The organism is Kovacikia sp. CALU 1929, assembly GCF_056784235.1.
The window spans coordinates 1-55,362 of sequence record NZ_JBXBCF010000060.1; the positions used below are offsets into that span (position 1 = coordinate 1).

51 protein-coding genes, 37 tRNA genes, 3 pseudogenes and 1 other annotated feature (1 of these 92 only partly in view) are annotated in these 55,362 nt (G+C 48.6%); of the genes and pseudogenes, 76 read left to right on the forward strand and 15 right to left on the reverse strand.

Going from position 1 to position 55,362, the window contains the following annotated elements:
• Window positions 1–147 precede the first annotated feature (147 nt).
• The 13 genes and pseudogenes from AC1S52_RS08655 to AC1S52_RS08715 form a co-directional block, all read left to right on the forward strand.
• Window positions 148–471 (forward strand): annotated as a pseudogene (locus tag AC1S52_RS08655) (SDR family oxidoreductase); the annotation flags it as partial.
• 46 nt (window positions 472–517) lie between these two features.
• A complete protein-coding gene (locus AC1S52_RS08660) occupies window positions 518–1,276 on the forward strand; it encodes a flavodoxin family protein (protein WP_482028625.1) in 759 nt (252 codons plus the stop codon).
• Window positions 1,277–1,452: 176 nt separating this feature from the next.
• Complete coding sequence (locus AC1S52_RS08665) at window positions 1,453–2,346, forward strand: pirin family protein (RefSeq protein WP_482028626.1); 894 nt, start codon at window positions 1,453–1,455, stop codon at window positions 2,344–2,346.
• Entirely contained in the window at window positions 2,339–2,752 is a 414-nt protein-coding gene (locus AC1S52_RS08670) for a hypothetical protein (RefSeq protein ID WP_482028627.1), read from the forward strand. Before AC1S52_RS08665 ends, AC1S52_RS08670 begins: the two co-directional genes overlap by 8 nt.
• A gap of 41 nt (window positions 2,753–2,793) precedes the next feature.
• Window positions 2,794–2,892, forward strand: coding sequence for a DUF5996 family protein (locus AC1S52_RS08675; RefSeq protein ID WP_482028748.1), 99 nt, complete (start codon window positions 2,794–2,796; stop codon window positions 2,890–2,892).
• Between the two features lie 168 nt (window positions 2,893–3,060).
• The gene (locus tag AC1S52_RS08680; RefSeq protein WP_482028628.1) at window positions 3,061–3,636 is read left to right on the forward strand and encodes a TMEM175 family protein; all 576 of its coding nucleotides are present in this window, start codon (window positions 3,061–3,063) and stop codon (window positions 3,634–3,636) included.
• A 700-nt stretch (window positions 3,637–4,336) separates the two neighbouring features.
• A pseudogene (locus AC1S52_RS08685) lies at window positions 4,337–4,567 on the forward strand (CPBP family glutamic-type intramembrane protease); the annotation flags it as partial.
• Window positions 4,568–4,882: 315 nt separating this feature from the next.
• A complete protein-coding gene (locus AC1S52_RS08690; protein ID WP_482028629.1) occupies window positions 4,883–5,563 on the forward strand; it encodes a GOLPH3/VPS74 family protein in 681 nt (226 codons plus the stop codon).
• 199 nt (window positions 5,564–5,762) lie between these two features.
• Entirely contained in the window at window positions 5,763–6,551 is a 789-nt protein-coding gene (locus AC1S52_RS08695; protein ID WP_482028630.1) for a CPBP family intramembrane glutamic endopeptidase, read from the forward strand.
• A 143-nt stretch (window positions 6,552–6,694) separates the two neighbouring features.
• On the forward strand, window positions 6,695–6,982 hold the full coding sequence (locus AC1S52_RS08700) for a hypothetical protein (protein WP_482028631.1): 288 nt from the start codon (window positions 6,695–6,697) through the stop codon (window positions 6,980–6,982).
• A gap of 212 nt (window positions 6,983–7,194) precedes the next feature.
• Entirely contained in the window at window positions 7,195–7,401 is a 207-nt protein-coding gene (locus AC1S52_RS08705; RefSeq protein WP_482028632.1) for a hypothetical protein, read from the forward strand.
• 25 nt (window positions 7,402–7,426) lie between these two features.
• Window positions 7,427–7,828, forward strand: coding sequence for a RidA family protein (locus AC1S52_RS08710; protein ID WP_482028633.1), 402 nt, complete (start codon window positions 7,427–7,429; stop codon window positions 7,826–7,828).
• A 66-nt stretch (window positions 7,829–7,894) separates the two neighbouring features.
• Window positions 7,895–8,272, forward strand: a complete 378-nt coding sequence (locus AC1S52_RS08715; protein ID WP_482028634.1) for a nuclear transport factor 2 family protein — start codon at window positions 7,895–7,897, stop codon at window positions 8,270–8,272.
• Between the two features lie 88 nt (window positions 8,273–8,360).
• On the opposite strand, the pseudogene AC1S52_RS08720 reads toward AC1S52_RS08715, so the two are convergent.
• Window positions 8,361–8,572 (reverse strand): annotated as a pseudogene (locus AC1S52_RS08720) (transposase); the annotation flags it as partial.
• A 781-nt stretch (window positions 8,573–9,353) separates the two neighbouring features.
• Between AC1S52_RS08720 and AC1S52_RS08725 the strand changes: the two are divergent.
• The 5 genes from AC1S52_RS08725 (at window position 9,354) to AC1S52_RS08745 (ending at window position 14,877) form a co-directional block, all read left to right on the forward strand.
• The gene (locus tag AC1S52_RS08725; RefSeq protein ID WP_482028635.1) at window positions 9,354–9,755 is read left to right on the forward strand and encodes a hypothetical protein; all 402 of its coding nucleotides are present in this window, start codon (window positions 9,354–9,356) and stop codon (window positions 9,753–9,755) included.
• Window positions 9,756–9,761: 6 nt separating this feature from the next.
• Window positions 9,762–10,190, forward strand: coding sequence for an HNH endonuclease (locus tag AC1S52_RS08730; RefSeq protein WP_482028636.1), 429 nt, complete (start codon window positions 9,762–9,764; stop codon window positions 10,188–10,190).
• Between the two features lie 284 nt (window positions 10,191–10,474).
• Entirely contained in the window at window positions 10,475–10,642 is a 168-nt protein-coding gene (locus AC1S52_RS08735) for a hypothetical protein (protein WP_482028637.1), read from the forward strand.
• Between the two features lie 108 nt (window positions 10,643–10,750).
• Entirely contained in the window at window positions 10,751–13,501 is a 2,751-nt protein-coding gene (locus tag AC1S52_RS08740; protein WP_482028638.1) for an NACHT domain-containing protein, read from the forward strand.
• Between the two features lie 185 nt (window positions 13,502–13,686).
• Window positions 13,687–14,877 (forward strand): M20 family metallopeptidase, encoded by a 1,191-nt coding sequence (locus AC1S52_RS08745; protein WP_482028639.1) that lies wholly within the window; start codon window positions 13,687–13,689, stop codon window positions 14,875–14,877.
• Window positions 14,878–14,933: 56 nt separating this feature from the next.
• Here the strand turns inward: AC1S52_RS08745 and AC1S52_RS08750 are convergent, their stop codons facing one another.
• The gene (locus AC1S52_RS08750) at window positions 14,934–15,341 is read right to left on the reverse strand and encodes a hypothetical protein (RefSeq protein ID WP_482028640.1); all 408 of its coding nucleotides are present in this window, start codon (window positions 15,339–15,341) and stop codon (window positions 14,934–14,936) included.
• Between the two features lie 98 nt (window positions 15,342–15,439).
• On the opposite strand from AC1S52_RS08750, the gene AC1S52_RS08755 reads away from it, so the two are divergent.
• The 47 genes from AC1S52_RS08755 (at window position 15,440) to AC1S52_RS08985 (ending at window position 28,764) form a co-directional block, all read left to right on the forward strand.
• Window positions 15,440–15,673: a hypothetical protein gene (locus tag AC1S52_RS08755; protein ID WP_482028641.1), complete on the forward strand. Its 234-nt coding sequence runs from the start codon at window positions 15,440–15,442 to the stop codon at window positions 15,671–15,673.
• Between the two features lie 74 nt (window positions 15,674–15,747).
• A complete protein-coding gene (locus tag AC1S52_RS08760) occupies window positions 15,748–16,278 on the forward strand; it encodes an HNH endonuclease (protein WP_482028642.1) in 531 nt (176 codons plus the stop codon).
• Between the two features lie 27 nt (window positions 16,279–16,305).
• Window positions 16,306–16,692: an alr0857 family protein gene (locus AC1S52_RS08765; RefSeq protein ID WP_482028643.1), complete on the forward strand. Its 387-nt coding sequence runs from the start codon at window positions 16,306–16,308 to the stop codon at window positions 16,690–16,692.
• Between the two features lie 147 nt (window positions 16,693–16,839).
• Window positions 16,840–17,034 carry a hypothetical protein gene (locus tag AC1S52_RS08770; RefSeq protein WP_482028644.1) on the forward strand — a complete coding sequence of 65 codons (195 nt, stop codon included), beginning with the start codon at window positions 16,840–16,842 and terminating at the stop codon, window positions 17,032–17,034.
• Between the two features lie 52 nt (window positions 17,035–17,086).
• A tRNA-Asp gene (locus tag AC1S52_RS08775) sits at window positions 17,087–17,160 on the forward strand.
• A 141-nt stretch (window positions 17,161–17,301) separates the two neighbouring features.
• Window positions 17,302–17,375: transfer RNA gene (locus AC1S52_RS08780), tRNA-Arg, on the forward strand.
• Window positions 17,376–17,523: 148 nt separating this feature from the next.
• A tRNA-Cys gene (locus tag AC1S52_RS08785) sits at window positions 17,524–17,623 on the forward strand.
• Window positions 17,624–17,628: 5 nt separating this feature from the next.
• Window positions 17,629–17,704: transfer RNA gene (locus AC1S52_RS08790), tRNA-Ile, on the forward strand.
• Between the two features lie 2 nt (window positions 17,705–17,706).
• Window positions 17,707–17,777 (forward strand) — tRNA-Trp (locus AC1S52_RS08795).
• 145 nt (window positions 17,778–17,922) lie between these two features.
• A tRNA-Glu gene (locus AC1S52_RS08800) sits at window positions 17,923–17,999 on the forward strand.
• 10 nt (window positions 18,000–18,009) lie between these two features.
• Window positions 18,010–18,094 (forward strand) — tRNA-Tyr (locus tag AC1S52_RS08805).
• 93 nt (window positions 18,095–18,187) lie between these two features.
• Window positions 18,188–18,264: transfer RNA gene (locus AC1S52_RS08810), tRNA-Arg, on the forward strand.
• 5 nt (window positions 18,265–18,269) lie between these two features.
• Window positions 18,270–18,352 (forward strand) — tRNA-OTHER (locus AC1S52_RS08815).
• Window positions 18,353–18,357: 5 nt separating this feature from the next.
• Window positions 18,358–18,430 (forward strand) — tRNA-Phe (locus AC1S52_RS08820).
• 5 nt (window positions 18,431–18,435) lie between these two features.
• Window positions 18,436–18,511: transfer RNA gene (locus AC1S52_RS08825), tRNA-Asn, on the forward strand.
• Window positions 18,512–18,516: 5 nt separating this feature from the next.
• Window positions 18,517–18,592, forward strand: a tRNA-Gln gene (locus AC1S52_RS08830).
• A 6-nt stretch (window positions 18,593–18,598) separates the two neighbouring features.
• Window positions 18,599–18,671 (forward strand) — tRNA-Gln (locus AC1S52_RS08835).
• A gap of 52 nt (window positions 18,672–18,723) precedes the next feature.
• Window positions 18,724–18,801 (forward strand) — tRNA-Leu (locus tag AC1S52_RS08840).
• Between the two features lie 5 nt (window positions 18,802–18,806).
• A tRNA-Leu gene (locus AC1S52_RS08845) sits at window positions 18,807–18,883 on the forward strand.
• Between the two features lie 5 nt (window positions 18,884–18,888).
• Window positions 18,889–18,964, forward strand: a tRNA-Pro gene (locus tag AC1S52_RS08850).
• Between the two features lie 63 nt (window positions 18,965–19,027).
• Window positions 19,028–19,101: transfer RNA gene (locus AC1S52_RS08855), tRNA-Leu, on the forward strand.
• Between the two features lie 5 nt (window positions 19,102–19,106).
• A tRNA-Leu gene (locus AC1S52_RS08860) sits at window positions 19,107–19,182 on the forward strand.
• Between the two features lies 1 nt (window position 19,183).
• Window positions 19,184–19,261: transfer RNA gene (locus tag AC1S52_RS08865), tRNA-Ile, on the forward strand.
• A gap of 5 nt (window positions 19,262–19,266) precedes the next feature.
• A tRNA-Pro gene (locus AC1S52_RS08870) sits at window positions 19,267–19,341 on the forward strand.
• 8 nt (window positions 19,342–19,349) lie between these two features.
• A tRNA-Lys gene (locus tag AC1S52_RS08875) sits at window positions 19,350–19,424 on the forward strand.
• Between the two features lie 31 nt (window positions 19,425–19,455).
• Window positions 19,456–19,530 (forward strand) — tRNA-Lys (locus AC1S52_RS08880).
• Window positions 19,531–19,535: 5 nt separating this feature from the next.
• Window positions 19,536–19,609: transfer RNA gene (locus tag AC1S52_RS08885), tRNA-Leu, on the forward strand.
• Between the two features lie 2 nt (window positions 19,610–19,611).
• Window positions 19,612–19,684 (forward strand) — tRNA-Met (locus AC1S52_RS08890).
• Between the two features lie 4 nt (window positions 19,685–19,688).
• Window positions 19,689–19,764 (forward strand) — tRNA-Thr (locus AC1S52_RS08895).
• A gap of 3 nt (window positions 19,765–19,767) precedes the next feature.
• Window positions 19,768–19,840 (forward strand) — tRNA-Thr (locus tag AC1S52_RS08900).
• Between the two features lie 3 nt (window positions 19,841–19,843).
• Window positions 19,844–19,919: transfer RNA gene (locus AC1S52_RS08905), tRNA-Thr, on the forward strand.
• Between the two features lie 4 nt (window positions 19,920–19,923).
• Window positions 19,924–19,998: transfer RNA gene (locus tag AC1S52_RS08910), tRNA-Gly, on the forward strand.
• Window positions 19,999–20,004: 6 nt separating this feature from the next.
• Window positions 20,005–20,076: transfer RNA gene (locus tag AC1S52_RS08915), tRNA-Gly, on the forward strand.
• 5 nt (window positions 20,077–20,081) lie between these two features.
• Window positions 20,082–20,156, forward strand: a tRNA-Val gene (locus AC1S52_RS08920).
• 6 nt (window positions 20,157–20,162) lie between these two features.
• Window positions 20,163–20,239, forward strand: a tRNA-Arg gene (locus tag AC1S52_RS08925).
• Window positions 20,240–20,292: 53 nt separating this feature from the next.
• A tRNA-Ala gene (locus tag AC1S52_RS08930) sits at window positions 20,293–20,369 on the forward strand.
• A 225-nt stretch (window positions 20,370–20,594) separates the two neighbouring features.
• Window positions 20,595–20,668, forward strand: a tRNA-Ala gene (locus tag AC1S52_RS08935).
• A 2-nt stretch (window positions 20,669–20,670) separates the two neighbouring features.
• Window positions 20,671–20,747 (forward strand) — tRNA-His (locus AC1S52_RS08940).
• A 229-nt stretch (window positions 20,748–20,976) separates the two neighbouring features.
• Window positions 20,977–21,177 (forward strand): hypothetical protein, encoded by a 201-nt coding sequence (locus tag AC1S52_RS08945; RefSeq protein ID WP_482028645.1) that lies wholly within the window; start codon window positions 20,977–20,979, stop codon window positions 21,175–21,177.
• A 189-nt stretch (window positions 21,178–21,366) separates the two neighbouring features.
• Window positions 21,367–21,440, forward strand: a tRNA-Ile gene (locus AC1S52_RS08950).
• 94 nt (window positions 21,441–21,534) lie between these two features.
• Window positions 21,535–22,221: a deoxyribonuclease V gene (gene nfi / locus AC1S52_RS08955; protein WP_482028646.1), complete on the forward strand. Its 687-nt coding sequence runs from the start codon at window positions 21,535–21,537 to the stop codon at window positions 22,219–22,221.
• Between the two features lie 225 nt (window positions 22,222–22,446).
• Window positions 22,447–22,509, forward strand: coding sequence for an SEC-C metal-binding domain-containing protein (locus AC1S52_RS08960; RefSeq protein ID WP_482028749.1), 63 nt, complete (start codon window positions 22,447–22,449; stop codon window positions 22,507–22,509).
• Window positions 22,510–22,796: 287 nt separating this feature from the next.
• Entirely contained in the window at window positions 22,797–24,227 is a 1,431-nt protein-coding gene (locus AC1S52_RS08965) for a vWA domain-containing protein (RefSeq protein ID WP_482028647.1), read from the forward strand.
• A gap of 89 nt (window positions 24,228–24,316) precedes the next feature.
• Window positions 24,317–26,116: an RNA-directed DNA polymerase gene (locus tag AC1S52_RS08970; RefSeq protein ID WP_482028648.1), complete on the forward strand. Its 1,800-nt coding sequence runs from the start codon at window positions 24,317–24,319 to the stop codon at window positions 26,114–26,116.
• A gap of 74 nt (window positions 26,117–26,190) precedes the next feature.
• A complete protein-coding gene (locus tag AC1S52_RS08975) occupies window positions 26,191–27,054 on the forward strand; it encodes a hypothetical protein (RefSeq protein ID WP_482028649.1) in 864 nt (287 codons plus the stop codon).
• Between the two features lie 101 nt (window positions 27,055–27,155).
• Window positions 27,156–27,236: a sequence feature (23S ribosomal RNA rRNA prediction is too short), on the forward strand.
• 51 nt (window positions 27,237–27,287) lie between these two features.
• A complete protein-coding gene (locus tag AC1S52_RS08980) occupies window positions 27,288–28,121 on the forward strand; it encodes a hypothetical protein (protein WP_482028650.1) in 834 nt (277 codons plus the stop codon).
• 4 nt (window positions 28,122–28,125) lie between these two features.
• Window positions 28,126–28,764, forward strand: coding sequence for a HesA/MoeB/ThiF family protein (locus AC1S52_RS08985; RefSeq protein WP_482028651.1), 639 nt, complete (start codon window positions 28,126–28,128; stop codon window positions 28,762–28,764).
• Window positions 28,765–28,782: 18 nt separating this feature from the next.
• On the opposite strand, the gene AC1S52_RS08990 is transcribed toward AC1S52_RS08985, so the two are convergent.
• Complete coding sequence (locus AC1S52_RS08990) at window positions 28,783–29,274, reverse strand: secondary thiamine-phosphate synthase enzyme YjbQ (protein ID WP_482028652.1); 492 nt, start codon at window positions 29,272–29,274, stop codon at window positions 28,783–28,785.
• A 3-nt stretch (window positions 29,275–29,277) separates the two neighbouring features.
• Between AC1S52_RS08990 and AC1S52_RS08995 the strand changes: the two genes are divergently transcribed.
• From AC1S52_RS08995 to AC1S52_RS09015, 5 genes are all read left to right on the forward strand, one after another.
• The gene (locus AC1S52_RS08995) at window positions 29,278–29,727 is read left to right on the forward strand and encodes a GNAT family N-acetyltransferase (protein ID WP_482028653.1); all 450 of its coding nucleotides are present in this window, start codon (window positions 29,278–29,280) and stop codon (window positions 29,725–29,727) included.
• Between the two features lie 62 nt (window positions 29,728–29,789).
• Complete coding sequence (locus AC1S52_RS09000) at window positions 29,790–30,518, forward strand: Type 1 glutamine amidotransferase-like domain-containing protein (protein WP_482028654.1); 729 nt, start codon at window positions 29,790–29,792, stop codon at window positions 30,516–30,518.
• Window positions 30,519–30,572: 54 nt separating this feature from the next.
• Window positions 30,573–31,037 (forward strand): ASCH domain-containing protein, encoded by a 465-nt coding sequence (locus AC1S52_RS09005; RefSeq protein ID WP_482028655.1) that lies wholly within the window; start codon window positions 30,573–30,575, stop codon window positions 31,035–31,037.
• Between the two features lie 24 nt (window positions 31,038–31,061).
• A complete protein-coding gene (locus AC1S52_RS09010) occupies window positions 31,062–31,673 on the forward strand; it encodes a GNAT family N-acetyltransferase (protein WP_482028656.1) in 612 nt (203 codons plus the stop codon).
• The gene (locus AC1S52_RS09015) at window positions 31,627–32,028 is read left to right on the forward strand and encodes a barstar family protein (protein WP_482028657.1); all 402 of its coding nucleotides are present in this window, start codon (window positions 31,627–31,629) and stop codon (window positions 32,026–32,028) included. Before AC1S52_RS09010 ends, AC1S52_RS09015 begins: the two co-directional genes overlap by 47 nt.
• Before the next feature lie 51 nt (window positions 32,029–32,079).
• Here the strand turns inward: AC1S52_RS09015 and AC1S52_RS09020 are convergent, their stop codons facing one another.
• The 3 genes from AC1S52_RS09020 to AC1S52_RS09030 form a co-directional block, all read right to left on the reverse strand.
• Window positions 32,080–32,295 (reverse strand): NUDIX hydrolase, encoded by a 216-nt coding sequence (locus tag AC1S52_RS09020; RefSeq protein ID WP_482028658.1) that lies wholly within the window; start codon window positions 32,293–32,295, stop codon window positions 32,080–32,082.
• A 3-nt stretch (window positions 32,296–32,298) separates the two neighbouring features.
• Complete coding sequence (locus AC1S52_RS09025) at window positions 32,299–32,484, reverse strand: NUDIX domain-containing protein (RefSeq protein ID WP_482028659.1); 186 nt, start codon at window positions 32,482–32,484, stop codon at window positions 32,299–32,301.
• 70 nt (window positions 32,485–32,554) lie between these two features.
• Entirely contained in the window at window positions 32,555–33,724 is a 1,170-nt protein-coding gene (locus AC1S52_RS09030; protein ID WP_482028660.1) for a transposase, read from the reverse strand.
• 35 nt (window positions 33,725–33,759) lie between these two features.
• Between AC1S52_RS09030 and cas12k the strand changes: the two genes are divergently transcribed.
• Complete coding sequence (gene cas12k, locus AC1S52_RS09035; protein WP_482028661.1) at window positions 33,760–35,481, forward strand: type V CRISPR-associated protein Cas12k; 1,722 nt, start codon at window positions 33,760–33,762, stop codon at window positions 35,479–35,481.
• Between the two features lie 155 nt (window positions 35,482–35,636).
• On the forward strand, window positions 35,637–35,771 hold the full coding sequence (locus tag AC1S52_RS09040) for a hypothetical protein (RefSeq protein WP_482028662.1): 135 nt from the start codon (window positions 35,637–35,639) through the stop codon (window positions 35,769–35,771).
• A 1,020-nt stretch (window positions 35,772–36,791) separates the two neighbouring features.
• Here AC1S52_RS09040 and AC1S52_RS09045 read toward each other — a convergent pair.
• Window positions 36,792–36,863, reverse strand: a tRNA-Cys gene (locus AC1S52_RS09045).
• Window positions 36,864–37,287: 424 nt separating this feature from the next.
• On the opposite strand from AC1S52_RS09045, the gene cpdA reads away from it, so the two are divergent.
• Window positions 37,288–38,085: a 3',5'-cyclic-AMP phosphodiesterase gene (cpdA, locus tag AC1S52_RS09050; protein ID WP_482028663.1), complete on the forward strand. Its 798-nt coding sequence runs from the start codon at window positions 37,288–37,290 to the stop codon at window positions 38,083–38,085.
• A gap of 49 nt (window positions 38,086–38,134) precedes the next feature.
• On the opposite strand, the gene AC1S52_RS09055 is transcribed toward cpdA, so the two are convergent.
• Both AC1S52_RS09055 and yidD read right to left on the reverse strand, forming a co-directional pair.
• Window positions 38,135–43,066, reverse strand: coding sequence for a CHAT domain-containing protein (locus AC1S52_RS09055; RefSeq protein WP_482028664.1), 4,932 nt, complete (start codon window positions 43,064–43,066; stop codon window positions 38,135–38,137).
• A gap of 645 nt (window positions 43,067–43,711) precedes the next feature.
• Entirely contained in the window at window positions 43,712–43,948 is a 237-nt protein-coding gene (gene yidD / locus AC1S52_RS09060; RefSeq protein ID WP_482028665.1) for a membrane protein insertion efficiency factor YidD, read from the reverse strand.
• A 517-nt stretch (window positions 43,949–44,465) separates the two neighbouring features.
• Between yidD and AC1S52_RS09065 the strand changes: the two genes are divergently transcribed.
• A complete protein-coding gene (locus tag AC1S52_RS09065; protein WP_482028666.1) occupies window positions 44,466–45,113 on the forward strand; it encodes a hypothetical protein in 648 nt (215 codons plus the stop codon).
• Window positions 45,114–45,210: 97 nt separating this feature from the next.
• On the opposite strand, the gene AC1S52_RS09070 is transcribed toward AC1S52_RS09065, so the two are convergent.
• The 3 genes from AC1S52_RS09070 to AC1S52_RS09080 form a co-directional block, all read right to left on the reverse strand.
• Window positions 45,211–49,200 carry a response regulator gene (locus tag AC1S52_RS09070; RefSeq protein WP_482028667.1) on the reverse strand — a complete coding sequence of 1,330 codons (3,990 nt, stop codon included), beginning with the start codon at window positions 49,198–49,200 and terminating at the stop codon, window positions 45,211–45,213.
• Between the two features lie 297 nt (window positions 49,201–49,497).
• On the reverse strand, window positions 49,498–49,653 hold the full coding sequence (locus AC1S52_RS09075) for a hypothetical protein (RefSeq protein ID WP_482028668.1): 156 nt from the start codon (window positions 49,651–49,653) through the stop codon (window positions 49,498–49,500).
• Window positions 49,654–50,109: 456 nt separating this feature from the next.
• Complete coding sequence (locus tag AC1S52_RS09080) at window positions 50,110–50,235, reverse strand: hypothetical protein (RefSeq protein ID WP_482028669.1); 126 nt, start codon at window positions 50,233–50,235, stop codon at window positions 50,110–50,112.
• Between AC1S52_RS09080 and AC1S52_RS09085 the strand changes: the two genes are divergently transcribed.
• Complete coding sequence (locus AC1S52_RS09085; RefSeq protein ID WP_482028670.1) at window positions 50,225–51,133, forward strand: helix-hairpin-helix domain-containing protein; 909 nt, start codon at window positions 50,225–50,227, stop codon at window positions 51,131–51,133. The genes AC1S52_RS09080 and AC1S52_RS09085 overlap by 11 nt on opposite strands.
• Window positions 51,134–51,239: 106 nt before the next feature.
• On the forward strand, window positions 51,240–54,005 hold the full coding sequence (locus tag AC1S52_RS09090) for a TIGR02921 family PEP-CTERM protein (RefSeq protein WP_482028671.1): 2,766 nt from the start codon (window positions 51,240–51,242) through the stop codon (window positions 54,003–54,005).
• A gap of 404 nt (window positions 54,006–54,409) precedes the next feature.
• Here AC1S52_RS09090 and AC1S52_RS09095 read toward each other — a convergent pair whose 3' ends face one another.
• From AC1S52_RS09095 to AC1S52_RS09105, 3 genes are all read right to left on the reverse strand, one after another.
• Window positions 54,410–54,685 carry a GlsB/YeaQ/YmgE family stress response membrane protein gene (locus tag AC1S52_RS09095; protein ID WP_482028672.1) on the reverse strand — a complete coding sequence of 92 codons (276 nt, stop codon included), beginning with the start codon at window positions 54,683–54,685 and terminating at the stop codon, window positions 54,410–54,412.
• A 416-nt stretch (window positions 54,686–55,101) separates the two neighbouring features.
• Window positions 55,102–55,186: transfer RNA gene (locus AC1S52_RS09100), tRNA-Ser, on the reverse strand.
• A gap of 21 nt (window positions 55,187–55,207) precedes the next feature.
• Window positions 55,208–55,362: the 3' portion of a ComEC/Rec2 family competence protein gene (locus AC1S52_RS09105; protein ID WP_482028673.1), read on the reverse strand. The gene runs 2,101 nt beyond the window's last position; only the last 155 of its 2,256 coding nucleotides appear in the window; its start codon lies beyond the right edge, outside the window; its stop codon occupies window positions 55,208–55,210.

A 55,362-nucleotide genomic window follows, 5' to 3' on the forward strand; every position in this document is an offset into this window, starting at 1 on the left:
CAAGGGACTACGAAACCTTACCCGAAAATCATGAAGGCATGATTTATGTGGTTATGATTCGATTAATGCTCCGCCGCTTAACAAACAACCGCCGAACGAGGAAGCCAAAAACTGCTTAACTAACATTTACAAACAGCTTCTCAAGAGGCCATTTGTCACATGGGTGAGGGCGGACGGATCATCATGATGGGCAGCGCCAGCAGTGATTTCACCCCCGTTGCCGGACTCTCGGTCTATGCATTGACTAAAGGGGCGATCGCCAGTTTCACTCATGGGCTCGCCCGCGATCTGGGGCCTCGCGGCATCACGGTCAACACCATCCAGCCTGGCCCAATTGACACCGACATGAATCCTGCCGCCGGAGACACTGAACTTGATGCCTCTGTCAAAGAAATCGGCTACCCGCAACCGGATACTCGACCTCAAAGACCGCCAGATTCGAGTGAATGCAGTCAGCCCTGGTGTCGGTAAATCACCTGCATAAGTCAGAATATTGTTTTGTACAGGAGTCGAAGCCATGTCACAACAGCTCAAAACAATCACGGATCGTCAGTGCCAAAACGCCCCTGCGCAATATAGTGATTTAAAAGCTCTTTTTTTAAATTGCACACTCAATAAAACGCCAGTGTTATCCCATACACAGGGAGTTATCCATATTGCCAAAGCTATTTTCGAGGCTAATGGGGTAACCACTCAAGTCATTCGACCGGTAGATTATGAGATAGCGGCGGGGCTAGGGTTAGATATGTCACAAACCGATGAGTGGCAGACAGATGAATGGCCCCAAATCCAGAAAGAAATTGATGCAACTGACATCTTAGTGCTGTGTACTTCAGTATGGCTGGGTGAAAAAAGTTCTGTTTGTAGTCGAGTTTTAGAGCGGATGTATGGATATACTCATCTTTTGAATGAGAAAGGTCAGTACAGAGATTATGGGAAGGTTGGGGCAACCCTCATTACCGGGAATGAAGATGGTGTGAAACATTGTGCGATGAATATTTTGTTTTCCCTATCGCACATTGGCTATACGATCCCTCCCCAAGCGGATGCAGGCTGGCTAGGCGAAGTAGGCCCAGGGCCTTCCTATTTAGATCCAGGGTCTGGAGGTCCGGAGAACGAATTTACCAATCGCAATACCACCTTTTTAGCTTGGAACTGTATGCATATCGCCAGACTACTCAAAGATAATGGAGGAATTCCTCCTCACGGGAACCAACCTGACGTTTGGGATGCAGGTTGTAAGACAGACTTCAAAAATCCTGAGCATAAACGCTAGCAGGGATAGTTTTCTAAGGCACAAAATTTTTCAACATACCCTATAAAGATCTCGATCTAACCTTTATTGGTTAGTGACCTGCCGGATTCCTGTCCTGTGAAAAAACGCTGTGATTCACCCCGTTGAGTCAGGCTCAAATGATACACATATTTGTCTAGTTCTGAAGAGGCAATTCTATGACTGTTCCCACTCAAACGTCTCGAACCGTTGCCGGAGTAATCAACAGCGTTGAAACACTTGAAGGGGCTGGATTTCTTGTACGTCGTCCCTTTCCCAAAAGTAGCTTCTCTGAATTTGACCCGTTTCTGCTCCTCGACGAGTTGGGTCCGATTAATCTAAAGCCGGGTCAAGCAAAAGGTGCACCCGATCATCCGCACCGGGGCTTTGAAACCGTCAGCTATGTCTTGGATGGACGGTTAGAACACAAAGACTCTGCGGGGCACGCCGGGCTACTAAATCCGGGTGATGTCCAGTGGATGACAGCAGGTGCCGGGGTCGTGCATTCCGAGATGCCGGAGTCAATGTTTACCCAAACGGGTGGACGGCTCCACGGCATTCAACTATGGGTCAATCTGCCACAACGAGACAAAATGATGCCACCCCGCTATCAGGAAATTCCAGCGGCTCAGATTCCGGTCGCTCAAACCGAAGATGGGTCTGTGACGGTGCGGGTGATTGCGGGAGAAGCGTTAGGGGTAAAAGCCGTAATTCAGACGCGCACGCCGATAACTTACCTCCACTTCACACTGCAACCAGGGGCAACGATGATCCAGCCTGTACCCAAAGAGTACAACGCCTTTGTCTATGTACTGGAGGGGTCTGGGTTGTTTGGGGCAGAGCTAGCGCCTGGTGATGATGGGCAGATGGTGCTCTTTTCTCAAGATGGAGAAGATGTGGCGATCGCCAACCCTGCTGATGCTCAGCGTCCTCTAGATCTTCTGCTGATTGCAGGTGTACCCCTTAACGAACCAGTCGTGCGCTACGGGCCATTTGTCATGAACACTGAAGCTGAAATTACGCAGGCGATCAACGACTACCAGGAAGGAAGGATGGGACAGATTCATGCTTAACACATCTCAATATCAGATGAGTCAACATCAACGCTTGAGTGAGTTACGAATCAAACTACTGCATCTGCACAAGCTTTTACTAGAGACTGAGCGTCTTACCTATGAGCAAGTTCGAGGGCAAGTTTCTAGAGGTGAATTGCTACAACTGGTGATTAGTCATGAGCAATTTGCCTGGTTGCATCGACTCTCAGAATTGATTATCCAAATCGATGAGTTGCTTCATGCCGATGAATCTGTTACATCAGAGGCAATTGAAGCGATCAACAGTGACATTCGTACACTGCTCAGCCCCGATGAATCGGGCGATGAGTTTGCCATGAAGTATAGCACGGCGCTTCAACGCCACCCCGATGTCGTGTTAGCTCATGCAGATGTCATGATGTTGCTGACCTCTGACAGTATTTAACCTCCAAAATTCACAGGTTCTGAACTTGCTCCGATTGTGTAATTGCAAACCTCCTTGCTTTTCTCCAAAGCACCTATGAGGCAGCAGCCAACTTAGGACATTGGGATCGAGTAGCCCTGGAGCGTTCCCCAACCGTGTAAGGCTAACAAATTGCAAATTGCTGAAGCGGATGGACTAACGACCTTGATACAAAGTTTGAGGCGATCTGTTGCCACTTAGAGATACTGAATGGATAGTGGATAACCGGACACCATTTTTGCAAACGGCAGTTATACAATGCGGTAAGCAAACAAGGAGCATATCCAAAAATGGTTAAAGGTAGGTTAGAAGCATTCAGTGATGGGGTAATTGCTATTATTATCACCATTATGGTACTGGAGTTAAAAACACCTCATGAGTCAGATTTAGCTGCACTACGTCCGTTGATTCCAACCTTTCTAAGCTATGTGTTGAGTTTCGTGCATGTTGGTATCTACTGGAACAATCACCATCACCTGTTTCAGGCAGTCCGACAAGTGAATGGTTCAACTTTGTGGGCAAACCTACATTTGTTGTTCTGGTTATCATTATTTCCCTTTGTCACCGCATGGATGGGTGAAAATCACTTTGCTGCGTTGCCTGTGGCGATTTATGGTGTGGTTCTATTGTTGGCTGCGATCGCCTACTTCACTCTGACCCGCACACTTGTTTTTTACCACGGTCAAGATTCCACGCTTGCAAACGCTCTTGGTCGAAATTTTAAAGGCAAGTCATCGGTATTGATTTATGCAGTTACAATTCCACTTGCTTTTGCAATCCCTTGGCTTGCATGTGCATTATACGTTCTGGTTGCAGTTCTGTGGCTCATTCCCGATCGTCGTATCGAAAAGGCGTTGAACTCATAAAGTTCCATTTTTGATGCAACAAAAACCAGCTAACAAACCCTCTGCACCAGCACGAATATAGGTTGTTGGTCACAGACAAAGGTGATCTGAATCCGATGCACGGGAACATTATGCCGCTTAAACCTAAAACGGGAAGGTGGCTGATTCTCGTACTGCGCCATCTGGCGCTTTCGCGGCAACAAGATTGTCGAATGAAGAGCTGTCGTAATCCCAACCGAAGTCAAAGCTAAAACCAGCAACGCAGCGTAAATCGTCCACAAAAGGTAGGAGGTATTCTCATGAAAAACGCAACTTACGTGGAGTCTGCCCGACTAGGTAAGTATCGGGGGTGGCGGTACCCTCTAGGGCTGGTGGTTATACTCGTTTCGTGGCTGGTGGTCGGCACCGTCGCCAGCGTACTCGTCGCGCTCGCGCTCAGCGTCCAGACGGATTACTACGTGCTTGGTCCTTTCGGGAAGTTCCTGTTTGTTATGGTAGGTTTCCCATTTTTCCTCGCGGGTGTTCTCATCGCCGTCTCCCTCATCCAACGCCGCTACCCCGGACGCTGGTTACGGCGCGGGAGCGGATCGACTGGCGTCGCATCGGTCAGGGGTTTGTGGCGTGGTCCGTTCCAGCGTGTCTGATAGGTGTGCTGGGACAGTACCTCTTCTACCCCGATAGCTTCTCCTTCAACTACGACCTCAAGACGTTCGCGTTCTTCGTGCCGATCGCACTGGTTCTCACCGCCATCCAGACGACCACCGAGGAGCTTTTCTTTCGCGGATACATTGTGCAGGGCGCGAGCCTCATCTGGAGCAACCGCGTTTTTCTGGCGGTCGTGCCAGCCGTGATCTTCACGCTGCCGCACCTCCTCAACCCGGAGGCGATCGCAGGCGGCTGGCTCACGGTCTTTTCCAACTACTTCCTCGTTCCGGGTCTGTTGTGGACTGTGGTTTCGTTGATTGACGGAACCACTGAACTCGCCATCGGCGTACACTTCCCGAACAACATCGGCGGCATACTCCTGTTTAGCATCACGGGAAGTGCCGTGACCACACCGGCTCTGTTCACAATCAGCGAGTACCACGCGACCTACGGGGCGCTCTCAGTGCTGGTTGCAATACCTGTGTTTCTGGCGATCGCCTACAAGGTGTTCAAACGCGACGGGGTATCCGAACCCGTTTCCCAAAGCCATCAGAAGGACCGTCGGTAACCTCGTCATAATCCGGTTCAAGGAACCGCAGCATACCTCAATCAGGAATTCATCATGCAATATCTTTCACAGGACTTAATCCTGCTTGCACTCAATCCCCAAACTGGGAAAACTCGCTTCTCTTGGTACTCTGCGCTCGAATATGGCTTGGTCGGTTCTTTGTTACTAGACTTAGTCCTGCAAGGCAAACTTGAGATCGACAACAACAATCGTGTGATCGGTGCGATTAGCGCTTTGCGCAACTCCGCAGGAATCGCAGGCAACACAGACGATGAATTCTTAGATCGACACCTCAATGAGGTTCTGGCATCGTCTCGTCCTCGAACTGCAAGGTTCTGGATTACTCGTTGGAGACGAAGATACAGATGGTTTCAGCCGATTGTATTGCAGAACTTAGTTGATTTAGGTGTTTTAGAACGACAAGAGCAACGCATTCTTGGACTGTTCCCAACGCAGCGATATTTTCTAACCGATGAATCCATTCAACGCGAGATTGTCCAGCAAGTTCGTGCAGCCGTGTTAGAAGGCATTGGACTGGATTCCCGGATGGCAGCATTGATTAGTTTGATGCAAGCCTCTCACCTGACCGATGCGGTGTTCAGACCTGAAGAACGGACTGAAGCGCGATCGCGAATTAAGGCGATCACAGAAGGGGAGTTGGTCGGCAAAGCAGTTTCAAAGGCAATTTTCACCGTTCAAGCAGCCACGACTCTGGGTGCAATCAATGGCGGATGAAAACGAACTTGCTCTTCACCATAAGAATCTGGAAGAAATCAAGTATTGGAACTCAGTACACTTCAGATCAATGCAACGAAATGAATGCTAGGAGAAGCACAATAAAGCTTCAGAATAAGGTGGCGTTAGCTACCAGTTGTCATTCTCTATCTGGGCATTGTGTTCACCCAGTATCCTGATGTCTCTAGAGATTAAATCAATGGTAGTTTTGAAACAATTTGGAATTCTATTTGTGTTGGGCATTGCGGGAATTGCGATGCTTGCGATTACCTCGGTTTCATTAGTTGAGCAACAGTTGGCGAAACTGTCTCCAGAAGTACTAGCAAACGTTCCGCCACTGTGGGCTTTAATGCTGCTGCAAGCACTACAGCTTACAGTTCTACTGGCAATCAGCATTCTGATCGGAATTGGCTGTGCCTATCGCGTTGGATTACGCTCACATTTGATTGACTACTGGGTATTTCATACCCCTAAGATTCCACATTCTTTCATTGAGATGAAATGGAGCTTGGGTGTAGGTGCAGCGACGACAATCATTGTCCTATTGCTCGATCGGTTCATGAAACCTGCCCTACCTGAAGCACTACGGGCAGCCAATACAGAACCAAATTGGCTGAGTTCGCTTACAGCAATGCTTTATGGCGGCATCACTGAGGAAATTTTGATGCGCTGGGGTTTAATGTCGCTGCTTGTTTGGATCGCGTGGAAAGGTCTAAAACAAGGAATTACGTTGCCCAGTCAAGGGATTTACCAGGGTGCGATCGTTCTAGCCGCGTTGGTATTTGGACTGCTACACCTGCCAGCAACTGCCGCGATCGTTCCCCTCACTCCAGTTGTGATTATTCGGGCGTTGTTACTGAATGGGATTGCGGGGATTGGGTTTGGCTGGCTCTTTTGGCAATATTCACTAGAAGCTGCAATGTTAGCCCATATTAGCTTTCATGCTTTTACTTTTGTTCTTAGCGGTTTACTAGCAAGGTTGGCTTAAGTTTTGAAATAGATCTCATAGGGCTAGCACTGCCCACAAAGCTTTACCGTGAAAGGTTTTAAAGAGAAAGGTTTTGAAAATGATGGGCGATACCCACTACTTGAATTGATGCTCAACTCTACAGTTTTAAGGTGGTCAATCAAATGATTCAGTGCAAAGATTTCGCGCCTCGAATTACTGAACGAGGACCCTTCGGCGGACCTTCCGAGTATGAATCTTTCTCGGAGGTTGTGAGTGCTGTAAATCAGTGGATCGAAAGTACAACGATACAGGTGATCAATGTTGAAACCGTTGTTTTACCCGATCGGATTGAAGGCACAAGTGATGATGTCTACGGAGTGACGACCAGTAATGCTTTCTACCCAGTGATGATCAGCCAGGGTCTTACAATCAATTGCTTTCAATGTGTGCGTGTTTGGTACAGAGAATAAGCTTCACCAGAGAAGAAATAATGAAACGATTTACCTTGTTTACTTTCCTGTACCTCGCGCTAGGAGTTTGTCTGACGGCGAACATTGCGTGAAGCGAAGCTACCGCGCTTGGATACCCAAATCTGTCTTCGGGTCTTCAACCCAGCCTGTTCATCAATGCAGGATTATCCTACCTTGTTTGTATTCTCAGCACCTTCCCATTTTGGCGGGAGGTGACGATCCGCTTCTATCGCAGACGGAATTCAGCAATCATTTTACCCTGGTTGGTGATTGGATTCACTATTGTCTGGATGATCTGGGCAGTTCAGAGTCAGAACTGGGCGATGGAAGCTATTTTACAAGCATTTTCAAGGCTATTAGTTGTCTTCATATTTGCAGAAATCATTGTGATCGCATGGCAAGTGAATCCTGAACATTAGTGTCTAAATCAGAACAAAGAACACCATGAATAAGCCCAAGTTTTTTATCACCCCTGGCTATGGGGAATACATGCTGAATAACTTGCATTACTCGCAAGCGGTAAAAATTGGCGATCGCGTGGAGACATCCGGTCAAGGTGGCTGGAATGACAACTTGCAAATTCCTGAATCGCTTGCGGACGAGATTGCTCAGGCGTTTCGGAACGTGGAGCAAACCCTGGCAACTGCCGGGGCGGGTTGGGAGCACGTTGTCCACGTCAATTCTTACCATGTTGGCGGGTTGCCCCCAGAGGTTAACGATGTGATGGTCAGGCTGTATCGCCATTACATGCCCAACCATGCCCCAATTTGGACACAGGTAGGAGTCGCGGCTCTTGGACTTCCAACGATGCGAATTGAAATCCGCGTTACTGCAATTGTTCCATGAGTTTCGCATCAGTGGCTGCAGAGACGGCTCCGTTAAAGTATCCACTTGAACAGAGGAGAAATTTAGATGTCAAACAACAATAAAGCCATCTTAGAAGCGGCAAACGCGGCGATCGCCCAAGGCAACTATGAAAGATTTTTGTCGTTCTGCACCGACGACACGGAATGGACGTTTGTAGGCGACAGGACCCTGAACGGAAAAGCAGCCGTTCGCCAATGGATGGCAACAACCTACGTAGAGCCACCCAAGTTCAGGGTCGCTCACTTCATTGCTGAGGGTGATTTTGTCACAGCCCTCGGTGATATTACAACGAAGGACAAAGACGGGAAAGCGACTGATTACTCGTACTGCGATGTCTGGCGTTTTCGCGACGGTCAGATGGTCGAATTAAAGGCTTTCGTTATCACAACCGAGGTCAAGGATAAAACCAGCAGCACGGCGTAAACAACGGTTGTGTCGCAAAAAACAGCGAATGGTAAGGTGAGCAGGACTACCCTCGGGTATGTAAATAGATTTGTGTCAAAGATCCAAATCATAGAGGAAAGCGATCTTCATAAGCGATTGCAAATTGATTTAAAGCAGGTCGCCAATCTCGAATCGGCATCGTCCACTTTTTAGAAATGTTCTGGATTGCCGATAGACGACCTTGAGCGCAGACTCATCGGTGGGAAAGGCTCGATGATTTTTCAACACCTTTCTGAGGGTCATGTTCATTGACTCAATCGCGTTGGTCGTGTAGATGAGATTGATCCGGTTTAGTGGACATCTGAATAAGAGTACCCTAGAACTAGGAGGGTTCCATGAGTCAGAAAATCCGCAAGGAATATACAGATCAGCAAAAAGCGGAAGCAGTCAAAATTGTTGTAAGCACAAATGTAGGGCGAAGAAATAAGTGTCACAACCGAAGGAATAAATGTCACAATTGCTCTTCGCCTCAAAGCCTTACCCTGTAAGCTTTTTAGATTTTTTGGCTGTCGATCTTTAAAGAAAACTCAACCGAAGAATTATGTGTCATTTCGTGGGGCTACCGAAGAAATAAATGTCATTTCGTAAGTCGTTGCTTGAAACCCTTGTTCTGAAGTGATTTCACCATTCTGTGACGATCGCCGAAGAATTTCATGTCACTTTGTTAGCTTAAAAGCTGAAACCTTTACGTACCAACAGTTTCAAGCCTTGCTGGATTTACCAAAGGATTACGTGTCATTTCGTGGACTACCGAAGAAATAAGTGTCACTTCGTTGGCTTAGAAGTTAGAACCTATACACACGAATAGTTTCAAGCTCTACTGAATCTGCCGAAGGATTACGTGTCATTTCATTGGAGCAGTTTCGTCTTCAGCTTTGCGGGAGCTTCGCTGCTGCCGAAGGCGATCGCCTACCAACTATAGGGAAACTTTACTAGAGATTATGAAGTAGATTGCTGTGTTCCTGGACTCGACCCTTAAGGGATTAGTGTAGCTGCACAATGGCTATCCTCCTCAAGAGGCTCCCGGTAGAATATAAAGAGATAAACCTGTTGTCCTCGTATGGCTGCAACTGTCACACTGCAACTTCCAGATCCTATCTATCAGCGATTGGTCAATACGGCGATCGCGACGGGGCGATCGCTTGAAGAGGTCATGCTCCATGCGCTGAAAGTCGGTAGTCCTCCAGATTGGGAGAATGCACCCGATGAGTTTCAGGCAGATTTAGCCGCTCTTGACCGTTTGGAAGATGAGGCTCTATGGAAGGTTGCCACAGGTCAAAAGACTGAGGAGGAGATGGCACGGCATTTCGAGTTGTTGGAGCGTAATAAGGAACACGCTCTTACTCCAGCAGAACAGATGGAGTTGGCGGAACTGCGATCGCAGGCGGATCTTTTCATGTTACGGAAAGCCCATGCTGCTGCTCTTTTGCGTTGGCGTGGTCATCGTGTTCCTCATCCCTGATCGCTTGTGTCTGCCTATATTTCTGAATCCTTAAAGACCCAAATTCGAGAGTGCGATCGCCATCGCTGCTGCTACTGCTTGACTAGCGAAGCCAATAGCGGTATTCCGATGAGCTTTGACCATATTCATCCCCAGTCCAAAGGCGGGAACACTTCCTTTGAAAATGTTTGCTTGGCTTGTCGATCCTGCAATGAGTACAAATCCGACTTGACCGAAGCTCAAGATCCGCTCACCGGAGAAATCGTTCTCTTGTTTAATCCAAGGGCACAGCAGTGGTCAGAACATTTCGCTTGGAGCCCGGATGCAACACGAGTGGAGGGGCAAACGCCAGTCGGACGAGCTACGATCGCTGCATTACGGATGAATAATCCGGTCATCGTGGCTGCTCGTTCGCGTTGGGTGATCAGTGGTTGGCATCCTCCTACAATTCAGTGAAAGGTTTTTCCTGCTTGGCACCGACAAATTCACACGCTCTACCACAACTCTCATCTGGTACTGCACCTGAGTACTCTGGAGAAGCTAAAGCAAGACCCACAGCGACAAAAAGTTCTTGCCTGGGTTCACAAGTAAGCCCCAATAGGAGAGTGCAGATGAATTCGAAATCGCTGAATCTGGGCTGAAGCAGGTACAATCAGTTCCAGATTGGCAATCTGTCGCGGGTGAGCTGAAGTGGTGAGTTTTGCTGCTTCAGTTCACCCAATTGCTGCTTAGAACAAGCGATGGGACGGAGCAATATGAATCAGCAGTTGCCCCAGTTCATTCATCATGTTGTCGATCGCCTGCAAGCAATTGAGGGGCTTGTGGCGATCGCTCTGGGTGGCTCAAGAGCAAGGGACACCCATACACCCAAGCCAGATGTAAACCTGAGGCTGTATTACCCTCCCTGATAACAGGATAAGTAAGAGTGGTGATCTCTATTACAGGAGGTTTGACACTGCCATTTTTACTTTGAATGGTTAAAATACTGGGAACAGCAAGAAAACAGTAAGCTGATTATGGAATTAGGCGAGTTCACTTTAAGTATAATTACCAACCTTTTATCTAGCGTAATTTACGATGGGATAAAAAATCAGCCTTATTTCCAGCGTCGAAAAATTGAAAGGCGTGTTGAAGATGCGACAGCGGAGGTTGTTGAACCTCTATTACCGTTCCTTGAGCATGAAGGAATTCCTGAGGATAGGCAGCGCCGACTAATTGAGACTTGTGTTGAAGAGCTACGTCCTTTAACCCAAGAACCAGAGTTATTGTTTCAAGGCTCTCTCAATGGACAAAAAATCTTTGAGGATTTGTATTCCAACCGCGATTTGCCACAAGTTGTAATCGAGGATGGGTTAAAGGAAACCTATACGCTTCTGTGTCCTCGCATTGCTACACTTCTCTGCAAAATACCTGCTGCCGTTAAGGATTGGGAAAGTGAGGCGTGGTCTGAGAACTTTCGTCGTTTTGATGAAATTACAGATCAGTTACGTACCCTTTTCAATAGAGTTGATGAGTTGGCAACATCCCCCCTTCGAGACACAGATGTTCTACTTACAGTAGTTAGACGGGCACTTGCCCAGAAAATTAGATTTGATTTAGACCTTACAGGTCTGAGAGGAGACAGCCCCCGTGCAGGCAAGTTTGATGATTTCTTTGTACATCCTGAAATAGCTGAAGACATAGAAGATAAAGAAGTTACACCAAGGGTTGTAGGAGACGATAAAAGTTTTGATGTATTTACTGCTACAGGGCATCGGGCAATTATTATTGGTCAACCAGGATCAGGCAAATCGACCTGGGCAAAATGGCTGCAAAGAGAAGCTTTAAGTACTCGATGGAATGGCATTTGTGTTCGAGTTGAGTTACGCCGTTTTTCTAGTGAACCTTTGTTATCCCTGCATCAAATAGTTCGAGAAGCAGCAGGACAGCATCTAGCGGAAGAACTTACGGCTGATCGCATAAGTGAATGGTTGAGAACAGAGAAAGTAATTTTTATCCTGGATGGTTTTGATGAAATTCGTCCGAGTGATCGCGACAATATTTACGATTGGATTGTTAATTTAAGTACAGCGGTACAAGAGTGCCCTTTTGTTCTAACGTCTCGTCCATTAACAACTGATCACATCGAGCGTTTAAGTGCAAGTTGGCAGTCTTGGACTATACAGCCTTTTGATAAGGAACGCATTGTCGATTACATCCAACGCTGGTATTCACATATGCCTTTGCTTACAGAAGGTAATGATGAGATTAACCCTGTGGCGCTTGCTGAAGGTTGGCTTAAAGATCCTACAATTGGACCTCTTACAGGTAACCCCCTTCTACTTTCAACCCTGTTAATGGTTCATCATTTAGATGGTAGTCTCCCAAGTGGACGTTCACAGCTTTACCGACGATATGTTGAAGGTATGTTGGGTTTATGGGATGACCGTCGTAAGGTAACAGCAACAAGTATTCAACTTTCTTTGGAACAGAAGCGGCAAATAATGAGAGGATTCGCTCTCCAGATGTTTCTTCAACAGAAGGACCAGCTTGATGAGAATGCTGCATTAACTCTAATGCAAGGGCTACTTCAGAAGCTCAGTATTGCTTTATCTGAAGAAGATGTTTTGGCAGGGCTTCGAGAGCGTTCAGGGCTGATTATTGGACCTGGAATTTACAGTTTTGTACATAAAAGTGTCTTGGAATACTTAGTTGCAGAGTCTGTTCTTCAGGGAGACCAACGGGATGAATCAGGGCGTAGAATAGACCGTTTTTGCTTATTTGAACATCGTGATGATGATCGATGGAATACTGTAACTTTTCTGTGGGCAGGGCTTGCTCCAGTGGCGGAAGTAGAATCTTTTATTGATGAATGTATTAATGACGAAACACTAGATCTAGCCTATGGTATTCTCTACGATCAATATAATAAATTTCCAGCAGAAATACGTCGCCGATTGCTATTAGCAACAAATCATGTGGATCAAGACTCAGTTCATTACCAACAACATTATTGGGGATACTCGTATACAACCAGAAACGCTCAGCCTGAAGACTTAAAACTTAGAATTCCGTCTTTCAGTCTGCGAAGTCTTTCATCTGACCCCGATTCGTCTGATCTTATACAACGTGCTGTAGAGGATAGAACTCTAACTTGGTCACATAGCGTTTTTGCACAAGGTCAAATGCGCGATCTCCTATGGATGTGTTGCGCTACTGAATCACAGAATATTGAAGAATGGAAAGCCTGCCTTACCGCTCCATGTCCTAGTAGCGGTACCAAAGAAGCTTGGTTGAATTGGGTTGCACAGTCTACGTTTAGAGGAGCAATTAGAACTAAAGATTTAGCAGAATTAGAGAGAGCTGTAATGTCCTATAAGGCTGTTTGTCCTGAGTTTCGTGCCTTAGTACCAATTACATTAATGTCTATAGGGCTTGATTTATTCGATAGAAGAAGTCATGAACTTGATTTTTTTGATAAAAGAAGTCATGAAAAGGATGAGTACGATGAGTACTGCTGTGCTGGTTTCATAAAGATATTAGAAATTTTGCCTAATAGCGATGATGGTGAAGTAATTGAAGATTTGTTATTAGGCACATATGAATGGACGTCTTACCCATTCCATCACTCAAGGAAGGGTTCTACCAATGATCTCTTGCTTGCTTTTACAGAAAAAGCAGAGGAGCTAGTTGAGAAAGGACTACTAGAGAAGAACTCAATTTACGAGCGAGCTATCAACTTTGTCGCTAAATTGCGGGAGTATCGAGATTCTCTTATAGCCAACTAAATCTTGATACTGTTCTTTAAAGTGCTTATTACCTGCTCCAAAAAAAATCTACACCTGTATCTGCCACATTTGTGCTTAAATATCAACCCTGAAGAAACTTTCCAAAAGGGAGCTTAAAGATCTATCCCCGTAGAGCTGTACCAAATTAATCAGAGTTGTTCGGGTCAAGAGATCGGGCTCATAAGATGGACCTTATTTCTTCTCCACTTCCCCTTCAAGAAATCACTGAATTCATTCAGCAGCTTACTTCGATACCGTCAATAGACTCGGAGCAGGCGATCGCCACCTGTATTGCAGAAAAGCTCGCTGCTCTTAGATTCGAGCCAAACTTGATCGGAGATCCAGAGCATCCTTCCATCATTTGTCATCATCAAGCGGCAACTGCAACGAAAACAATCTGGCTACAATCCCACCTCGATACTGCTCCTGTGGGCGGTCGCGCTCAATGGCAATACGACCCATTCGCTGGAACAATTGTCGGCGATCGGATTTATGGGCGAGGGGTAGCTGACTCGAAAGGGGCGATCGCCCTATTCATCTACCTTGCAAAGGCGCTAAAGGACTCGCCCCAGTTCAACGGCTCGCTATTCCTCGGATTCGATGCTCAGGAGGAATCGGGCAACTTTTCTGGAATTCGAGAGATTCTCTATCATGCTCCCAAAGCGGATATTTGCATTTTGGGCTATCAGAGTTTTGATGAAATTGCGATCGGTGCGAGGGGATGGCTGAGGCTCAAGCTAACCACCTACGGCAAAGCGGCTCATACAGGCAGTCGCTCTAAAAAGGGTAGAAATGCTGTTCATGCACTGATACGTGCCTGCTCTGCTTTATTGGAACTTCAACTAGAGGGGCAGACCGAACCCTTCTTTGAATTCGGTTCTACCTTCACCATTGCTCAGATTAACGGTGGTGAAGCGATCAACGTAGTGCCTGACAAAGCAGAAGCTCTGATTGACATTCGTTTGCTGCCCTCTCAACAAGCGCAGAGCATCGTACAAACCATTGAGGAAGAACTGCGGAATTTGCAGCGATCGAGTCCCGATTTTCAGTATGCGCTGGAAGTGCTCCAATCTGAACCCGCTTATCTGACTAATCCTCACCATCCGTTTGTTCAAATTTTGCGGAAAAATGCAGCGCAGTACAGAGCAATTTCAGGAAGCAACATTGTGGATCAGGATCTTCCTTTAGTCGCGAATGGTGCAGGCAGTGTTGGTAACGTGATTAGTCGGTTGGGAATCCCCATCATTAATGCCTATGGTTGTGAAAGTGGTAATGTTCACGCTCCCAACGAGTGGCTCAATCTCAAGACCATAGAGCCAGTGTTTCAGACCTACTGGGCGAGTTTGGTTCAGTTCTGCCTTGACGGTGAATATTGAGACAGCAACGACCAAATATTGCGATCGGGTGATTGTGGGGATTATGAGCGATTGCCTCACTCTCCATAACCAGTCATTTCAAAACTTAAAGGAACCATATTTCCAGTCATTGTCAATCCCAACCACATGGGTTGTTGTGGACGGATCAGTTGACCTGTAATGGCGCATCGCTGTTCTTGTTGTGCGATCGCCCTAAACGTCGCTCGAATATCTGATATGGAAAACGTTGAGGGGTAGGAGGGCAGTGTGAAGCCGTTTTCCTTTGGGGGTAATTGCCAACTCCCATCATGTCGTACCTCGTCTGGTCGCACCTGTTGTTCTACAAACTGCCAGAGCACATCTCGGATGAGGGTTTGATACCCCTGCTCTCCGGAGATTTCCCGCAATCGCTCCTTCAGTTCTGGTTCCAGTCGGATACTCGTCACCTGCATTTCCGAAGTGCTACCTCGTTTACGTGTATCCATAACCGAACATCCTGAATTTCAATTAAGGGTGGACAATCTAATACTACAAGTGTAGTATGTAGACATCCAGAATTGTAATACAAATACTACAGCCTTCCATGATACGTATCCTCACCACATTAGCCAGCGTCCATGTTCGACCCCAACATTGTTCGGGTAGAGCAGCGGCGCTGTTTGCGTTTGAGGGGACGTATCGGTTTAGCGGCGGTAAATCCGTCAGCGAAGGCATGGATAGCACAATTCCTGCGGAACGCTTCGCGAACGCCGGACGACTCAATCCGGGTCAATCCACTAGCAGCGGGAGGTGCAGGACAATCCTGACACCGACATAGGGAAAGCCATATTAACTTCCCAACCCCCGCTCCTGGTGTTCAGAGGCGGGGGTTATTTTTTGAGGAGAAAACTCATGCAGACCGAACAGCGACAGAAAATTCCAATACTCCAAAACCAGGTCGTGGTGTTCTCTAAGAACTACCTGCCCCTGGCACGAATCAACCTTAAACGGGCGATCGTACTCCTGGTGACTGGACAGGCAGAGACTTTAGAGTTCAGCAGTACCCAGCAGTGGGAAGTTCGCTCTCCCAGTGTCGTACTACAAATTCCTGACCACATTCGTTTGACGAGCGGCAATCCAGAGCGGCATTGGAAGGTTCCTCCGGTAAATCGTCGGGAAGTCTTTCGCCGTGACAACCACACCTGTCAGTACTGCGGCAGCACCAAGCATTTGACACTGGATCACGTCATTCCTCGCTCAAAAGGTGGAACGCACACCTGGGACAACGTAGTGACCGCCTGTGAGAAGTGCAATTCATGCAAAGGCGATCGCCTTTTACATGAAACCCCAATGGTACTGAGAACCAAACCCAAAGCACCGATGCATCCAGCAATCGCCTTTGCTGAACAGTTTTGGAAAGAACAGCAGCTTATTGAACTCTGACCTCAAGCCAGAAAGGAGGCATGACCGATGTTGAAGCTAAACTACACCGACGTTGGGCTGTACATGGAGCGGACCATGACCAATCCCGAATTGTTGATTGCCCAGCGCGTGCTTCTGGCGGTGCGATTAGGGAAAACGCTCTATATCGAACCCGGTCGCGCTTCCTTTCTGCTGCCTGCTGACATTCCCGAACTGAAAGTGCTAGAGATGGCACTACATCAGGAGTACGGCTCAGTAGTCACCCTCATTGCTGTAGATGAGGACTTTGTGGAAGTCGGACTCAGCGGAAGCTGGATTGCGGAGGACAAGGACGCTCATGAAGGGATGTTCTTGACGGTGATGAGCGATCGAATTGAGCGTTTCATCTACAAGCTGTGGCAGATGAGTGAAGTCCACATTTCCTCTCCAGCCTAAGGGTCAAGTCCATTGGGAGAGAGCGATACAAGGATTTTTTGACAGTCGTTCTCTCCCATCTCAAAAAAGTTGTAGTACCCCCTTGACGCCTTGTAGTATTTTGTATTATGTTTGTAGTATGAGATGAGACACAGAGGAGCGAATCCAATGAACACTCACTCCCTTACTAAAAACAATGGTTTCTTGAAGCTCTTAGAGTTCTTAACCACTCATGTTTCTGGCATTTCCACGCCACTTCAAGACGACTTATTCAATCAGGGACATTCATCTTTCACTCAGTCCGCGCAAGCACTCCGCCAACTTCAGAAAACCTATTCTCTGGAACGGCGTTGCTTTCTCTAATTCCTGCTGATTCATCAGCAAACTTGAACCTTGAAAATTGAATCGCCACCTTGGGGGTGTAGCTTAGTGGCTCAAAGCAGTCGCCTGTCGAGCGAAAGATCGTGGGTTCAAATCCCATCATCCCCGTATAGCTTTCAACTAGTTGTTGTTTAGTGCTTCGCACTAAACAACAACTGAAAAAGCCGTGCAGCCTTGTGGACGATTAGAAAAGTCGTTTTGGTTCTCAGCCAGAAAGAAGCGGGTGCAACTCCCGTCAAGGCTCCCAATGAGGATGTAACTCAGATGGACAGAGTGCTTGTTTCCGAGACAAGTGGTCACAGGTTCGATCCCTGTCATCCTCGTTGCTGTGCCCTGATGTCAGAAGCCTACATACAGTAGAACGATCGTTTGAAACACGATAGGTTGCTGGTGCAGTTCCAGCCCTCGCCACCAAACCTGGCGAGGTAGTTCAACCCAAAACAGCTTCTTCAACTTGCACAGCAAATTTATCTCCAGGTCGCCAATTGGGAAGGCGTTGGTCTGCAAAACCGACTATTCGTGGGTTTCTCCAAAGGAGACGCTTCGCGAACGATTCCCACCCTGGAGTCCAATCATTGCAGTGTCACCTAACGGCTAAGGTACTCGGCTCATAACCGAGGATATGTGGGTTCGACTCCCACCACTGCGACCAATGCACAGATGGTGTAACGGCAACATCACGGTCTCCAAAACCGTTGTTCGAGGTTCAAATCCTCGTCTGTGCGTTCTACGGTGTGCCCTCATCCGAGAAGCCTACATACTGGTCACTCGCTTGAACAGCGAAGTAGGTTCGACTCCTACAGCCTCCGCCAACTTGGAGGCTGAAAAAACAGCTTCTCAAACTTGCACGCTGTAGAAATCTCAAAGTTTGGTGCCGTAGGCAAATTGGTAAAGCCGTCGATCTTTCAAGTCGATGCTTGCGGGTTCAACTCCCGTCGGCACTGCCAAATTCAACATGGGTCGGCTCGCCTATCAGCGTGGGCAACTGTCTGTAAAACAGCCGATGCTTGCGTTGCAGGTGCGACTCCTGCCCGACCTACCAAATCTATGGAGAGTAAATCGATCGGGCGATCGGCACTGTTTGCTAAACAGATGGATGAACAATTGTGGTTCGAGTCCACTGCTCTCCGCCTTTGAGGACGTGGTGTAACTGAACAACATCTCAGATTACGAACCTGAAGAGTGGGGGTTTGAGTCCCTCCGTCCTCGCCAATCATGGAGGGCACCGCTGAATGGTCGGCAACTGGTCTTGAAAACCAGGGTAGTCCTTGGGCTAGGGGTTCGATTCCTCTGCTCTCCGCTTGTGGGAAGTTGGTGAAGCTGGTGCTCACGTGCCGCTGAAGACGGCGAGAAGGCGGTTCGATCCCGTCACTTCCCACTCATTGCCCCGTAGCTCAGTGGCAGTAGCGGTCGCCTGTTAAGCGAACGGTCGCAGGTTCAATCCCTGCCGGGGCAGCCATTTATTGCAGGATGGACGATTGGCAAGTCGCTCTGACTCTGAATCAGAGAGAGGTTGGTTCGACCCCAACTCCTGCATCCAATTCATTGCCCTGTGGTGTAACTGGCAACATCCCGCTCTTTGAAAGCGTAGATTCCAGGTTCAAACCCTGGCGGGGCAGTTGGGAGGTAAACAGTCGCCTGGGTCAATCCCCTGTATTCCTCCCATTTCTCACTCCTGTAGCCCAATCGGAAGAGGCGGCTGTTTCAAAACCAGTCAACGTGCGGGTTCAAATCCCGCCAGGAGGACCAACTATGCTGCTGTAGCCCAACTGGAAGAGGTGCTGGTCTTAGAAGCCAGAGGTTGTGGGTTCGACTCCCACCAGCAGTACCAACTATCGGGATGTAATTCAGTGGTCAGAAGCCTTGGTTTGGGACCAAGGAGTCGTGGGTTCAAATCCTACCATCCCGACCATTTGCCCTTACCTGAGTGTTGAGTGAAAGCTTTGCTTTCACTCAACACAATCAAAAAACATTTGCCCTTGTGACGGAACTGGCAGACGTGCTGGCTTCAGAGACCAGATTTTGTGGGTTCAAATCCCACCAAGGGTACTGATGCTCCTGTGGCGGAAGGGAAGACGCTCTAGACCGAGGATCTAGATTTTGTGGGTTCGATTCCCACCAGGAGTACCAAGCACCGAAGGCGGAAGTGGTGGACGTGCACGCCCGATAAGCGTGTTATTAGCAGGTTCGACTCCTGCTCGGTGTACCACATATCTGAGTGTGGTGCAGTGGGAGCACGCCAGTTCGGGGAACTGGAGGTCGTAGGTTCAATCCCTACCACTCAGACCATTTCATTTGGGTCGTTGGCAGAGCGGATATGCAGCCGCCTTTTAAGCGGAGAGATCCAGGTTCAACCCCTGGGCGACCCACCAAATTCAACCTTTGGTTGAGCAGCGAAAAAATGGGCGTTTGGCAGAACGGTGATGCACCTCCCTCTTAAGGAGACTGACGTAGGTTCAACTCCTACAGCGCCCACCAAAGATGCCCCTGTGACGCAATTGGCAGACGTGTCCGGTTTAAAACTGGAATCTTGCGAGTTCGAGTCTCGCCAGGGGTACTGCGGGGATGGAGCAACGGCGGCTCGAAAGGCTCATAACCTTTACATCAGCGGGTTCAATTCCCGCCCCCGTCACCGAGCAGGTGTGGTGCAAGTGGCAAGCATACGGGTCTCGTAAGCTCGTGGTATGGGTTCAAATCCCGTCTCCTGCTCCAAATGCAGATGTGGTGCAGTCGGTCAGCATCAGGATTTGGTATGTCCTGGACGCGAGTTCAAGCCTCGCCATCTGCTTGTGCTGGTGTAGCTCAGTCGGAAGAGCAATCGCCTTGTAAGCGAAAGGTTGCAGGTTCAAATCCTGTCACCAGCCCCAGAATGCGAATGTGGTGCAGCGGCAAGCATCCCTGGCTTCCAACCAGGAGACACGAGTTCGAGTCTCGTCTTTCGCTCCAAAAAATGCGGGTGTGATGTAGCGGCAAGCATCTGAGTGCGCCACACTCAGCGCATGGGTTCGAGTCCCATCATCCGCTCTCGTAGTCCTGTAGCTCAACGGTGGAGCATCTGTCTTACAAACAGAGGGTTGCAGGTTCAAATCCTGCCAGGACTACCAAACCGTGGGAGTGTAGCTCAATTGAACAGAGCACCGATCTTCTAAATCGGCTGGTGTAGGTTTGAGTCCTACCACTCCTGCCACGTTTGTCATCTGTCCTATCAGCGCTAATGACGCGTGACGAATGACTAACCTTGGGTCTGTAGCTTAACTGGGAAAGCGTCTGCCTTGCAAGCAGAAAGATGTCGGTTCAAATCCGACCAGAATCCACCAAACATGAGTCTGTAGCTTAATGGTCAGAGCGTCTGGGTTTCGTGTCCTAATCTGTAAAGCCTACATACTTCCTATATCATCACCTTTGGATGGTTAGTTGATGTGTGCCCGTGTTGGTTGGAGGGTGGGAGGGCACAAAGTTAAATGAGCTTTATAAACTTGCATGAAAAGAGCACATTGCTCACCCAGGAAATGTCGGTTCGACTCCGACCAGATCCATCAAATGGGACCATAGCTCAACTGGCTAGAGCGCCTGTCTTGCAAACAGGAGGTTAGGGGTTCAAGTCCCCTTGGCTCCACTGTGACTGAACCCGAAGTGGTGGAGGGGCTGGTTTGTGACACCAGTGTTAGCGCGTTCGACTCTCGTCAGTCACCCCAATTGGAAACTGCGGCTGAAGGTCAGCAACCTGCCTCGTAGCTTGCTTCCCGCAGGGTAAACAGGCGTACAGTTCATGCTGTAGAGGTTCGATTCCTCCAGTTTCCGCTCTCTGGAAGGTGCGGCTGTGTGGACGGCAACTGGCTTGGAAGACCAGAGGATAGTGTCACGCTATCGAGGTTCGACTCCTCCTCCTTCCGTTGTTTTATCGATAAGCAAGAGGTGATAGTGATGGTGCATATTCGATTTGAAGGACGCTCCTTAGACATTACAGAAACTCAGCTAGGAATTACCACAGGTATGAGTGATGTGGCTGTTAAAGAACAAGTTTCCAGACACTTGGATGTCAACGCCACTCGGCTCTCTGCTTATGTGATCGATCGCCGTCCAAGTGGTGATCTGATCATTCGCCCTGAAGCGGTTTACGGCTAATCATTCAATTCCGCGCCCTGACTTGAAAAGCTTAGATATTCAGGGATCAGAAGGTTGTAGGTTCGACTCCTGCTGACTCCGGTTGGGGTGATAGCTCAATGAGTAGAGCATCTGAATGTATTAACCACTTTTCTAACTTGTGTGGAATCGCAAACTCAATCTGCACTTCGTGCCCTGACTAAAAAAGCTTACATACTTGCTCAATGGTAGAGCAGTCGCCTTATAAGCGATTGGTTACAGGTTCAAATCCTGTGTATGATCCAACTGTTTTTTTGACTTGCATGAAGTGATTTATTTCAGTGCTAAATTCAGTTCATTCTTCAATTTAAGCTTTCACTCCAGATGGAAGGTTTTCTGATGCATCATCCTTTGCTGACCTTAACCCAGACAGCTACTCCAGAGGCAGCGATCGCTCTTCAGCAGGAGTTACGGTCACGGGTGGTGATGGAGGATGACTTTGGTGCCGTGAAAACCGTTGCCGGAGTTGATGTGGGATTTGAAGAGGATGACAGCGTTGCTTGTGCAGCGATCGCCGTTCTGCGATTTCCAGACCTGGCACTTCAGGAATCGGTGGTGATTCGCCGTCCCACAACCTTTCCCTATGTTCCAGGCTTGCTGGCATTCCGGGAAGTTCCGGTGGTGATGGAGGCGTTGGCAGAATTGAAAACGAAACCAGATTTGTTGCTGTGTGATGGCAATGGTTATATTCACCCCCGTCGCTTTGGTTTTGCCTGTCATTTTGGTATTGTCAGTGGTCTACCGTCGATTGGTGTGGCAAAAACGCCCTATCTGGGAGAGCATGAATCCCTCGCAGAGCAGCGAGGTGCATGGCAACCGATTCGAGATAACGGGGAAGTGATTGGAGCGATCGTTCGCACACAGCTAAACATCAAACCTGTTTACGTCTCTGTTGGACATCGGATTAGTTTGAACAGTGCGATCGATTTTGTTCTGAAATGTGCGCCCAAGTATCGTCTTCCTGAAACGACTCGTCAGGCAGACCAACTCTCAAAAGGGCATACAAAACCAGTCTCTAAAATCTGAGAAAGAGATTGATACTGTCAATGAAAATATCAAAACTGGAGGTGAGAGCAATGAAGCGAAATAACTCTCATAACACCAATCTAGATAACGATTTAGAGGATCTCAACGACTTGCAAGCGTTCTGCTTTTGAACCCTCTAGCAAACGTCGTCGAGGGTATCCATCAGAAACTGCTGTCAAACGAGGACATCGCATCGTTCACGGTGATAAGGAACTGCAAGAAAAGCTGGGTAACAACGATTTGTGTCCCTGTGGTTCTGGACGTTCCTTTCAAACGATGTTGCCGTAATAGCGGCAGGTATGACGGTAGTTTACGCAGCCACTACTTTTAGGCAATAGCCTCATCCATTTTCACTTTTACTGGCAGTTGTTGCCGCGCCCTAATCATAGAAGCTTACATACTCTCCACCAAACAAAGGTGCGTATCTGGAGGGATACGCTGCAAGCCTGAGACCGATAGCAGGCAAAACTGAAGGAATAACACCTTCAGCCAAGCTTTTGTCACTTGCGCGGTGACTCTTCACCGTTGCGTGCAACATCTGCCTCCTCATTCATCCACAATAAGAGGAGGTTCCCATGAACAACACTGAACGCGATTTGCGCCTGGAAATGCTCAACAGCTTGCTGACTACACCTCACCGCAAGCTAGAGCAAGTGGCAGAAATCCACAAACTGATCGTTGAACTTGACCCAATCTTTTATGGACACCTGGCAGTCTGGTATCAGCGCAATGGCGATGTGCGTGACCACAAGGAAGTGTTCGTCGCTCACCTGCTGACTAGCGATCTGGTAGAGCACCGTGATGCTGGTTTCGTCATGCTGCAAGAGTTTCCCCCTTATCAAGTGGCTCGCGTGGTGGATTTCATGAAGCAGCACCGCAACAAGCTACCCCGTTCTGCTCGGACTGCGGTGCAGCGGTATCTGAAAGCGCGGGAAAGCAACCCTGCCCTGTTCGATCGCGCCGCACTACGGGGACGCAAAGCAATGAAGCACCTGTATGCCTCGTTGCACATCAAGCCTGACGAGCGGGCAAATGCGATTCTGTTCCGTGACCAGCCTCCGGTGGGTTCGCTGGCAGAGGTGCTGAAGCAGCTTGCCAAGGCTGAAAGTGCCGCAGAACAGGCACGGTTGATTGTCGAGTTCAAGTTGCCCTATGCGATCGCGATAGGTGCGATCAAGCAACTGACTCCCACAGTTCTGGTGGCATTAATCAACAGCATGACTCCCCAGGAAGTGATCAACAACCTCAAGTCACTCAAGGCAAGAGGGGCAATGGATCACCCAGAGGTGAAGGCGTTGATCGATGGCAAGCTGGACGAGGCATCCAAGAGTGCGCGGGTTGCGGCATTCAAGGCGCAAGTTGCAGCCGATGCGGCGGATCTCGATGAGGATACCCTTGCCCGGTTGGAGAAGGTGACCAATGAGCAGGTAAAGCGGCGTGGTGTCATTACCCGTCCCACTGCTTTGCTCGTGGACAAGTCGGGTTCGATGGAGAATGCGATCGAGCTTGGGAAGCGACTCGCTGCCCTGATCTCTGGCATAACCCAGGCAGATCTGTTTGTTTATGCCTTCGACAATATTCCCTATCCTGTGACCGCGCAGGGCAAGGAGTTGACCGACTGGGAGCGGGCATTCCAGCACATCAAGGCTGGTGGCGGTACGAGCATCGGTGCGCCTCTGGAAGCGATGCGGAAGAAGCGGCAGATTGTAGATCAAATCATTGTCGTGACGGATGAAGGTGAGAACGCAGCTCCCTACTTCGGTGAGGTTTACAAGACCTACTGCCGGGAGTTTGCGACCATGCCTAACGTGGTGATTGTCCGCGTAGGGGGTTACTGCAACTGGTTAGAGAGCCAACTAAAGGGACAGCAAGCACCTGTGGAAACGTTTACCTTCGCAGGAGACTACTACAGCTTGCCCAACCTGGTTCCACTGTTGACGCGACCTTCTCGTCTGGATCTGCTGATGGAGATTCTGGATACACCACTACCCATACGGCAAAGGTAGTCTTCAGCGAGTGTGTCAGAAGTTTGGCACACTCGTCATACCAGAAGATTTAAGTTAGGTTAGGGAAATCAAACAAATTTCTTCGACGTGTGAAAATTACTGCTAGGTTCCACATTCAGCGATCAAAGGCTTTAAAGGAAGTTTTTGGTGAAAAAACTTTGGTTAGTACTTGGCGAAATATTGTTCGCCAACAACTACGTTCCCAAGAAATTTTAGATTTACATGACTACTATGATTTCAACCTTAACATAGAAGAACAGTCTGCCCTTATTCAAGAACAGATTCTAAATGGGCAGTACCGTGCAAAAACACCACTAATTTACAAATTAGAGAAAAAGTATGGTGTATGTAGGCACATGATGCTACCTTCACCATCAGATGCACTAGTTTTGCAAACGATTGTTGAAAAAAGCTTGGCAGAGAAACTAATACAGTCACAGCCGACAAAACAAGCCTATTACTCAAGGGACAAACATTCTCTTAGACTTCCACATCAGCTAGGAGGTGATATTTACCTAACATGGCTAGAAAAATGGAAGAATTTTCAGAAAAAGATTTGGAACTTTAGAGAAGATCGCAGCTTCTTAGCCGTTACTGATCTTACAAATTACTATGACAATATAGGACTTCGTGAGTTACGGCACGTAGTGTCTAGTCGTGCTCAAGTGCCAGAAGTAATTTTGGATCTTCTTTTTAATATAATTGAGCAACTTTCATGGTGCCCAGATTATCTACCTTCATCCCTAAAAGGACTACCCACAATTGGTTTAGAAGCTCCAAGATTGTTAGCCCACTCATTACTATTTGAGGTTGATGAAGTTTTGGATTCTCGAACGAATGGTAGTTTTGTCCGTTGGATGGATGATATAAATTTTGGAGCCAATTCTACTGAAGAAGCTTATAGAATCTTTGGAGAGGTAAATGATGTTTTAAAGAGTAGAGGATTAGCATTAAATTTAGGAAAAACTGCCATCTACACTTTTGAAGAAGTTGAAAAACATTTTCTAGTTAATGAAAATGAGTACTTAAACTTGATTGAATCAAATATTGAAGATCTAGAAGAGGAAACCATTGTTGAACTCCATCAAAGATTTATCGAGCACCAAAAACATAGAAATCTAAAAAATTGGGATAAAGTTACAAAAAGGTTTTTGACAATAGCAGGTAAAATCAAAGCGACTTTCATACTGTCAGACGTAAAAGATTTATTCCTTAATTGCCCGGATATAAGAAATAATGTTGTTTATTATCTGGGTTCAATTGGATTTACAGAAGAAACTGCAAGAATATTTCTGGATATATTAGAAAAGGCACCAATATATGATGACGTAACCCTTTTCTATCTCATCAAGTTGTCTACTGATTGGGCTATACCCTATAACGAATTGGGAAAAGTTTTTCTTGAAAGAGTCTATTTAAGGCTTGAAAAGATAGAATCTCCTTTTGAATACTACTGTAAGTTGTGGTTTTTTGCCAAATATAGTAAGCCAAGCCAAATTGCTAGTTTTATACAAAGCACCAAATCCTCTTGGAGTCATGATCCATTTTTACGCAGACAAGTTTGTTGCGTATTTCCAAGAATAGCCTTTTATAAGGAAGATCTTTTCAATAAGTTATTGTTTGACGAAATCACTTCTGGCTTAGAAGACTCTGCCTCGGTTGCTGCAAGTATAAAGTATCTATCAACTCTAGAAAAATTGCCATCTCAAGTGTCAGCATATTTATTTCCTGCTACCAAACAAAACCCTTATCCATTAGCAAAGTACTTGGTATTGCTAGCTTCCCTAATTTCAGAAAACTTGAATCAAGATTCAAAAATCAGAACCAAAGTAAATGAATATATTCAAGATCCCTGGTACTTACATTGGATTAATACGTATGTTTACTGATCGCATGACTAGTGATTCTTAATTATCAAATAGAGCAAATTTTCAATAATCGCTCAACTCAGGAGGTGATTGTAATGAGCGACATGAAGAAAGCGTATGAGGTGGCGGCGATCGCCGTTCGTCAGCGTCTTGCCGAGCAGCGACCTGAAGACCTGCACGTATTGAACAAGCTGCGAAAACAGGATGTCGCCGTGTATGCAGGCAGTTTCGATCGCGTCGAAGACATTCTGGCGTGTCTGAAAGTTCCCTGTGCTATAAACCCAGATGCATCAAAACTGGATGCTCAAATCATCTTTGTGAACTGCTCCAGTAGTTACGACAAAGCACTGATTGAACATCTCAGCCAGCGGGTGAGTGAAGGCAAGTGGTTGGTCAGTTCTGACTGGGCACTGGGACGATTCATCGAACCCGCTTTTCCTGGCATGGTCAAGTTTACCGGACGGGCAACGGGAGATGAAGTGATTTCAGTAGAGCCAAGCTTGAACAGCGTGTGGTCTGATGTGGTGGTACTGGGAGCCGACCCGCAGTGGTGGTTGGAGGGCAGCAGTCATCCGATCGCCATTCTCAATCCCGATAAGGTGGCGATCGAGGCGGCAAGCCATGACCTGCTATCACGACACAGTGCACCTGTCGTTGCCGTTAGTTTTGATTGGGGCAAAGGGCACGTCTTCCATGTCATCAGTCACTTCTGGTGCAAGCGTAGCCGCACACCCACTCAACGGCATCAGGGACCCTGCACCGACTTCCTGAAAGCAGGTATGAAGTTGAGCGATGACGGTGTTGATCAGGTGTTGGCGATCGCCCAAATCAAAGCAGATACCCTCAACTTTGCTCAACTGCAAAGTGCTGTCACCTCGACCGAGTTGATTGCCCAACTGTGCATCCGAGCCACAAAAGTAGTTCCCGCTAAACCGCGTTCAGGAATTTTTGCCTGGTAAGCGGTAGCATTTCATAGTCTCCTGCGTGCCCCGACCTGTAGAGCCTACATACGAGTACGAGAGGAAACGTGCCACTGCGAGCAGTGGGCACTTGTGAACGGGGAGTGCGAAGAACCTGGGAGGTGGGCTTAGAAGTAGCCATCCTTGAAAGAGTGTGTCATAACCCACCAGTGGAGTGCCCCAAGTAACTGAGAAAGCGCAATGCTCTCAAAACTTGCACGCAGGAGATTAATATGACTGACATCCACAAGCTACTCAACCAGATTGCCAGTGCTGAAGCACAACTGCAAACAACCCAATTTCTCGCACCTTGTGTCAAAGGTGGACGAGTTCGCACACGGGTAGCAGGGATGCTCTATACCTTCACTCCTAAACCTCGTCAGTTTGAAGGATGGGGTATTTTTCAGCCTGTGGATGCACAGACGGCAATGCTGCTTGAAGAAGCAGACCTGTCTCAGATTACTGCTTACTTGCAGCCGTTCCTGACCATCCGACTGCGGTTAGTTTATCGCTTACAAAATCAAAGTTGGCTAGCGTATCCAATTAATGAAGCGGATATGCGGCGACGGTTTAAGACAGTTAAACCCGTGGTTGTGCATTTGGTGACAGAAGGCATTGCCTTTGAGCAAATCCTTGCTTACTGGAATGGCAACTTCTGCTGGTTTGAGGAAGTCGATCGCCGTGCTGATCCTGCGACCACTGATACTTTGCAATCGGCTCTCAAAGAACTGACTCCCGTTGAGGAATTGCAATTTAAGGGGATGACTCCAGAAATGCGATCGCTTTACGAGTTAGTGGCTCAGCAGATAGAAGGGTTTGCCCAACCCCAACGGGATGAAAAGCGACTGCGGCAGGCTCTTAAACTCGGTGGCGGTGAACTACAGCAGTTCCAGGATCGGGGAAACTACTGGACTGTGGATTGGACAACAGCGGATCGCACTCGTCATACCAGTGCGATCGCCAAAGATGATCTGACTGTGGTGAGTTCTGGAATTTGTCTGAGTGGACGCGATCACGATTTTGACCTGCAATCGTTAGTGGGTGTGATGGAACACCGGGAGTGGTGAAACAATGAGCATTTTTTTTCACGAACAGCTTTACCGGACGGATTCAGTCATGGCAAAGCTGAAGGAGTTTCCTGTCACGATTTGCGGTACAGGCGCTTTGGGCGCAAACCTGGCTGAGAATCTAGCTCGTGCTGGCTTTGGCAAGCTCAAGGTGATTGATTGCGATCGCATTGAGGAACGGAACCTTTCCACGCAGCCCTACTACCGTTCAGATGTCGGTGCATTCAAAGCCAAGATTTTGGCGAATAACTTGTATCGGGCGATTGGGACCAAGGTAGAAGCTGAAACCAAAGAACTGACTGCGGCAAATGTTGCTCAACTACTCAAAGATAGTAGATTGATTGTTGATGTATTCGACAACAGCACCGCTCGCCAAGCTGTGAAAGATTACGCTGACCAAACTGGAATTCCGTGCCTTCATTCTGGACTTTCGGCTGACTATGCAGAGGTTATCTGGAATGAGATTTATCGAGTTCCATCTGATGTCAATGATGATGTTTGTGATTATCCTCTCGCACGTAATCTAGTCATGTTGACGGTGGTTGTAGCGTCTGAAGCGATCGTTTCTTTTGTTGCAACAGGAAAACAACAGCACTTCACAATTACCTTGAAAGATTTGAGTGTTCAATTTCTCAATCTGTAACATCCGATGGTGGCTGGACTACTCCCCGTAGACCGTCACCATCACTTTGCGCTGTCGGGCTTTGACATCACATTCCAGATGAAAAATCTGCTGCCATGTTCCAAGAACCAGTTTGCCCTGCTCAATGGGTACGGTCAGGGATGGTCCAAGCCAGGTTGCCTGGAGATGGGAGTGTCCGTTGCCATCATGCCAGGTTTGCTCATGCCCATAGTCTCGACTGGGTGGAATCAGCTTGTTCAACAGTTGGGGGAGGTCTCGCTGTAATCCTGGTTCAAATTCAATGGCACCAATTGCGCCTGTACTGCCCACGTTAAACACATTCACCATTCCCGTTCGGATGCCTGCTTTTTGGACAATTTTACTTATCTGTTCAGTTAAATCATGCATATCTCCGTGTCCCTTCGTCGGCAGGCTAATGTATTCCTGGTGAACCATATTCTTCCTCTGTTTAAGCTGGAAATCCCCTTTCAGCCATTGATTGTACTGATAAACCCACAGGCGAGGCTTCATTAAATGGTAGAGGTTCAGAGCATTCGACATTTGCCCATACAAGGGTTCACCGAAATGCTGGCAGAGAGCAAGATGGTTGGCTTTCGTGCCATCGATCGCCTTGTTACTGACTGGGAAACAGGCATCAATCGCTTCGATCGCCCAGGAGAAGCATTGTTCATTGCAAGGCAAGGCAATCTCATTCTTGGCGTTTGTGGGTTAAATCATGATCCCTACACTGACTCCAGCCAAATTGGACGAGTTCGACGGTTATACGTCATACAGGACAACCGCCGTCAGGGAATTGGGCGAACATTGGTTCATCAGGTTATCGAAGTCGCAAAGCTCAGCTTCGATCGGCTCCACGTTCGCACAACGAATCCTATGGCGGCTCAGTTCTATCAATCACTTGGTTTTATGCCTTGTCATGATGAATCTGCAACCCATAGCCTAAACCTGACAACGACTCGCTAAGATCGCTCTCTACAATAGGAACTGAATGGTCGGCTAATTGTAGCAATTGAGGTAAGAGCTAAATGTCCGCATCGCCTACAGAAACGCATATTGTGGCAATGGGTGGCGGTGGTTTCTCCATGGAACCCGATAATCCTCTTCTGGATCAATACATTCTTGGGTTGGTGAATAAAGCGCAGCCCAAGGTCTGCTTTCTACCAACAGCAGGTGGAGACAGCGATCGCTACATTGTCAAGTTCTACTCTGCCTTCTTGAAATTCCCCTGCCGACCGAGCCACCTTTCCCTATTCAATCCGCAAACGCTTGACCTGCGGGGATTTCTCCTAGAACAGGACGTTATTTACGTAGGTGGTGGGAACACCAGAAACTTAGTTGCCCTTTGGCGAGAGTGGGAGTTGGATCGCTTTTTGAAAGAAGCGTGCGAGAGAGGAACAATTCTATGCGGTCTGAGTGCAGGTTCCTTATGCTGGTTTGAATCCGGTGTGAGTGATTTTCCTGGAAATGGTGTTCTGAAACCACTTAACTGTCTCGGATTCTTACGAGGAAGCCATTGTCCCCATTACGATGGAGAGGCGAATCGCAGACCTGTCTATCATCAAATGGTGACAGAGGGACTCCTGCCAGATGGGTATGCCGCCGATGATGGTGTTGGCTTGCATTTCATCAACGGAACATTGGCGAAGATTGTGAGTTCTCAACCCCATGCAAAAGCCTATCATGTGGAACGGCAGGATGGGGTTGTTCAGGAAACAGTACTAGAGCCGATTTATCTCGGAGACCGACATGGCTGATTTACGGATTGCTTAGCCAGTTTGGGAATGAACACACATGGGACAACAAGTCTGATGAACAAGGAACATATAGAACAATATTGGCAATCCTATCTCGCCACAAGGTCAAATGCTTCCTTGAGTAATGAAAACTATGAGGCACACCAATTTGGAGATTATCCCGCACTGGCAAATGAACTCGGAAATCTAATTCTCAAAGGCATCAAAACGGCAACGTGTTCAACCGTATGGGAATGGGAAGCAGAGGGAAGCGAACTTCCCAAAGTCGGGGCTAAAACAATTGTGCTGGATGGCAGCGATCGCCCCCTTTGCATTATTGAAACGACAGAAGTAACACTCCGAGCATTTGATGAGGTGGACGCACAGTTTGCCTATGAGGAGGGCGAATATGACCGCTCTCTGAAATCCTGGCGAGAGGAACATTGGAAGTATTTTTCACGAGTGCTACCTCAAATCGGTAAGCAGCCCACTCCTCAAATGCCGCTGGTTTGCGAACGCTTTCGCGTCGTGTACCCCTAGCCAGCAAAATGCTGAAGAGAAGCCATGCCATTTCCAGCACACTTTCTTCCTCAACAAACTGAACGACTGACACTGAGGCGCTTTACTGAAGCTGATCTCGATCGCTTCCTTGCCTACCGCCATGATCCGGTTGTTGCCCGATTTCAGAGTTGGTCAATGCTATCAGAGAGGGAGGCGATCGCGTTTATCCATGAAATGAGTACTGCCCCCATTGGAATTCCAGGGGAGTGGTTTCAAATTGCGATCGCCCTTCAACAATCTAATCAGCTAATCGGTGACATTGGGATACAGGTGAGTGAACACGATGCAACAACGGTAGAAATTGGTTTTACGCTACATCGAGAAGAACAATGTAAGGGCTACGCGAGAGAAGCGGTTCAAGCTTTGCTTCGCTCATTATTTGAGCCTGGAAATATTACTAAAGTTATTGGCATCACAGATAGTCGCAATTATCCATCAATTAACCTTCTAACACGATTGGGAATGAACTTAGTCAGTTCTGAAGAGGTTATATTCAAAAATGAATTATGTGTAGAACAAACATTTGAGTTGGAAAAAGGAAGACTGGCTGTTGCATACAGCCAAAGAATTGAAACCAGAGTATATTCTGGATGGTCGTCGCACCACAACCCTTGAGGCGTTTTGCAAAGAAGTCGGACAAGTCTTGCTGGTGGGGCAACCCTGGGATGAGAACCTCGATGGTTTCCAAGCGGTACTCCGGGGTGATTACGGGTACTTACCTGATTCGTTCCGATTGGTATGGCGAGAAGTAGGCTGTGCGAGAGCAGCTTTAGGCTATGACGACACTGTTCGCCAATTGCTGAAACAGTTGCGGGATTGCCCTCCGACTTCGTTAATTAAAACTGCCTGGGCACTACGAGCAGCCCTAAGAAGACAGGGACCAACGGTTTTTGACTGGTTGGTAGACGCGGTAAACCGTTATCCGAATATAGAGCTAGTGCTGGTCGAAACAACGGATGCTGGAGAGTAGCGATTTATTGTGGGCGGTGCGAAGCAGTTCCCCCTTACGCGACAATCGCACCTAATCAATCCACTGCTGCTGATACAAATACTGGAGTACCCGTTGAGTGGCTGGAGCGCATTGGTCTAAATCCCTGTACCGTAGCCACAAAATCGCTTCGATCTCAGAGTTTGCCATGATTTCACCTGTGTAGTCCGCTTCAAAGCAGCGCATCGTCACCTGAGTTGACGCTGTGTAGCCATGAGCAACTTCTTGGACGACTATCAACTCAGTCAAGGTCTAAGCAATCAGTCTGACATTGAGTTCTTCCTGAACCTCTCGGCGCAATGCTTCCCAGTCAGATTCGCCCTTCTCCCGCTTTCCATCAGGTAGATAGAACACATCGTTGCCCCTTGTCCGGGCACACAAAACCTGTCTATCCCTGCTGCAAATCCAGGCAACAACATCAATAAGCGTGCTGTTCATCGCTAACCTACGGGATTTCAGCCTCAATAAAATCTGTCTGCCTGACACATCTCGGTAAATTCCAAGCACATCAGGTTTTACAGGTTAATGACCGAACACGAGAAAACCAAATTTCGTCGTAGAACTCTCGCTCTGCCCGTTTCGAGGCAAACACAGGTTGCGGGTCTTTCGGCAGTAGTGGAACTGGAGTGAGCAGATTCCGTCCTTTGTGAACCACCCCTTTCAACCACCTCAGACCAATTTTGAGATAGCTAATGCCACGCCGCCAGTGCGGGTCAACCTGCTGACGCAAACCCGCGATTTGCACCGACATTCCCAGTGCGGTGGCATAGAGCAGAGCGAATGCTGCCACCAGATAGAGACGTTCCAAAGCGGCTTCACAACGTAAGCGAGAATCTTCTAACTCAAACGCCCCTGACTTGCTATCCAAAAACAATTCTTCGACTCGAAACCGCAGCGCATATTGCCATAAGGTTTGCAACGAGGGAGGCTCATCGGTGACGACTGCCCAGGATTCTTTGGCTCCTTTAACGGTTGCCACGACTAGATTACAACGGTAGACTCCATCTGCCCATAACCGCACTTGGCGGTACAAGCGAGCTTCTCCCAGAGGTGGATATAAACTGCCAACGATCCTGGGGTACTTGCTGGCACCATGGAGCAGAACATCACAGGGTAAGCGTAAGCAGTAGTGCCACCGACTCGCTTGTAACCACCCCATCAACTCATGATTGGCAAATCCCCGGTCTGCCAACAACATCACATCGGGGTGCTGTCGCAACAACCACCGAGCTTTTCGCAGCAACGGTTGATACGCCTCAAAGGCAACGGTCGCACTGCCATGCTCCAGGACTCGCCATAGCAAGGGCACGGCACGCCCACAACACACAACAGACAGGTGAATCATGCAATATCTGTCCCACAAGACGGTCGTGTCCAAAGCAAGATACAGACGATGATGACTCCATCCACTCAGTGCCGCCATCACTAAGGGCAGATACAGATGGCTGACCCGCACTCGTGCATTCCCCAGCCACCGTCGCCATCGCCGTTCTACACTTTGTGCTTGGGTTGCCCGACTCGGCACATAGGGTTCCCAAGCAGGTAAACTGAGTTGTCCGCTATAGAGTAAAGCACTCACCATCCATGCCAATGCTTTCAGGTGACGTAAATCTTGAGCACGGCAATATTGACGCAGGAAGCCGAATAATTGACCATACAGTTGGGTAGAGGATGACATAGTAGATCGCTGTTGTGTGGTAACTCCAGCCTCTCATGTCTCTCTACCCTTCTCTATACATCCCATCCCTATTGGCTTTCATCTATTTCTGTCAGGCAGTCAGCCGTGCAACAGAAGATTTACTTGAGAAGTGTGCAGTTGCATACCTGATCAAAAACAGATTTGAAATCAAAAGTGATGAAACCGAAAAGGATATCAAAAAACTGAGCGATCGCATTCATAGCAAGAAAAAAGAAATTGAGGCCCTCCAAAAACAGTTGCAAAGCCGTTTACCGAAGGGACGCCCGTGGGTGGGGAAGGACATTCTGGATGAAATTGCATCAATTGGCGTTATAGAAGATGAGAATGAGTGGAATTCAATAGAATCAGCATTACTCAAGAAACAAACTCTCATGCCCCATCCAATTCTGTTTGAAAGTAGTGATGACTTCATCTGGGCTGAGCCTGCAAGATTTCAGATAGAAGATTTACAGGCAGAAGAAGAGAACTCCAGGGATACTGAGGCTGAGGAGTTAAGAGCCAAGAACTTGCAAGCTGAGAAAGAGAGTTCCAACACCGAACCTCGAAAGCGAGTTTGCGTCTGTTTCAAAAGCTTTGACGAGAAATATGCTTTTGAAGTCGCTGGTGATTACCGTCATATTCATGCTGTTTGGCAGGCTCTAAAAGAGCGCAAAAAATATAACGACAATACAGACGAAAATACGTCCGCTCTATTTTTGGTGCGATCGGCAACGTTGATTTGGAGGGAGTACAAGAAAAACGAAAACAGAATTGTACGTCGCCGAAAAGCTGCAAAGAAGCGAGCAAAGCGCGAAGGACTGGTCGCTAGCACTGAGTCTGATAGTACACTCGCTCCGGAGTTCTATGACCCAGAATTTCCCTGGAATCGGTATCAGCTATTCTTACATTGCACCATAGAAACCCGGTATTTAAGTAAAGAGGGAACCGAGATTGACATTGAGAAGCAAAAGAAATCCACTGCTAAATCAATCCAAACCTTAGAAAAGAATATTGCCGAATTAGAAGGGAAGGGTGAATCAACGAAAACCCGTAAGGACCGTCACAGTCGTCAATCTGGAACTCTGAGACGACTGGAGAGTTATGACAATAACTATGAGCGGACCAGTAAACCCCTCTATGCTGGACAACCTCATATTGTTACTGGTGTTGCGCTTGGTTCAAGTGGCTTGGTGACCACAACGATCTCAGATGCGATTTCAGGCAAGATTCTGGAATGTCGGGGTCTCGAAGCATTACTTGGTAAGGACTATGAACTAGTCAAACCGAGACAGTTTGAACGGCAACTCAACTCACGCCGTCGTACTCAGAACCAGAAACGAGGTGCCAATGACCAATTTGGGGAATCCAATTTGGGTGACACGATCGATAAACGCATTGCAAATGCTGTAATTGATTTTGCCAAGAAGCATCTGTCAGGTTGTATTGTTTTACCTGACATGAATGATTACAGACGACGAAAGCAGGCTGAAATTGCCGCATTTGCAGAACGTGAGTGTGGCGGATGGAAAGGTATTGAGAAGAAGTTTGCAAAAGCTCAGAATGAGAAGAACCACTCGTGGAGTTACGGACGCCTGACTACATACATCACCAATCAGGCCGAGCAGGAAGGAATTTTAGTAATGACTGGGCGGCAACCGATTCAAGGCAGTTCTCAGGAACAGGGCAAACTGATGGCGATCGAGGCATACAAGGATAAAGCTAAACCAAAAAAATCTCGTTCTAAAAAATCTGCTTAGCATTGAAGTTTTTGCGATTTCTTGGTACATTAGTATCAGCGCACGAACCTGACTAGCGTCATTACGATGCGAGTTCTGGAAATGGGACAGTTTCATTGCTTTCCGTCCCTGGCACTGCCCGCTTACTCACGACCACAAGGAGACAATTCAGCGCTGTGAGTTCGCGATTCTCTACTGTTTATGGCAAGCTAACGTTTGTCTGGCAGTACAGCAAGATTGTGTATCAGACCAGGTTTGGCGAAGATACGTGGCAGGCTAAATCGCCAATGAAACCAGCGGACTTCCCCTAATTTTTGGCAAACCAAAGCGGGGTGCAAAACCTCGGCACCTTTGCCAAAAGGCTAGAACCCTCATCAGTTCAAAGGTTAAGCAGCATAAGTAAGTCTTCAATCCAGACTATTCTAATTTCTCTAGAACGCTGCATAGTACCTTTGGTCAAACTGTTGATAAAACCCAAACTGATGAAAGGTTTTAGACCACGGAGGCACGATCGCCTTTATGGGTACGGGTAAGTTGAAAGGAACATCCTTCCTGGAACCATGCATTCAAAACGCGGCACGATTGCCTTTATGGGTACGGGTAAGTTAAAAGACCCTACTGTAATTGACGAGGCAATCCCAGTGTCGAGAAGGCACGATCACCTCTACAGGTACGGGTAATTTGAGGGCACATTTTGCTATTTCATTAGGTGCCTACGGGAAGTTGAAAGACGAAGCGTGACGATCCCAATGCTTAAGTTAGAGTCGAACTATTTCGCCAAGTTTGGGTTAGCTAAGAAACAAACGACTTTAGTTTTCAGTAGGATATGCCGATCTCACCTGTCTCTTGAGACCTAGTTGCGATCGCTTCGTGTTCCTCAGTCATTCTAACTTTTCTGTAGTAGTAAGACTCTGCTCCTTGTAGCGATCGCTTCGGATCACTCAAATATTTGCAGACCCCTGCCTCTTTCCCTTCCCCTACAAGTATTGTGAAAGATAGGCAAACCCTTTTGCTTGCCATAAGGCAAGACCTATCTCAGGAGTAAGCTAAAATTTTGAAAAAGTAGGAAGAAATAGGTCTTCAGAATTGACACGTATCCCTTCGCTGTCATATACAAATTGACACGTATTCCTTCGCTGTCTCTCACGAATTGACATACAATTCTTCGCCGCCTTTCACGAATTGACATGTATTTCTTCGCATACCCTGCGAATTGACACGCAATCCTTCGCTATCGTGACATGCAATCCTTCGGTTTGGACATAAAATCCTTCGCTGTGACATGCAATCCTTCGCTACGGACACTTATTCCTTCGCTCTACAATTATCGAAGGCGGCACCCAGATTCGAACTGGGGGATGAGGGTTTTGCAGACCCTTGCCTTACCACTTGGCTATGCCGCCGTAGTTCAGATTGCTCAGAAACTAAAATATATCAAATTTTGCCCATGCTTACTCACTTATTTGGGACAACTTTGAAAGATGGCTTTGTTGAATGACTTCAAACCTTAAGTGGTGGTAGGCTTGCATGAGCAATTTGTTCTAATTGATCTTCGTTCCAAGCCGTGCGATCGCCTTTTGGGCAGATTAAGTGTGATCAAGATCACAGGTTCTATTGTGATGGATCGCACATAGAAGATTTATATCAAGATAAAGTAATGATTTATGGAGTTTGCTATCTACCGTTTTAGCCCAGAATAATTCTTAGTTAACTAATGCGCCTTTATTCAGAAAATTCTGCTTGCTTGTGTAAAAGTATCTGACTCTTACGTAGATATGCATTCCTATTTTTGCAGAAGGGTCGTTTGAATCCGCTCAACCAACTGCTATGACTTTGCTTCCTCCTTTGCGTGTTGCTCAAATCACAGATATTCACCTGTTTGCTGATCAAAGTCAGCAGTTGTTGGGGTTGCCTACTGTGGATTCCTGTCAAGCAGTCTTAAACCAAATCATGGCGCTTGACCCTCGACCAGACCTGCTCTTACTTACGGGAGACCTATCGCAAGATGGTAAGCCAGAGTCCTACGAAATATTGCGGAACTTGCTGACATCTTTGGGAATTCCCACCTATTGGTTGCCGGGTAATCATGATTCTTTGCCTGCAATGGAGCAGGTTTTATCTAGTGAAGTGATTTCTCCCCAAAAGTCATTTCACCATGGAGGATGGCATTTTCTGTTGCTGAACTCACAGGTTCCAGGCTGTGTTCATGGGTACCTAACGGTTGAGACCCTCAATTGGCTGGATAAGCAGTTGCAGTTGATTGGTGATTGCCCAACGCTGGTGGGGTTTCACCATCCACCGTTTATGGTGGGGTCGAATTGGCTGGATGGTAGTACGTTGAAAAATCCTGATGATCTGTTTTCTGTTATCGATCGCCATCCCCAGGTAAAGCTGGTGCTATTTGGGCATATTCACCAGGAGTTTAGTCAACAGCGACGGGGAGTACAGTATTTGGGGACACCATCCACCTGCATTCAATTTGAGCCTGGAAGTGAAGATTTTGCCCTGGGAGATGAGCACCCAGGTTTCAGACTGCTCCATCTTTATCAAGATGGAAGCTGGTGGACAGCGATAGAACGGGTGCGCTATTTACACCAGCTAGACCTGGCAGCTACGGGGTATTAGGAAAGGCTGAAGGCTGAAGGAATTGATTCTTCAGCCTTTAGTTTTTGCCTTACCAGGGGCTACCGATAATGGTGAAGGCTGACCAGTAGTAGGGATGGGACAGTTCGCGATCGCGCACGGTAATTCCCTCCGGTAAGGGAATGCCGTTGCCCATGCCGACACCCTGGAGACGGTTGTCTTCTACAAAGACTTGCCCTTTTGCCATAGCCAATTGGGCTTTCTGGAGCGCCTCGGCTTTGATGCGGGTGGTCCGTAAGTCTCGGTAGAACCCGGTCATCAGGGCAGCGGTTGCAGCATCGCTGACGTACCAGAGACTGGCTACGGCGGTTTTAACCCCAGTCTGCACTGCCAACCCGCCAAAGCCCAGTTCTGCTTCGCGATCGCCCAGGGCGGTGGCACAGGCACTCAGAACCAGCAATTCAACCTGGGGATTGTTCCAGCCCAGGTTGCGTACCTGATCCAGGCGAAGTTTGTCTTCCCACAGTTGAATGTAGGAGTTGCTGACGACACCGGGCTGGAAGTCGGCATGGGTTGCCAGGTGGATGATGCCATAGGGCTGCTGCTGTCTAAAGGCGACCAGATTACCCAAGGTGGCGTTGGTGTTAAACACTAACCGACCTGCCCAAAACTGGTTGACCTCTGTCATTTCCAGGGGGACGGCAGGCAGGGGAGGTTGCCCCTGGGTACTTTCAGAAATTCCTAAGCCGAGGATTTGAGACCCTTTAATGTCCTGGTAGCGGGTATCGGTAAGGCTGAGGCTGGGCATAGTGCCCATGCTGTACTGTTCAATCAGAAAACCCTGCCCACTGTGGAGGGCGGCAACGGGGAGCGATCGCAGTCCCGCCTCCATCATAAACACCAGGTTATCAATGCCCTGCTCTTCCAAGTCGGCTTGCAGGGGAGCAATCATCCACTTATAAAGTTGCTGGGCGGGTTTTAGATAAGTTTTGCCACGGGTTTTCCGGGGGTCAGAAACCTCGTTACGAAACTGCTGAACGACTGCCATCACCTTCTCCCGCGTTGCCTCAGGAATGCGTTTGCGAACCGGGTTGCCTCTGGCAGTGACCATTACCACCTCTAGCTGATCGGTGGGGGGTTTCTGGCTCACCTCCGAGAAGTTCAGCGATTTGGTTTGGACGGTGATTTTCGGTGGAATTTCCGCCGGTGTAAAGCTGATATAGATAAACGCAGGTTTAGCCCCAGTTTCTCGTTCAATTTGCAGGGCAATCTCCTTTAACTCATCGAGGGATCGGGGGCGAGTGGGGGGCAGTCCCAAATAACTTTCATACTCGCGGGTGAAGCCTTCCTCTGGAGTAGGGGTGAAATCCAGCGTTGCAGTGGGAACCTGAACCCAATTGGGCGTTTGGTCAGTGGGAACAATATTCAACTTGGTGCAATTGGTCAGGACACAAAGAGTTGGATTGGGTCCATCAGGTTCAGGTTCAGGGGTGGGAGTCGGAGTCGGAGTCGGAGTCGGAGTCGGAGTCGGAGTGGGAATGGGAGTCGGAGTGACCTGGATGGCGATCGCCCGGTTCACGGTCTCAATGCGATCTGTTGCACTGAGGACAAGGGCATCGTTGAGCGTACCCTGAAACCCAGCAGGGGGAATAAACTCCAGGTTTGCTCCAGGGGGCAGCACATCGCCTGGGTTTGCTGCAACTCCATTCACTCTTAAAATCGCCCCGGGTGCGATCGACACAATCAGAATTGATGTGGGGTTGTCATCGTTAACATCGGTTCGCAGAGGGTTGAGGGTGGTGGTGGTGAAGTTGAAGGGGGTATCCTGTTGAGCGCCAACTAGCGGAGAATTAACCGTCAGAGTGGGTCCAGTGTTGTCAAAGATAATTTGAATACTGCCGCCTGGAGACAAGAACGGACTGGTCGGGAATGGAAACGCCTGAGTTGCAATCGTTTCAGCCCCCGTGTTGATGGAACCGACCAGACCATTGCCGCTGGTTGCCGTAATCGCAGGATCGCCCACATTAAACGGCACGTTATCCGGGCCACCGTCATGCTGGATGCGAACGAGTCCATTCACACCACCATCAGCTCCACTGGACAAAATCGTATCAGAGGATTCTCCTCCGGTGAAACCAGTGCCTCTGATCAGTCCCCTGGCAGTAATCGTGACATTTCCGCCGTTGGCGCTATAGCCATACCCAAATCCAAAAGCATTGGTATCAATGCTTTCAAAGGTGATATTGCCACCATTGGTTTCAGTCGTCAGGGTGACATTGCCACTACTGCCAGGGGTAAAAAATGCTTGACCTGAGGTGATGATATTGCCAACGGAGAGGGTGCCACTCCGGGCAGTCAGGGTCACATTACCGCCATCACCGAAAATTTCAGAGAGGCTGGTGTTGATATTACCAAGAGCGAGACTGGCACCTGAAATAATCACCGCTCCACCGTTGGTTTGAATGGTGTCTGTGGGGTTAGCAAAGGTCACGGCTCCCGTTTGGGAGTTGATGGTCAAACTGCCTCCGGGTCCCAGGTCTAAGCTGGCAAAACCGGGAAATGTAACGCCACCGGTTGCCCCTGTAATGGGGTCAATCGTGATATCTCCGATCGCTTCCAGGAAGATATTGGCACCGGATGCCGCGATCGCCCCCCAGGAAACAGTATTGGTGGCGGTATCCGGTGTGGTGAACGCAATGGTTGGCAGGGAACTATCCAGATCACCCCCAACTGGATCATCCACAATTCTTAGAAAGGATGGGTCAAGTAGCAGGGTACCCGCATTGCCATTGGGTGCCAGGACATTGACATTACCCTGAAAAGTTAAAAACTGCTTGCCTGACACTTCCACAAAGCCCCCATTGCCCAACTGGGTCCCACCCCGGGCAGTGATGGTGCCAAAAAAGCGGGTGGTATTGTCTGCCCAGACGATGACTCGCCCCCCATTACCACTAACCAGTCCGTCAGCGGTAATCAGCGAAGTCTGGTCGATAAAGGTCTGAGCGGCGTTGGGAACGGTGCCCTCGCCCCGGTAATCCCCACCGATGAGAACATTACCACCATCGGCAATACCGGAGGCGTTGATATTGGCACCCACCACCGCTACCTGGGAACCCAGGACATTCACCCTGCCTCCGGTTTGTCCGGCGGTGTTAAGCGTTCCAGCAGCGATCGCTGTTCCACCGCTGACTGGAATCTGCACCTGGGAACCCTGTAACTGAATAGTGCCATTCGGATTGACAGTCAGTCCTGTGGCATTGCCCAGATTGCCGCCCGTCAAGAGTTGGGCAAGGGAGGGAGGAGAGGAAAGCAGAGGGTTAGCCGGGAGAGGAGAGAATTCCAGGTTGAGCAAGCTTCCCTGCTGATTCAAGCGAACCAGGTTTTGCCCAGGAACAGCCATCAGGGTAATCTGACCCTCTGGAGCGGTTAACTGCCCGGTGTTGACAACCGTTCCTCCCAGGAGGCTAAGGGATTGCCCCTGCCCCACGGCTAGATTTCCGGCGTTGACAATCGCCCCTGGCTGCGACACAGCAAACGCAAACCCATCGGGAATCCCGGTCAAGGAGGCATAATCATTGGTTCCAACCCCATTGAACCAACCACTACACCCGCCGCCAGGTAGTCCACACCCAAACCCAATCCCAGTTGCCGTCGTGGCTAAAAATGACCCGGGCACATTCAGACTGGCAGTGGGACCGAAAATGATTCCGGCGGGGTTCATCAGGTAAAGGTTGCTGGTGCCCCCCGTGACCTGAACCAGCCCGTTAATCAAGGATGCCTCCCCCCCTACAACCCGCCCCAGAATGTTCTGGATCTGGGGATTGGACAGGAAGTTGGCAATCTGTCCCTGGTTCAGACCAAATCGCTCAAAACTATGAAACAGGTTGGCACCATTGCCCGATCGCTGACCACCTCCAATATCCAGCCGATCGCCACTGGGCGTAACCAGCGTATTGGTACCATCCGCTGCCGGAACAATCGATTGTGCCTGGGCGGTGCCCATTGTGATTGCGCCTGCCAGTGGAAAACTTGCCAGCAGGGGAATCAGTTTGGGAATAGGCTTGACGAAATTGACCAGCTTGAACTTGCAGTGCTTTTCAAGCTCCCTAAATCTCCCAATACTGGGAGACTTTGACGCTTGGTTCCCCCAACCTTGGAGGGCTGGGGGGGGAACCACGGTTGCCTTCCGACGCAGGAAAAACTTGCCTTCAGGAAGCTCAACCTCGATCGCGTAACGATCTGCCAATCCTCGCCGTTGGAGGGCATGGGCGATCGCCTGCTGGGAGTTATGAATCTGGCTGACCCGGTTTTGTTGAGATGTGGACTGTAGGTGCTTACGGTAAAAATAGAGCGGTTTCTGAATCCGTTGAACCGAGGCGATTTCAGACAGCCGCAAGCACAGGTCGTAATCCTCCACATATTCCATTGATTCGTCAATGCCACCTACCTGCTCAAACACGCTACGGCACATCAGCCGAAACTGGAAAGTCATGAAATCAAGCAGCAAGCGTTCTTTAGAATAGGGAATTTGGCAACGATTGCCATACCCAATCGGTTGCCCAGTCTGGTCAATATCCAGGTAATCGGTGTAGACCCAGCCTATCTTTGGTTGGGATTCCAATACAGCCACCGTCTCTGCCACAGCAGTAGGTGCCAACCAATCGTCACTATCGACAAAACCGAGATAAGTTCCTGATGCGGTGGCACAAGCCTGTTTAAGGGCAAGAACTCTGCCTTGATGGGGGGCAGCAATGACTCGAATGCGGCTATCTTGATTGGCGTAGAAGTGGGCAATTTCAAGGCTGCGATCGGTCGAGCCATCATCCCAAATTAACAATTCAAAATCAGGATGGGTTTGGGTTAATACGCTTGCGATCGCCTCTGCAAGATAATGCGCCCGGTTGTAGGTTGTAATGACAATCGAAACCAACGGTGACATGGCATTCTCCAAAAAACTGAACCCATCGCTACCCACAGCAGCCCTGGTGGCTACGGCAAATCCAACCGATATACCCTGACCCATAATGGCGTGAACTTGAACTAAGAGCCTAGCCTCCGGGGTTCTACCCCTTTCAGCTAGGGGCGCAATTCCTATTCGGCTTTTGTAGGTTGGGTCTCCTAAACTCAACCCAATATCGACGAGAGCGTTAGGTGACCCTGCGGGAAGCAAGCTACATCCTTCAAGCCAACCTACGCAAGTTCATTGACCACGATCCTCAAATGCAGGAAGTTTTCGGATAGGCTTTAGCCGGTGAATGACTAGTCGCAACGCAAATGAGCAGAACCGACAAGATTTAGTCTGCCATGGCTCCCTATGCCCTCATCTGCGAAATGCTAAACCCTGGTGTTTTTTTAAGGGATTAAGTCGCAGCAAAGCAACCCTTCAACAACATTAGTAAAACCATGCCGTCATTCACTTCCGCAAGGTAGGCTTGGCACCCAATAACTTACTACTTTCCAGACTCTAAACCTTTATTCGCGACTGCCCAAATAGATCAGCCATCTTAGCCCAGACCCTAATCATTTGCGAAGGGAGAGGAAATAATATTCATACAAAAGGATGAAGGATGAACCTGGTAATGGGTAATCGGTAGTCGGTGAAAGCAGAAGGCAGAGGGACAGGGAGGCAAAGGGGAACTCTGACCCATACCTTTCCCCTCTCAACTGACTACTGCTCAGACGGCGATCGCGGTAATGGAGGCACTGGATCATAGCCGCCAGAGTTGAAGGGATGACAGCGGCAAATTCGATGGGTTGCCAGCCAGCCTCCTTTGAGCACACCAAACCGGGCGATCGCCTCAATCGCGTACTGGGAACAGGTCGGCTGAAATCGACAGGCGGGTGGCAACAGCGGCGAAATGAAGACTCGATAGCTTTGAATCAGCCCTATCAACAGGACTTTCATACAAAAGCCTCCAAAAAGGGAACGGGATTAACCTTTAGCTTTTGGTTAAAGAGAACTGTTTTAAGCATAAAACCTTTAACGAGACTCCTGGAATGTTTGAGCTTCTGAGGGTAGGAAACTCGTTAATTATTATCATTCAGCTCTTAGTTTATTGATGCCAAATTCCATCCGAACCGTGATTGTAAAAAAATATTTCAACTTTCTTAGATTTCTTTACCAAAGATTTTGTCGATAATCGTAGACATCCAACTTCTTGGGGAGACCTATGAGTTAAGCGATAAATCAAGATAATGAAGGGCGGTAAAGGGCGGCAGAACCAGAGGAATGTCAATTTTTAATTGATTTTGATTTCATTAAGTTTTCTGTTTGAATTTCACTTTAAATATTGTCACATCAAGCTTATTTCTTACGGCAGATGTGAAGTCGCTTCAGTTTACTTACTTTGAATCTGTTAGCAGTATTAGAGCTTTTGACGTTTTAGAGCTTTTGACGTTTCCCTTTATCAGGAGGAAATAATATGGTGTATGGTGATGACCCAAGGGGCACTGTGGTGGATCGCGCTCCCAGCGTTCCGGTGATTGATTATCACGATCGGGTGCGTTGGGGTCCTGTGCTTGCAGGCTTGTTTATAGCGGTCAGTTCGCAGTTGGTTTTAAGCGGAATTGCAGCCGCGATCGGGTTAACGACGATCGCAGGTTCAGGTGCTCCCCGTTCAGACGCTCCTGATGTTGGTTCAGCCGTTGGGATTGGAGCCATTGTCGCTTTGTTGATTTCTCTGTTCCTGGGAGGATGGTTTACTGCCCGTGCCTGTGGACCCATGAACCGGAACTCTGCTTTACTCAATGGAGCCGTTCTGTGGGCAGCCACCCTGGCAATTAGTGCCTGGTTGCTTTCTTCGGGAGTATCGGGTGCTTTTGGGGTTGTTGCATCCAATGCGGGAGACATACTGCGTCAGGCACAGCAAACAGGGGCGACTCCAGGAGCGGTCGATCCCAATGTGACAGCTCAACGAGCTCGGGATATTGCGGGTAATGCCGCAACGGCTGGCTGGTCTTTTGCTCTGGGTTCGCTTCTGGGACTGGTTGCCGCCTTAGTTGGGGCAGCCGTGGGTCAGCGATCGCCCCGTGTGAATGGCAATCGAGTTAGTGAATCCTATTCCCAGTAAACGATTCCCAATCAAACCTGGACAGGCATCGACAAATTATCTCCCTGGCAAAGATGAAGAATGGCAGGGGGATAATTTGCCGATCCACAGAGCATACTTAATCAGGACTTTCTGTAGACATCAGCCGGGCGGCTAAAAATGTCTGGAGTTGATCCAGCGATTGGTAGAGTTCGTCTAACAACTCTGATGCACCTTGCAAGCGTTGTTGAGAGGCTTTTTGTTCTAGCTGTGTGGCAGCAGTTCGGATTCTAGTCAGTCCAACGTTGGCACTTGCGCCTTTGATGTGGTGAGCAGCCTGCTCCAATTTACTGGCATCATGGGTAGCGATCGCCGCCGCGGTCGCTACCAGGTGAACTAGAGTATCTGCAACAAAGGCTTGCAGTAACTCTAGTTCAAACTCCTCACTGCCATCAGAGATCTGGTGCAGGTGGTTCCAGTCGATGTCTAGAGTGGGTAGAGGGGTCTGGTGAGAACCGTTCTGTGATTGACTAGGCATAGCATTTGCCTGAGAAGAAGATGTTGCACTCTGCGCTTCCTGAATTGCCTGCCCCCACTCGGCTAATTTAGCTGCCAGTTTTTCTTTCAAAATGGGTTTACTCAGATAGTCATCCATGCCTGCATTCAGGCACCGTTGCCGGTCTTCTTTCATCGCATTAGCCGTCAGGGCAATCACAACTGTATGACGGGCGGTTCCTTCTAAACAACGGATTTCACGGGTTGTGCAGTAACCATCCAGCACGGGCATTTGACAATCCATCAGCAGCAGATCGTAGGAAATTTGAGCCATCATTTGCAGTGCTTCCTGTCCGTTGGCAGCGACATCTGCGGTATAGCCCAAATTTTCTAATTGCTTTAGGGTAACCTTCTGATTTACAACATTATCTTCAACCAGAAGAATTTTCAGTTTGATTGGAGTAAATGAAGCTGCGTCCCAGTCCGTTTGGCTGGCAATGCGGTGGCTACTTTGAAATCGTTTCCGTTGAGTTTGAAATTCTTGGGCTGGATTGCTGGATAAAGGTTCTGCCAGGGTTTCCATGATGCAATCTAACAAACGAGATTGTTTAACAGGTTTTACTAAATAGGCAGAAAAACCCAGACTCATTACCCGACGGGCACTTCCCCGGTTGTTGAGAGAGGTCATCATGATTAGCTTGGTGTTTGCGATTAGAGGATCGGTTTTGATTTGCATCCCCAGCATTTCACCGTCTACTTCAGGCATTTGCATATCCAAAATTGCCAGATCATAGGAATTGCCTGTTACTGCCTGTGTTCGCAGCATTTCCAGGGCAATGGCTGCACTATCGGCTTCATCCACCTGCATCCCCCAGGAAGATACCTGATAGCGCAAAATTTTGCGGTTGGTGTTGTTGTCGTCAACCACGAGCAGCCTCAGTTGGTTCAGGTTATGGGGAGCGATCGCAAAGGATGAATGAGCATCATCATCGGGGGTTTGCTTATCGAACGTGAGGGTGAACCAGAACCGGGAACCTTTGCCCTCCACGCTTTCTACCCCAATTTCGCCTCCCATCAGTTCAACCAGTTGCTTTGAGATTGCCAGCCCTAAACCAGTGCCTCCATAGCGACGGGTGGTAGAGGCATCAACCTGGGAGAACGGCTTGAACAGTTTTTCTCTAGCATCAGGGGGAATCCCAATACCCGTATCGGTGACTGAGAAGGTAATGGTAGCGGTTGTAGTGGTTTCAGACTTGAGCGCAGCCTGGATCACCACTTCTCCAGCACTGGTGAATTTAATTGCATTACTAACCATATTGGTCAGTATCTGCCGCAGCCGACTGATATCCCCCTTGAGCTGAAGCGGTAGGTTTTTGTAAACCAGGGTCGCCAGTTCCAACCCTTTAGCATGGGCAGAAGAGGCGAGTAGGTCGGCAATTTCTTCAATGCAGGTGTTCAGATTGAACCCTAAAACTTCCAATTCCATTTCCCCTGCTTCTAACTTCGAGAAGTCAAGAATTTGATTAATCAGAGTGAGCAGGGTTTCGCCACTTGCCTGAATGGTTTCAACAAAGTCCCGCTGTTCCGGGTTCAAATCGGTGTCCCTGAGTAAGCCAGTCATTCCTAAAACGGCATTCATTGGGGTGCGAATTTCATGGCTCATAGTCGCCAGGAAAATGCTTTTCATCTCAGATGCCCGTTCGGCTTCACTGCGGGCTTCTTCGAGCGCAATGTTATGTTGGGCAAGCTGTTCTCGTTGTTGGGTTTCACGCTCTAGTAAGCGTGCCTGGGCGATCGCAATGCCAACCTGGTCGGCTAGTTGCGTCAGAAAGTCAATCTCAAAGGAGCGCCACTGCCTGGAACCAGAACACTGGTGAGCAATCAGTAGCCCCCAAAGTTGGGCTTTGCCAGTGGCTCCTCGTCCCTGAATAATGGGCACCGCCAGGTTCGCCTTGACCTGGAACCGTTTGAGCATTGCCCGGTGGCAGGGAGTGAGAGCCGTTTGATCAATGTCTTCAACCGCCTGGATCTTGCCACGATAGTACTTTTGCCAGAGTCCCTCTTTGAAGCAGGTGTCCTGGATGACAGATCCGAGAGCGGGGGTCCACCCCGGATCAACCGATTCCACCACGACCTTACCGTCCCAACAGGGATCGAAGCGGTAAATCATCACCCGGTCTGCCTGGAGAAACTGGCGCACTTCAGCAACGGTGGTGGTCAAAATTTCATCCAGGTTAAGGGACTGGCGAATGCGGAGGGCGATCGCGGTTAGCAGGTATGCCCGATGGTTCTGGCTTTGCAGTTCTTCTTCTGCCTGTTTGCGCTGAGTCACGTTCCGAATAATAATCAGGGCTTCGTTTTCGCCGCTGGCAATGATGCGGGATTCTTCGTAATGAATGCCGTCGTCCAGTAACAGTTCGTACTCACAAAATTGCACTTCCCCCGTTTGTAAAGCACGCTCCAGACATTCCTGGCGACGCTTGGCAACCCCTGGTGGCAACACATCCACTTCCCGCAAACCGAGCATGTCTGCTGGGGGTAGAAGTGTCCTGAAGTCTCGCGCGGGTTTGACATCCAGGTACATCCCATCCCGATTTACCCGCAGCATCAGATCGGGGATGGCGTTGATCAGAGCGCGATGCCTGAACTCATTGCGACTAAGCGCTTCTTCCATGCGCTTGCGCTCGGTGATATCGTTAAACGTGCAGATGACTTGCCGTAGGCTGCCATCCGCTGCAAACTGAGGATCGGCGTTGACCAGCAACCAGACCAGATCATTAAACTTAGGACGATACACGCCCATGACTACATTGTGAACAGGCTGACGAGTGGCGATCGCCTGGGGCACCGGATGGGTTTCCCCCGGAAATGGCAAACCATTTTCATGAATCACATGCCAACAGGGATCAAGGGAGGTAATCCCCATTAACTGGTCTTCCTCCAACCCCAGTAAATCTAATGCCGCCAGGTTACTCATCAAGATTTCGCTGTCTGGTCCCTGAAGCAGCACTCCGACCTGAAGGTCTTGAATCAAGTCATAAAAAATTTCTTCGCTGGTCTGAAGGGCTTCTTCTGCCTGGCAGCACACGATTGAACGAGCCATCAGGGACATGGATCTGTGTCTCAGTTCTAACTGGCTAACTACCTGACGGCTGAGGGTTTGCAGTGCCTCAAGCTGGTTAGAACTGAGCAGGCGTGAAACCCAATCAGCAATACAGAGCACTCCGATCGGATACCCATCGGTAGTGATGAGGGGAACTCCGGCATAAAATCGGATTCGAGGTTGCTCAACCGCAACTAAATTGGGCGCAAATTTTGGTTCTGCTAAAACATCAGACACCACCACTAACCTGCCTTGGTTGATGCACCGGCGGCAAAAAGGGAGTACCTGAATGGCATGAGCCGATTCTAGCCCAAAGCCTTCCTGAATAGTGAGTTCAACCTGCCCATCAGGACTATCACCAGGCTCAGTTTTATCTTTTAGAAGGGCAATTAGCGCAATGGGAGCTTCACCGATAAGAGCTGCTAACTTTACCAGGTCTTCGAATCCTTCACCCGCATACAGATCTAATGACTGATACTGATCGGTCAACTTCAGGCTGTCTGCTTCGTTGTCTGGCAGTAGCGATGTCATGATGGGTTCCTACGAAGCTGAAGTCAACAATCCCATAATTTGCTGACCTGGTTTAGTCAGTTTCAAAACTTCACTGTAAGGTTAATTACGCTTAAGCAATGCTTAGAGTATGCCCTGCTGTGGGTATTCTCTCCCAAAACTCTCCAATCGCATCAAGAAATATAGCGCTTCCTATTTTGGATTGTGAGAAAGGAATTCTTTCTCACCAAAACTCTCATCCCTACCAATGATTTCGGACGGTCCATGAGGATTGCGGTGTTGTCACCTGTCCCCAAAGCCCTCACCGTTGGCGATTGCTCATTCCCTCATAATCCAGGTAACCATTGCCAGAATCGCTGCCAGCCATAACCAGGTTGGTAGACTAAAAGAGCTTAACCAGTGGACTGGTTGCCAAAAGGTTTCAGTAATCAGGATACTGATTGCCATCAAAAAAGTCAGGATTGCAAGTGGCATTGGAGTCTGGTAGGGAATAACAATTACAGCAGTTCTCATGCTGATGCGGTACAAGCTGGTGGTTTGTTATGAGTCATTAGTCCTTTGTGGGCGACCAATGACCAATGGCTAATGACCAATAACGACTAAAAACGTACCTCACAAAGTTGAGAATTGCTATAAAGTCTATTGCAACCAGAAAATTCAGAATTTAGTGAGTCTCTATTAATATTACTTAGATTAATGGCACTGTCTTAAGACTGGAAGCCCTAACGTATCTTGTTCTCCAGGCTCAGCCTGGGAACACCGATTGAGAGGCTTCGCCTCTATCAACGCTAGAGGCAGAGCCTCCAGGTTTACCATTCCCAGGCAAAGCCTTGGAGCGAGATGGAAGTCTTTAAATGTGCATCTGCTGGAGCGAGCAGATCAGGATGGGGTGATTAACCCTACTACCTCAAACATGTCAGAGACTTTTGCCTAAAGGATAGGCTTTTCCAGGAGAACGGTTAGCCCTCCAATTTCGTCCCCACGATCGCCAATGCCCAAACGATAATAGGAGTAGGGGTTTTGAATGCGGAATGGCGGGTGAATTATGGAAGTCATCACTAATCAGGCAACGACATCGGTAGATGTCCTGAAGCTGTCGAATGATCAAATTTCCGATGTGCTGGATCAGGTTGCTGACCTATTAGAGTTTCAGGAAGCAAGTCGTTATCGGGTGCAGGCATACCGCAATGCGGCACATCGAGTGCGATCGCTCAATTGTCCACTCTCAGACCTTTACAGTCGGGAAGGAAGAGCAGGACTGGAGAAACTACCGGGAATTGGCAAAAGTCTTTCGGCAGCATTGGAAGAACTGTTCAAAACCGGGCAACTTCAATTGCTCAACAGTTTGCAGGAAGAAGTTCCCCCAGAGGCACTCTTCACCACCATTCCCGGTATTGGCGAAAAGCTGGCTCACCAGTTGCACGAAGAACTGGGGATTGGCACCCTGGAAGAACTGGAAATGGCAGCCCACGACGGCAGACTAGAACACCTGAAGGGCTTTGGCGATCGCCGCGTGCGACTGATCCGAAATACCCTGGCAGCAATCCTGAACCGCGCCTCTCGCCGCCATGCTCAGACAATGCGATGGCAGGAAGGGCATGATGCGACTGTACCGCCCAAACCTCCTGTTGAACTTCTGCTAGCAGTAGATGCCCGCTACCGTAACCTTGCCGACGCAGGACAACTGCGAACCATTGCGCCCCGTCGGTTTAATCCAGAGAACAAGCGCTGGTTACCGATTATGAACTGGCACCAGGATGGTTGGTCCTTTACAGCCATGTACTCCAACACGGCCCTGGCGCATGATCTGGGTAAAACCCATGACTGGGTGGTGATCTTCTACGAATGGAATGGGTACGAATCCCAATCGACTGTGGTGACTGAAACCCGTGGTCGGTTAGTAGGTCAACGGGTTGTCCGGGGACGGGAAAAGGAATGTGCGATGCACGATTGATTACAAAAATGGATACAGCGATGACATATCCCTTAAAGGAAGGCTAAATTTGAGCTGATTTGACAACGCAAATTGCTCCAGCGCTCCATCGCCACTCCAATCCCTCATGAAAACCTTATACCGGATTGTCTGCCATCTCCTGTTTTGGGGCTGGAATGCTTTATTTTTAGGCTACATTGGCTTCCTATTTTTGCCCTTAGTTGCCCCTTTTCTATTGATGGCGGCGATCGACGGGTTATTGCCGCTTGACTTCATATTTACACTGGTTGCCTTGTTACTGGTGCCGATTGTGTCTACCTGGATTGGCATTCGCCACTTCTGCCAGCAACCAGCAAAGCTGATGCAACTATTTTATGGAGTCGAGGCACCGCTCTTTGTTTTGTGTTTGGTGCGGCTGTTTTTGCTGCGTGAGGTGACCCCCGCCGGATTCCAAATATTAGGGAGTATTGGGATCTGTATCCTGGCGTTTTTGACAACCCTGATGGGAGGCTACACCACACGACAACCCAAACTGGCATGGGCAAAACTACTTACCCACAGCCTGATGCTGCTGGTGGGCGCTTATGCTGGGGTGTTGCTTTTATTTTACATTGTACCGCTCCTGATACATCTGGTACAAGGTTTTTTCTCTTTTACCTGGTTAAATTTTTTTTCTTATCCAGAAGAAGCTTTGGGACTGGTGTTGCTGTTTGTGAGCGCATCACTGTTCCTCATCCTGCCACCAGCCATGATTGTTCTTTATCTCAACTCTGGATGGGATGTTCTGAAAGCATTTACGGCTCAGTATGGGCGAAAACGGGCGATCGCTGGAGCGTTAGGGGTGTTTGCAGCATCATTCACCTTATTTGTTGGCTTGCAGCAACAACCCCAAGTCGAGGCATTTGCCCGCTTACAAACACCCGCCCAAACAGACCAGGCACGGCAAGAACTACTGGCAAAGTCTGAGCCAATTCGCCAGGGACTGGTCAATGCCTACCTGTGGAGCTACCGTTACATCAGCAGCCATGCCGACAATAACCATATACAGGTGATGTACCAGAGCTTGGGGGTGCCTGGGGTGTGGGCGCAAAGCTTGCAGGCTGCCTATAACGGTTTGATGTCTCCCTTTCTCTACCAGGGTTCCAGTGCCGACCCAGAGCGGGCAGCCAAACTGTATGCCGAGTTTTTTGATGCTCCAATTCAGCGGGCAGAACAGGCAGCCATTAACCATGCTCTGCAATCGACCCATAACCGGGAAGAAGCAAAAGCAGGGCTATTGAACTTGAACCAGCGTCAGGTCTGGCTGCGATCGCAACAGATCAACGTCGAGGAACATGAGGATTGGGCTGAGATTGAACTATACGAAGTCTACGAAAACCAGACCAACGAAAATCAGGAAATCCTCTATTACTTTTCCTTACCAGAAAGCGCTGTAGTGACCGGCGTATGGTTGGGAGACACGGGCGATCGCCCAAAGCGCTTTCCCTATGTGGTGGCACCACGGGGAGCAGCCCAAAAAGTTTATAGCCAGCAGGTTCAATGGCAGGTTGATCCCGCTTTGTTAGAACAGGTTGGACCCCGCCACTACCGCCTGCGGGCTTTTCCCGTACCACCCAAACTGAGAATTGGCGAACGGCTGGAAGCTAATCAAACCCGTCCAACAGAGATGCACCTGTGGCTGACCTACAAGGTGTTGCGCCAGGAGCAGGGTTGGGCTTTACCCAGTCTGGCAGAAAAACGCAACATCTACTGGACCAGTAGGACTCAACGGCTCCGAAATGGTAAACCAGTACAAGTTTCCGATACCTGGGTTGAGCCATTTTTGACAGCAACCAGCACCACTTCACCGCAACCGCATACCGCTAATCTTGCCAACGGCACCCAGGTGATTGCCCAACCTCTTTCTGAAGCAGCCTACGTCCTGCCTAAGAATCAGCGGTTTGCCGTGATTTTAGATACCTCCCGTAGTATGGGTAGTCAGGTGCAGGGGATAAAACAGACCTTCGACTGGCTCACACAGCAGGGCTTTACTAACGGTCGCCTGGAAGATAACGAAGCAGATCTCTATCTGCCAGCCATAGCCGGGGGAATTCCACAGCGCATTGATAGCATCCATCAATTTGATCCGGACAACGTCACCTTTTTTGGGATGCTTCAGCCTAAGGAGATGCTACGCCAATTTGACCAACTGCGCGGCAACACATCCTACGATGGCATTCTGTTGATTACTGATGCCGGAAGCTATGAATTAGCAAACGACAAAAAAGACTTGCCTAAAATCAGTTCGCCCCTCTGGTTTGTGCATTTAGGATTATTTCCACCCGCTTATGATGATGTCACTTTGGCAGCAATTCAAACGAGCGGTGGAGGAGTTGGAACCCAGATCTCAGAAGTCTTGCGTCGTCTGTCTACTCAGGTCGCTTTGGGTGAAAAAACGGTAACGGTGGTAGATGGTTACGCCTGGCAAGTAAACACAATCGCTCCCCCCGATCCACAACCGCCATCTCCACAAGCGCCGTCAGCTACCTCCAAGCCAACCGGGTTTGAATCACTTGCTGCCCGCCAACTCGTTTTGGGTCTGGGTCGCCAGCGAGATCTGAACCAACTGGAGAATTTAGATACTATTCATGCGATCGCCAAAACTTACCCCATGGTCACACCCTACTCTTCCATGCTGGTGCTGGTGAATGATGAACAACGCGCTGCCCTGAAACGGGCAGAAGCAGAGCGCGATCGATTTGATCGCACGGTTGAATCGGGCAATGAAGAGTTAACCCAACCCTTCAACCCAATGGAAGCCGTTCCCTCACCCAGTACAGTAGGAGCGATTATGATGGCCGCGATCGGGTTGTTACTGACACGTCGGCAACGGCATAGAGTCAGGCAACCTTAGATTTAAAACTCCCATTGGTTAGAGGGGATCACTTAACCAATGGTAGACGAGTCTTATCCCCTGAAAAGATTAAGTTAAAGGCAGATCCAAAGATCCAGCAATGGATGTTCATGTACTGTAGCCTCTAGGTACGCCATCAGAGGCTACTTTTTTCTATCAAAAAAGTTTTCATCACGGAGGAAAGCTGTCGCCCTGTTGCTCAGGGTGTCCCGCATAAAGGTTGTGGTGGCTTTGTCTCTAGGACGGTTCTCCTTGCACTCGGACATCAACCGAGTGAATAATGGAAACCCCCAGTTTCTCTCAAGAAACCGGGGATTTGATTCGTGACTAGATTTTATGTCTGCCTACTCTTCCATTCAGGGAGTAATAAAATCTCTTAAGAGAATCCCTAACTCAAGAACTTTTTAGTAAGAAGTGCCACGACGGGTGATTGCGTAGTAGATGAACAGAGCGATGATTGCGCCCAATATAGCCAGGAAAACGCCACCAAGGCTCAAGCTAGTTGCAGTCAGTGCCAGAGTTCCTTCAGTCAGAAGGCTCCACACCGATCCACCCACAAACGCACCGATAATTCCTAAAATCAGGGTGCCCAGAAGACCACCACCTTGGCGACCGGGATAAATTGCCTTTGCAATTGCCCCTGCGATCAAACCCAACACAATCCAAGCAAGAATATTCATTGTTTCTTCTCCATTAAGTCAATGTTTTTGTTACAGAACTTGTCCTAAACCAAAACTGATCGATGATTCTAATTTGGTTACACTGCTAAATCGGGAATGTCTGTTTGTTTCAATAGGTTCGGTAGTAAGGATAAACCTGTTTACCTTCACCAACAAACAGACTTTTAACTCGCTCCAATGCAACTCATTGCTAACAGATTAGCAACCTGTTCCAGTTGCCAATACCTCCGGAAGGAAGGGGAGCTACCCATCCTTTGGTTAGAACTGTAGCGACATCACTTTCCTGGCATTGCGCCAGGATGAGGGCAAGAAATTGGCTGAAACAGCTTCCCAAAGGGACGATCGCCTCTTCTCTCAGGCTCTTATGCAGAGGATGACGACCGAGCAGAATCAAGGCTGAAACTGGCTTATATCAACGGAGAGGGGGGGATTCGAACCCCCGTTGGGTTGCCCCAAACCTGATTTCGAGTCAGGCGCATTGAACCGCTCTGCCACCTCTCCAGGGAGTTATTCTTAACTATCTTACAGGGCTGGTGAGCGATTGTCTTTAGCTTCCAGTGTCGGTTTAAATCCTTCAGTGGGTGTCCACTGAATGGCTCCATGCTGTCCTGTCCAGAAGAGTGGAATATTTTGCTGTTGAAGTTGAGCCGCCGTCGCGGGATGGACACGGCTACCAG

What these genes read in the sequence shown, in the direction of transcription:
- AC1S52_RS08660 (WP_482028625.1), top strand. Translation starts at nt 518, where the DNA reads ATGTCACAACAGCTCAAAACAATCACGGATCGTCAGTGCCAAAACGCC.
- AC1S52_RS08665 (WP_482028626.1), top strand. Translation starts at nt 1,453, where the DNA reads ATGACTGTTCCCACTCAAACGTCTCGAACCGTTGCCGGAGTAATCAAC.
- AC1S52_RS08670 (WP_482028627.1), top strand. Translation starts at nt 2,339, where the DNA reads ATGCTTAACACATCTCAATATCAGATGAGTCAACATCAACGCTTGAGT.
- AC1S52_RS08680 (WP_482028628.1), top strand. Translation starts at nt 3,061, where the DNA reads ATGGTTAAAGGTAGGTTAGAAGCATTCAGTGATGGGGTAATTGCTATT.
- AC1S52_RS08690 (WP_482028629.1), top strand. Translation starts at nt 4,883, where the DNA reads ATGCAATATCTTTCACAGGACTTAATCCTGCTTGCACTCAATCCCCAA.
- AC1S52_RS08695 (WP_482028630.1), top strand. Translation starts at nt 5,763, where the DNA reads ATGGTAGTTTTGAAACAATTTGGAATTCTATTTGTGTTGGGCATTGCG.
- AC1S52_RS08700 (WP_482028631.1), top strand. Translation starts at nt 6,695, where the DNA reads ATGATTCAGTGCAAAGATTTCGCGCCTCGAATTACTGAACGAGGACCC.
- AC1S52_RS08710 (WP_482028633.1), top strand. Translation starts at nt 7,427, where the DNA reads ATGAATAAGCCCAAGTTTTTTATCACCCCTGGCTATGGGGAATACATG.
- AC1S52_RS08715 (WP_482028634.1), top strand. Translation starts at nt 7,895, where the DNA reads ATGTCAAACAACAATAAAGCCATCTTAGAAGCGGCAAACGCGGCGATC.
- AC1S52_RS08725 (WP_482028635.1), top strand. Translation starts at nt 9,354, where the DNA reads ATGGCTGCAACTGTCACACTGCAACTTCCAGATCCTATCTATCAGCGA.
- AC1S52_RS08735 (WP_482028637.1), top strand. Translation starts at nt 10,475, where the DNA reads ATGGGACGGAGCAATATGAATCAGCAGTTGCCCCAGTTCATTCATCAT.
- AC1S52_RS08740 (WP_482028638.1), top strand. Translation starts at nt 10,751, where the DNA reads ATGGAATTAGGCGAGTTCACTTTAAGTATAATTACCAACCTTTTATCT.
- AC1S52_RS08745 (WP_482028639.1), top strand. Translation starts at nt 13,687, where the DNA reads ATGGACCTTATTTCTTCTCCACTTCCCCTTCAAGAAATCACTGAATTC.
- AC1S52_RS08750 (WP_482028640.1), bottom strand. Translation starts at nt 15,341, where the DNA reads ATGGATACACGTAAACGAGGTAGCACTTCGGAAATGCAGGTGACGAGT.
- AC1S52_RS08755 (WP_482028641.1), top strand. Translation starts at nt 15,440, where the DNA reads ATGATACGTATCCTCACCACATTAGCCAGCGTCCATGTTCGACCCCAA.
- AC1S52_RS08760 (WP_482028642.1), top strand. Translation starts at nt 15,748, where the DNA reads ATGCAGACCGAACAGCGACAGAAAATTCCAATACTCCAAAACCAGGTC.
- AC1S52_RS08765 (WP_482028643.1), top strand. Translation starts at nt 16,306, where the DNA reads ATGTTGAAGCTAAACTACACCGACGTTGGGCTGTACATGGAGCGGACC.
- AC1S52_RS08770 (WP_482028644.1), top strand. Translation starts at nt 16,840, where the DNA reads ATGAACACTCACTCCCTTACTAAAAACAATGGTTTCTTGAAGCTCTTA.
- AC1S52_RS08945 (WP_482028645.1), top strand. Translation starts at nt 20,977, where the DNA reads ATGGTGCATATTCGATTTGAAGGACGCTCCTTAGACATTACAGAAACT.
- nfi (WP_482028646.1), top strand. Translation starts at nt 21,535, where the DNA reads ATGCATCATCCTTTGCTGACCTTAACCCAGACAGCTACTCCAGAGGCA.
- AC1S52_RS08965 (WP_482028647.1), top strand. Translation starts at nt 22,797, where the DNA reads ATGAACAACACTGAACGCGATTTGCGCCTGGAAATGCTCAACAGCTTG.
- AC1S52_RS08975 (WP_482028649.1), top strand. Translation starts at nt 26,191, where the DNA reads ATGAGCGACATGAAGAAAGCGTATGAGGTGGCGGCGATCGCCGTTCGT.
- AC1S52_RS08980 (WP_482028650.1), top strand. Translation starts at nt 27,288, where the DNA reads ATGACTGACATCCACAAGCTACTCAACCAGATTGCCAGTGCTGAAGCA.
- AC1S52_RS08985 (WP_482028651.1), top strand. Translation starts at nt 28,126, where the DNA reads ATGAGCATTTTTTTTCACGAACAGCTTTACCGGACGGATTCAGTCATG.
- AC1S52_RS08990 (WP_482028652.1), bottom strand. Translation starts at nt 29,274, where the DNA reads ATGAAGCCTCGCCTGTGGGTTTATCAGTACAATCAATGGCTGAAAGGG.
- AC1S52_RS08995 (WP_482028653.1), top strand. Translation starts at nt 29,278, where the DNA reads ATGGTAGAGGTTCAGAGCATTCGACATTTGCCCATACAAGGGTTCACC.
- AC1S52_RS09000 (WP_482028654.1), top strand. Translation starts at nt 29,790, where the DNA reads ATGTCCGCATCGCCTACAGAAACGCATATTGTGGCAATGGGTGGCGGT.
- AC1S52_RS09005 (WP_482028655.1), top strand. Translation starts at nt 30,573, where the DNA reads ATGAACAAGGAACATATAGAACAATATTGGCAATCCTATCTCGCCACA.
- AC1S52_RS09010 (WP_482028656.1), top strand. Translation starts at nt 31,062, where the DNA reads ATGCCATTTCCAGCACACTTTCTTCCTCAACAAACTGAACGACTGACA.
- AC1S52_RS09025 (WP_482028659.1), bottom strand. Translation starts at nt 32,484, where the DNA reads ATGAACAGCACGCTTATTGATGTTGTTGCCTGGATTTGCAGCAGGGAT.
- AC1S52_RS09030 (WP_482028660.1), bottom strand. Translation starts at nt 33,724, where the DNA reads ATGTCATCCTCTACCCAACTGTATGGTCAATTATTCGGCTTCCTGCGT.
- cas12k (WP_482028661.1), top strand. Translation starts at nt 33,760, where the DNA reads ATGTCTCTCTACCCTTCTCTATACATCCCATCCCTATTGGCTTTCATC.
- cpdA (WP_482028663.1), top strand. Translation starts at nt 37,288, where the DNA reads ATGACTTTGCTTCCTCCTTTGCGTGTTGCTCAAATCACAGATATTCAC.
- AC1S52_RS09055 (WP_482028664.1), bottom strand. Translation starts at nt 43,066, where the DNA reads ATGGGTCAGGGTATATCGGTTGGATTTGCCGTAGCCACCAGGGCTGCT.
- yidD (WP_482028665.1), bottom strand. Translation starts at nt 43,948, where the DNA reads ATGAAAGTCCTGTTGATAGGGCTGATTCAAAGCTATCGAGTCTTCATT.
- AC1S52_RS09065 (WP_482028666.1), top strand. Translation starts at nt 44,466, where the DNA reads ATGGTGTATGGTGATGACCCAAGGGGCACTGTGGTGGATCGCGCTCCC.
- AC1S52_RS09070 (WP_482028667.1), bottom strand. Translation starts at nt 49,200, where the DNA reads ATGACATCGCTACTGCCAGACAACGAAGCAGACAGCCTGAAGTTGACC.
- AC1S52_RS09075 (WP_482028668.1), bottom strand. Translation starts at nt 49,653, where the DNA reads ATGCCACTTGCAATCCTGACTTTTTTGATGGCAATCAGTATCCTGATT.
- AC1S52_RS09085 (WP_482028670.1), top strand. Translation starts at nt 50,225, where the DNA reads ATGGAAGTCATCACTAATCAGGCAACGACATCGGTAGATGTCCTGAAG.
- AC1S52_RS09080 (WP_482028669.1), bottom strand. Translation starts at nt 50,235, where the DNA reads ATGACTTCCATAATTCACCCGCCATTCCGCATTCAAAACCCCTACTCC.
- AC1S52_RS09090 (WP_482028671.1), top strand. Translation starts at nt 51,240, where the DNA reads ATGAAAACCTTATACCGGATTGTCTGCCATCTCCTGTTTTGGGGCTGG.
- AC1S52_RS09095 (WP_482028672.1), bottom strand. Translation starts at nt 54,685, where the DNA reads ATGAATATTCTTGCTTGGATTGTGTTGGGTTTGATCGCAGGGGCAATT.